Origin of the sequence: Flavobacterium sp. H122 (assembly GCF_004959765.1) — a bacterium.
Taxonomy (GTDB): Bacteria; Bacteroidota; Bacteroidia; order Flavobacteriales; family Flavobacteriaceae; genus Flavobacterium.
In genome coordinates this window covers 1-57,671 of sequence record NZ_SJZD01000008.1, presented here as the reverse complement: position 1 = coordinate 57,671, position 57,671 = coordinate 1, and the positions used below count along the sequence as shown (strand labels likewise).

General features: G+C 35.0%; 53 protein-coding genes (1 of these 53 running past the window's edge). 22 read left to right on the top strand and 31 right to left on the bottom strand.

Annotation, left to right across the window (positions count from 1 at the left end; genetic code table 11):
* From EZM65_RS12375 to EZM65_RS12355, 5 genes are all read left to right on the top strand, one after another.
* A protein-coding gene (locus EZM65_RS12375; protein ID WP_136668876.1) for a GbsR/MarR family transcriptional regulator crosses the window boundary here: on the top strand, positions 1 to 24 show its 3' portion. The gene continues 480 nt to the left of window position 1, outside the view; 24 of the gene's 504 nt are visible here — the last part of the coding sequence; its start codon lies beyond the left edge, outside the window; its stop codon occupies positions 22 to 24.
* 147 nt (positions 25 to 171) lie between these two features.
* Positions 172 to 885: a YqjF family protein gene (locus EZM65_RS12370; RefSeq protein WP_136668875.1), complete on the top strand. Its 714-nt coding sequence runs from the start codon at positions 172 to 174 to the stop codon at positions 883 to 885.
* Positions 882 to 1,709 (top strand): DCC1-like thiol-disulfide oxidoreductase family protein, encoded by an 828-nt coding sequence (locus EZM65_RS12365; RefSeq protein ID WP_136668874.1) that lies wholly within the window; start codon positions 882 to 884, stop codon positions 1,707 to 1,709. The genes EZM65_RS12370 and EZM65_RS12365 overlap by 4 nt, the downstream gene beginning before the upstream one ends.
* On the top strand, positions 1,706 to 2,617 hold the full coding sequence (locus EZM65_RS12360) for a TIGR01777 family oxidoreductase (RefSeq protein WP_136668873.1): 912 nt from the start codon (positions 1,706 to 1,708) through the stop codon (positions 2,615 to 2,617). Before EZM65_RS12365 ends, EZM65_RS12360 begins: the two co-directional genes overlap by 4 nt.
* Entirely contained in the window at positions 2,610 to 3,068 is a 459-nt protein-coding gene (locus EZM65_RS12355) for an SRPBCC family protein (protein ID WP_136668872.1), read from the top strand. Before EZM65_RS12360 ends, EZM65_RS12355 begins: the two co-directional genes overlap by 8 nt.
* Before the next feature lie 38 nt (positions 3,069 to 3,106).
* On the opposite strand, the gene EZM65_RS12350 is transcribed toward EZM65_RS12355, so the two are convergent.
* The 5 genes from EZM65_RS12350 to EZM65_RS12335 all read right to left on the bottom strand — a co-directional run bounded on the left by EZM65_RS12350 (position 3,107) and on the right by EZM65_RS12335 (position 12,546).
* Positions 3,107 to 3,394, bottom strand: coding sequence for a hypothetical protein (locus tag EZM65_RS12350; protein ID WP_136668871.1), 288 nt, complete (start codon positions 3,392 to 3,394; stop codon positions 3,107 to 3,109).
* Positions 3,395 to 3,557: 163 nt separating this feature from the next.
* Positions 3,558 to 4,016: a hypothetical protein gene (locus EZM65_RS15740; protein ID WP_248574861.1), complete on the bottom strand. Its 459-nt coding sequence runs from the start codon at positions 4,014 to 4,016 to the stop codon at positions 3,558 to 3,560.
* Position 4,017: 1 nt separating this feature from the next.
* The gene (locus EZM65_RS15735; protein WP_248574860.1) at positions 4,018 to 4,377 is read right to left on the bottom strand and encodes a hypothetical protein; all 360 of its coding nucleotides are present in this window, start codon (positions 4,375 to 4,377) and stop codon (positions 4,018 to 4,020) included.
* Complete coding sequence (pbpC, locus tag EZM65_RS12340) at positions 4,370 to 6,757, bottom strand: penicillin-binding protein 1C (protein ID WP_136668870.1); 2,388 nt, start codon at positions 6,755 to 6,757, stop codon at positions 4,370 to 4,372. The genes EZM65_RS15735 and pbpC overlap by 8 nt, the downstream gene beginning before the upstream one ends.
* 47 nt (positions 6,758 to 6,804) lie before the next feature.
* Entirely contained in the window at positions 6,805 to 12,546 is a 5,742-nt protein-coding gene (locus EZM65_RS12335; protein ID WP_136668869.1) for an alpha-2-macroglobulin, read from the bottom strand.
* Between the two features lie 203 nt (positions 12,547 to 12,749).
* On the opposite strand from EZM65_RS12335, the gene gcvP reads away from it, so the two are divergent.
* The gene (gene gcvP / locus EZM65_RS12330; protein ID WP_136668868.1) at positions 12,750 to 15,599 is read left to right on the top strand and encodes an aminomethyl-transferring glycine dehydrogenase; all 2,850 of its coding nucleotides are present in this window, start codon (positions 12,750 to 12,752) and stop codon (positions 15,597 to 15,599) included.
* Positions 15,600 to 15,808: 209 nt separating this feature from the next.
* A complete protein-coding gene (locus EZM65_RS12325) occupies positions 15,809 to 16,867 on the top strand; it encodes a 3-oxoacyl-ACP synthase III family protein (RefSeq protein ID WP_136668867.1) in 1,059 nt (352 codons plus the stop codon).
* Between the two features lie 157 nt (positions 16,868 to 17,024).
* Here EZM65_RS12325 and EZM65_RS15875 read toward each other — a convergent pair whose 3' ends face one another.
* From EZM65_RS15875 to EZM65_RS12270, 11 genes are all read right to left on the bottom strand, one after another.
* Positions 17,025 to 17,318, bottom strand: a complete 294-nt coding sequence (locus tag EZM65_RS15875; RefSeq protein ID WP_371683009.1) for a hypothetical protein — start codon at positions 17,316 to 17,318, stop codon at positions 17,025 to 17,027.
* 105 nt (positions 17,319 to 17,423) lie between these two features.
* A complete protein-coding gene (locus EZM65_RS15870; protein ID WP_371683008.1) occupies positions 17,424 to 17,834 on the bottom strand; it encodes an endonuclease/exonuclease/phosphatase family protein in 411 nt (136 codons plus the stop codon).
* A 253-nt stretch (positions 17,835 to 18,087) separates the two neighbouring features.
* The gene (locus EZM65_RS12310) at positions 18,088 to 18,498 is read right to left on the bottom strand and encodes a hypothetical protein (protein ID WP_136668865.1); all 411 of its coding nucleotides are present in this window, start codon (positions 18,496 to 18,498) and stop codon (positions 18,088 to 18,090) included.
* Positions 18,499 to 18,580: 82 nt separating this feature from the next.
* Entirely contained in the window at positions 18,581 to 19,144 is a 564-nt protein-coding gene (locus tag EZM65_RS12305; protein ID WP_136668864.1) for a hypothetical protein, read from the bottom strand.
* Between the two features lie 34 nt (positions 19,145 to 19,178).
* The gene (locus tag EZM65_RS12300) at positions 19,179 to 19,793 is read right to left on the bottom strand and encodes a hypothetical protein (RefSeq protein ID WP_136668863.1); all 615 of its coding nucleotides are present in this window, start codon (positions 19,791 to 19,793) and stop codon (positions 19,179 to 19,181) included.
* Between the two features lie 15 nt (positions 19,794 to 19,808).
* Positions 19,809 to 20,084, bottom strand: a complete 276-nt coding sequence (locus tag EZM65_RS12295; RefSeq protein WP_136668862.1) for a hypothetical protein — start codon at positions 20,082 to 20,084, stop codon at positions 19,809 to 19,811.
* Positions 20,085 to 20,107: 23 nt separating this feature from the next.
* On the bottom strand, positions 20,108 to 21,166 hold the full coding sequence (locus EZM65_RS12290; RefSeq protein WP_136668861.1) for a type I restriction endonuclease: 1,059 nt from the start codon (positions 21,164 to 21,166) through the stop codon (positions 20,108 to 20,110).
* A gap of 15 nt (positions 21,167 to 21,181) precedes the next feature.
* Positions 21,182 to 22,135 carry an FxLYD domain-containing protein gene (locus EZM65_RS15635; protein WP_211196215.1) on the bottom strand — a complete coding sequence of 318 codons (954 nt, stop codon included), beginning with the start codon at positions 22,133 to 22,135 and terminating at the stop codon, positions 21,182 to 21,184.
* Positions 22,136 to 22,254: 119 nt separating this feature from the next.
* Positions 22,255 to 22,923, bottom strand: a complete 669-nt coding sequence (locus EZM65_RS12280; RefSeq protein ID WP_136668860.1) for a response regulator transcription factor — start codon at positions 22,921 to 22,923, stop codon at positions 22,255 to 22,257.
* A 9-nt stretch (positions 22,924 to 22,932) separates the two neighbouring features.
* On the bottom strand, positions 22,933 to 24,642 hold the full coding sequence (locus EZM65_RS12275) for a tetratricopeptide repeat-containing sensor histidine kinase (protein WP_136668859.1): 1,710 nt from the start codon (positions 24,640 to 24,642) through the stop codon (positions 22,933 to 22,935).
* A 52-nt stretch (positions 24,643 to 24,694) separates the two neighbouring features.
* Positions 24,695 to 24,937 (bottom strand): hypothetical protein, encoded by a 243-nt coding sequence (locus EZM65_RS12270; RefSeq protein WP_136668858.1) that lies wholly within the window; start codon positions 24,935 to 24,937, stop codon positions 24,695 to 24,697.
* Positions 24,938 to 25,277: 340 nt separating this feature from the next.
* On the opposite strand from EZM65_RS12270, the gene EZM65_RS12265 reads away from it, so the two are divergent.
* From EZM65_RS12265 to EZM65_RS12240, 6 genes are all read left to right on the top strand, one after another.
* A complete protein-coding gene (locus EZM65_RS12265) occupies positions 25,278 to 26,147 on the top strand; it encodes a hypothetical protein (protein ID WP_136668857.1) in 870 nt (289 codons plus the stop codon).
* A gap of 1,156 nt (positions 26,148 to 27,303) precedes the next feature.
* Positions 27,304 to 28,176 (top strand): pirin family protein, encoded by an 873-nt coding sequence (locus EZM65_RS12260; RefSeq protein ID WP_136668856.1) that lies wholly within the window; start codon positions 27,304 to 27,306, stop codon positions 28,174 to 28,176.
* 35 nt (positions 28,177 to 28,211) lie between these two features.
* Positions 28,212 to 28,751, top strand: coding sequence for an NADPH-dependent FMN reductase (locus EZM65_RS12255; RefSeq protein ID WP_136668855.1), 540 nt, complete (start codon positions 28,212 to 28,214; stop codon positions 28,749 to 28,751).
* Between the two features lie 11 nt (positions 28,752 to 28,762).
* Positions 28,763 to 28,984 (top strand): (4Fe-4S)-binding protein, encoded by a 222-nt coding sequence (locus EZM65_RS12250; RefSeq protein ID WP_136668854.1) that lies wholly within the window; start codon positions 28,763 to 28,765, stop codon positions 28,982 to 28,984.
* A complete protein-coding gene (locus EZM65_RS12245) occupies positions 28,977 to 29,366 on the top strand; it encodes an OsmC family protein (RefSeq protein WP_136668853.1) in 390 nt (129 codons plus the stop codon). The genes EZM65_RS12250 and EZM65_RS12245 overlap by 8 nt, the downstream gene beginning before the upstream one ends.
* A gap of 2 nt (positions 29,367 to 29,368) precedes the next feature.
* Positions 29,369 to 29,650 (top strand): GNAT family N-acetyltransferase, encoded by a 282-nt coding sequence (locus EZM65_RS12240; protein WP_136668852.1) that lies wholly within the window; start codon positions 29,369 to 29,371, stop codon positions 29,648 to 29,650.
* A 2-nt stretch (positions 29,651 to 29,652) separates the two neighbouring features.
* Here EZM65_RS12240 and EZM65_RS12235 read toward each other — a convergent pair whose 3' ends face one another.
* From EZM65_RS12235 to EZM65_RS12225, 3 genes are all read right to left on the bottom strand, one after another.
* On the bottom strand, positions 29,653 to 31,116 hold the full coding sequence (locus EZM65_RS12235; protein ID WP_136668851.1) for a lipopolysaccharide biosynthesis protein: 1,464 nt from the start codon (positions 31,114 to 31,116) through the stop codon (positions 29,653 to 29,655).
* Positions 31,117 to 31,400: 284 nt separating this feature from the next.
* Positions 31,401 to 32,165, bottom strand: coding sequence for an FkbM family methyltransferase (locus EZM65_RS12230; RefSeq protein WP_136668850.1), 765 nt, complete (start codon positions 32,163 to 32,165; stop codon positions 31,401 to 31,403).
* A gap of 95 nt (positions 32,166 to 32,260) precedes the next feature.
* Entirely contained in the window at positions 32,261 to 33,367 is a 1,107-nt protein-coding gene (locus EZM65_RS12225) for a glycosyltransferase family 4 protein (protein WP_136668849.1), read from the bottom strand.
* A 164-nt stretch (positions 33,368 to 33,531) separates the two neighbouring features.
* Here EZM65_RS12225 and EZM65_RS12220 point away from each other — a divergent pair, with 164 nt between their 5' ends.
* Positions 33,532 to 34,386, top strand: a complete 855-nt coding sequence (locus EZM65_RS12220; protein WP_136668848.1) for a glycosyltransferase family 2 protein — start codon at positions 33,532 to 33,534, stop codon at positions 34,384 to 34,386.
* 6 nt (positions 34,387 to 34,392) lie between these two features.
* Here EZM65_RS12220 and EZM65_RS12215 read toward each other — a convergent pair whose 3' ends face one another.
* Positions 34,393 to 35,625, bottom strand: a complete 1,233-nt coding sequence (locus tag EZM65_RS12215) for a response regulator (protein ID WP_136668847.1) — start codon at positions 35,623 to 35,625, stop codon at positions 34,393 to 34,395.
* Between the two features lie 277 nt (positions 35,626 to 35,902).
* Between EZM65_RS12215 and EZM65_RS12210 the strand changes: the two genes are divergently transcribed.
* Both EZM65_RS12210 and EZM65_RS12205 read left to right on the top strand, forming a co-directional pair.
* Positions 35,903 to 36,652: an ABC transporter permease gene (locus EZM65_RS12210; RefSeq protein WP_136668846.1), complete on the top strand. Its 750-nt coding sequence runs from the start codon at positions 35,903 to 35,905 to the stop codon at positions 36,650 to 36,652.
* Between the two features lie 2 nt (positions 36,653 to 36,654).
* On the top strand, positions 36,655 to 37,422 hold the full coding sequence (locus EZM65_RS12205; RefSeq protein WP_136668845.1) for an ABC transporter ATP-binding protein: 768 nt from the start codon (positions 36,655 to 36,657) through the stop codon (positions 37,420 to 37,422).
* A 76-nt stretch (positions 37,423 to 37,498) separates the two neighbouring features.
* Here EZM65_RS12205 and EZM65_RS12200 read toward each other — a convergent pair whose 3' ends face one another.
* The 8 genes from EZM65_RS12200 to pdhA form a co-directional block, all read right to left on the bottom strand.
* Positions 37,499 to 38,503 carry a sphingomyelin phosphodiesterase gene (locus EZM65_RS12200; RefSeq protein WP_136668844.1) on the bottom strand — a complete coding sequence of 335 codons (1,005 nt, stop codon included), beginning with the start codon at positions 38,501 to 38,503 and terminating at the stop codon, positions 37,499 to 37,501.
* A gap of 227 nt (positions 38,504 to 38,730) precedes the next feature.
* A complete protein-coding gene (locus EZM65_RS12195; protein ID WP_136668843.1) occupies positions 38,731 to 39,792 on the bottom strand; it encodes a mannose-1-phosphate guanylyltransferase in 1,062 nt (353 codons plus the stop codon).
* A gap of 41 nt (positions 39,793 to 39,833) precedes the next feature.
* The gene (locus EZM65_RS12190) at positions 39,834 to 40,433 is read right to left on the bottom strand and encodes a SprT-like domain-containing protein (RefSeq protein ID WP_136668842.1); all 600 of its coding nucleotides are present in this window, start codon (positions 40,431 to 40,433) and stop codon (positions 39,834 to 39,836) included.
* Entirely contained in the window at positions 40,433 to 41,269 is an 837-nt protein-coding gene (locus tag EZM65_RS12185; protein WP_136668841.1) for a BRO family protein, read from the bottom strand. The genes EZM65_RS12190 and EZM65_RS12185 overlap by 1 nt, the downstream gene beginning before the upstream one ends.
* Positions 41,270 to 41,308: 39 nt before the next feature.
* Positions 41,309 to 41,992, bottom strand: a complete 684-nt coding sequence (locus EZM65_RS12180; protein WP_136668840.1) for an SDR family oxidoreductase — start codon at positions 41,990 to 41,992, stop codon at positions 41,309 to 41,311.
* On the bottom strand, positions 41,982 to 42,950 hold the full coding sequence (locus tag EZM65_RS12175) for a M20/M25/M40 family metallo-hydrolase (RefSeq protein ID WP_136668839.1): 969 nt from the start codon (positions 42,948 to 42,950) through the stop codon (positions 41,982 to 41,984). Before EZM65_RS12175 ends, EZM65_RS12180 begins: the two co-directional genes overlap by 11 nt.
* A gap of 97 nt (positions 42,951 to 43,047) precedes the next feature.
* Positions 43,048 to 44,676 (bottom strand): pyruvate dehydrogenase complex dihydrolipoamide acetyltransferase, encoded by a 1,629-nt coding sequence (locus EZM65_RS12170; RefSeq protein WP_136668838.1) that lies wholly within the window; start codon positions 44,674 to 44,676, stop codon positions 43,048 to 43,050.
* 5 nt (positions 44,677 to 44,681) lie between these two features.
* Positions 44,682 to 45,680, bottom strand: a complete 999-nt coding sequence (gene pdhA, locus EZM65_RS12165) for a pyruvate dehydrogenase (acetyl-transferring) E1 component subunit alpha (RefSeq protein WP_136668837.1) — start codon at positions 45,678 to 45,680, stop codon at positions 44,682 to 44,684.
* 204 nt (positions 45,681 to 45,884) lie between these two features.
* Between pdhA and EZM65_RS12160 the strand changes: the two genes are divergently transcribed.
* Genes EZM65_RS12160 through EZM65_RS12150 form a run of 3 tightly spaced genes read left to right on the top strand, consistent with a single transcriptional unit; the run spans position 45,885 to position 47,942 of the window.
* A complete protein-coding gene (locus EZM65_RS12160; protein ID WP_136668836.1) occupies positions 45,885 to 46,319 on the top strand; it encodes a hypothetical protein in 435 nt (144 codons plus the stop codon).
* Positions 46,320 to 46,360: 41 nt separating this feature from the next.
* Positions 46,361 to 47,512 carry a hypothetical protein gene (locus tag EZM65_RS12155; protein ID WP_136668835.1) on the top strand — a complete coding sequence of 384 codons (1,152 nt, stop codon included), beginning with the start codon at positions 46,361 to 46,363 and terminating at the stop codon, positions 47,510 to 47,512.
* Positions 47,493 to 47,942 carry a hypothetical protein gene (locus tag EZM65_RS12150; protein WP_136668834.1) on the top strand — a complete coding sequence of 150 codons (450 nt, stop codon included), beginning with the start codon at positions 47,493 to 47,495 and terminating at the stop codon, positions 47,940 to 47,942. Before EZM65_RS12155 ends, EZM65_RS12150 begins: the two co-directional genes overlap by 20 nt.
* Positions 47,943 to 47,948: 6 nt before the next feature.
* On the opposite strand, the gene cdd is transcribed toward EZM65_RS12150, so the two are convergent.
* From cdd to porU, 3 genes are all read right to left on the bottom strand, one after another.
* Entirely contained in the window at positions 47,949 to 48,431 is a 483-nt protein-coding gene (gene cdd / locus EZM65_RS12145) for a cytidine deaminase (RefSeq protein WP_136668833.1), read from the bottom strand.
* Between the two features lie 77 nt (positions 48,432 to 48,508).
* A complete protein-coding gene (gene porV, locus EZM65_RS12140; RefSeq protein WP_136668832.1) occupies positions 48,509 to 49,681 on the bottom strand; it encodes a type IX secretion system outer membrane channel protein PorV in 1,173 nt (390 codons plus the stop codon).
* 39 nt (positions 49,682 to 49,720) lie between these two features.
* Positions 49,721 to 53,554, bottom strand: coding sequence for a type IX secretion system sortase PorU (gene porU, locus EZM65_RS12135; protein WP_136668831.1), 3,834 nt, complete (start codon positions 53,552 to 53,554; stop codon positions 49,721 to 49,723).
* Positions 53,555 to 53,750: 196 nt separating this feature from the next.
* Here porU and gldJ point away from each other — a divergent pair, with 196 nt between their 5' ends.
* From gldJ to nth, 3 genes are all read left to right on the top strand, one after another.
* Positions 53,751 to 55,481 carry a gliding motility lipoprotein GldJ gene (gldJ, locus tag EZM65_RS12130; RefSeq protein ID WP_136668830.1) on the top strand — a complete coding sequence of 577 codons (1,731 nt, stop codon included), beginning with the start codon at positions 53,751 to 53,753 and terminating at the stop codon, positions 55,479 to 55,481.
* 62 nt (positions 55,482 to 55,543) lie between these two features.
* Complete coding sequence (murF, locus tag EZM65_RS12125; RefSeq protein WP_136668829.1) at positions 55,544 to 56,830, top strand: UDP-N-acetylmuramoyl-tripeptide--D-alanyl-D-alanine ligase; 1,287 nt, start codon at positions 55,544 to 55,546, stop codon at positions 56,828 to 56,830.
* Positions 56,831 to 56,864: 34 nt separating this feature from the next.
* On the top strand, positions 56,865 to 57,500 hold the full coding sequence (gene nth, locus EZM65_RS12120) for an endonuclease III (protein ID WP_136668828.1): 636 nt from the start codon (positions 56,865 to 56,867) through the stop codon (positions 57,498 to 57,500).
* The last annotated feature ends 171 nt before the right edge of the window (positions 57,501 to 57,671 follow it).

Here is a 57,671-nt window from a genome sequence, read left to right as displayed (position 1 = left end):
TTACTTGTCAAGTTTATGAAATAGTTTTATCAAATTTAAAATCCTGAACAAAAAACTATTCAATGAGACCTATGAAAAACAATAAAAAGCATTCGAATTAAATATTATTTTTTTAATAAAAACTTTCATTTTTTTCTGAAAGTTTAAAATTAACAATAAAATTAAAAAGTTATGAGTTTTCTAACTGCACAATGGAAAAACCTGATTATGGCAAACTATGCCATCAATCCTGAGTATTTGAAAAAATACATTCCCGCTGGAACCGAACTCGATATATGGAATGGCAACTGTTATGTGAGTTTAGTTGGATTTCTTTTCAAAGACACCAGAGTACTAGGCTTTAGAATTCCGAAGCATAGCGATTTTGAAGAAGTCAATCTGCGGTTTTATGTCAAACGGTTTGAAAATGGTGAGTGGAAACGCGGTGTAGTATTCATTCAGGAAATTGTTCCCAAAAAAGCCATCACTTTTGTAGCCAATACTTTTTACAAAGAAAACTACAAAACACTCTTCATGCAGCACCAAAATAAACTGGAAGCCGAGGTGTTGAAAGTCGGTTACAGTTGGCAAAATCAGAAGAAAACAAATCACATAAGTGTCAACGCTTATGATTTTATTAGTCCGATAGAAGAAGGAAGCGAAGCTGCATTTATAATGGAACACTATTTTGGATACACCAAATACAATCAAAATAAAACGTACGAGTATGAGGTCAAACATCAAAAATGGAAACAGTACTACATCAAAAATTATGACATTCAAGTAGATTTTGAACACACCTACGGAAAAGATTTTACTTTTCTAAATCATTTAAAACCTGCATCAGTATTTCTGGCGGAAGGTTCTGAAATTACTGTTGAAAACAAACGAAAAATAGTCTTATGAAAACACTTCAAAATCAAACGATACTATACGACGAAGACTGTCCGCTTTGTCAGGTTTATACTTCTGCTTTTGTAAAAACCGGAATGCTTGATAAAAACGGAAGAAAACCTTATAACCAAATCAATGAGAAAGAAACAGCTTATTTAAATCTCGAAAGAGCAGCCAACGAAATTGCCTTAATCGATTACAAGAACAAAACAGTTGTTTATGGCATAGACAGTTTGTTAAGAATCATAGGAAATTCATTCCCTATAATCGAAAAAACAGGAAAAATTCCTCCTGTAAATTATCTGCTGAAAAAACTCTACTCTTTCATTTCTTACAACCGCAAAGTGATCATTCCTAATGGAAAAACTACTGAAACAAAACTACAATGCGAACCAACATTCGATTTAAAATACAGAATTTTTTATATCCTTTTTGCCATTTGCATCACAACTATTGTCCTTTTCAATTGTGCTGAAATGATGCCTTATATACCAAAAAGCAGTTACTCAAGAGAAGTATTTATGGCAGGCGGACAAATTCTTTTTCAGGTTTGTTTTCTTTTTAACAAAGACTTTAAAACGATAATAAATTATCTCGGTAATCTCATGACCGTTTCACTATATGGTTGTCTGCTCCTGATTCCGATACTAATAATCAATCAATTCACTGAAGTTAATGCAGCAATAGCACTAAGTTGGTTTGCAGTAACCGTATTATTAATCTTCATGGAGCATGTCCGCAGGATTGCAATTCAACAACTTCCCAAATATTTAAGTTTCACCTGGGTGCTTTACCGCATCATAGCACTTTATTTAATCTTAAACATCACTTTATGAAAATAGTCATAGCAGCAGGAACAGGTTTTTTAGGACAAGTTTTGATCAATCATTTCAAAAAAAATTGCGAGGAAATTGTCGTACTTACCCGTGGAAAAGACAGACAGGAAGAAAACGTTAAGTATATCCATTGGAATGCCAAAACCCTTACTGGCTGGGAGCATGAACTGGAAAACACCGACATCCTTATCAATCTGGCAGGCAAATCAGTGGATTGCCGTTATAACAAAGCCAATAAAAAAGAAATTCTTTTATCAAGGATTAACAGCACTAAAATCCTGAATAAAGCCGTATTACAATGTGAAAACCCGCCAAAACATTGGTTAAATTCATCGACAGCAACTATATACCGTCATTCAGAAGACAAACAAATGGATGAATTTACCGGTGAAACAGGCAGTGATTTTTCTATGAACGTAGCACAAAGCTGGGAAAAAGCATTCTTCAAAACTGAAACTCCCAATACTAGAAAAACTGCTTTGCGTACTTCAATAGTGTTAGGAAAAAACGGCGGTGCATTTCTTCCTCTCAAAAACTTAACCCAAATTGGTTTTGGTGGTAAACAAGGCAGCGGAAAACAGTTTGTAAGTTGGATTCATGAAGAAGACTTCGCCAGAGCATTGGCTTTTGTGGTTGAAAAAGAGATGACCGGAGTGGTTAATATTGTTTCCCCTACTCCAATCCAAAACAAAGATTTCATGAAAGCATTGCGTAAAACCATGAAAATTCCTGTAGGGACACCAATAGGAAAAAGAATGCTTGAATTTGGCGCTAAAATAATTGGAACAGAAACCGAATTGGTTTTAAAAAGCCGTAATGTGATTCCGAAACGATTACAGGAGAATGGTTTTACATTTAATTTCACGGACATTGAAACTGTCTTCAAAAATTTACTTCAAAATGACTAAGTTATATTTTGAAACTGTTATCAATTCAGCAAAAGAAATTGTTTTCGATTTATCCAGAAGTATTGATTTTCATCAGGAATCACTGAAGAAAACCAAAGAAAAAGCAACCAAAGGAAGAACAAGCGGACATATTGAACTTGGCGAGACTGTAACCTGGCGTGGGAAACATTTTGGCTTCTATCTTACTCATGAAAGTAAAATCAGCCAAATGAGTAAATACGGTTCATTTACTGACGAAATGATCAATGGCTGCTTTAAGTCTTTCATTCATCATCATCGATTTATAACCCAAAACAATTCCACTGTAATGATTGATGAGATTATTTATGAAACTCCGTTTGGGATTTTGGGTAAAATCTTTAATGAATCAGTTCTAAAAAAGTACCTCATAAAAATAATTATTGAAAGAAATACTCTTTTAAAGCTTTTTGCTGAAAAACAGAGCGGTTAAACTAACCGCTCTGCCATTCACTTATATAATCTACAGAATTATAATCTTACAATTCCTGTAACATACGGAGCACCATTTAATGGTTGGAAGATTTCTACGATAGCTTCCCAAACCACTAATGCAGGCGGCATACTTGCTGTACATTTATAGCGGTAATTTGTTCCCGCTACTACCTGAGTCGAAACGGTATTAGGTGTATATTTTACTCCTACAAAGCCTTTCATAGCCTCATCAAATACTGCTTTATCCTGAGCTGTTAACGGATGGTATGGAGACCATCCTCCTACGATAATCTCTTTGTCGTTTAATACTGTGTTAGTTGACATAATTTAGTTGTTTAATTGATTCCCTACTCATATGGCTTTTCAGAATCCGCCTTGTTTTTAAAGTTGTGTCAATCTCAACCTCGACGTCTAAGTAATATTACTCAACAAACTTAAGGTGATTTTGAAAACCTCAACAGCGTATAAACACCTGATTTTAAAAAAATCAACACAATAGCAGTACCAACAACCACCAAAAAACGGGAACACTTTCCACCCAAAAAGAAGTATAATATTCTGATCGCTTGGGACTGGCAAATAATGTAAATACTGCTAAGACAACTATGAGCATTAAATTAATCCAAAGCTGGATAATCCTGAAATCTGATTTTAGAAATTCCAGGCAATAAAACGGAATCAGAAGAAAAAGGTTTAAAAGTTTTGTCTTTTCTACACCTAATTTCTGAGGAACGGTTTGCAGTGATAGGTCATCATTTTTCAAATCAATGATTTCAAAAATCAATATTAAAATAATGACCAATAAAAAGCGCTGGCAAAACTTCAGCCAAACATCATGACTAAAAGGCAAATCTGCATTTATTATAGGCAACAAAAGTGTAATTCCTGCCCAGCAAAATGCCACAATATATATTTTTATTCCTGCCCAATTGCGGGCATTTCCCATTTTAGGAATAACCGGTAATGTGTATAAAACAGTCAATCCTAAAAAAGCGAGAGATACAATTTGTGTTTGTCTCTCCAATAAAAAAAAAACAATACGCCGTAGCCAAAAAAGATATTACACTTAGAACCACTATAGCTTTTCTTTCAGCATTCATCTGCAGTTTTTTTGCTCTGACCAATTCGTCATATTTCACAAAATTATACCCCACAATGGTTCCGAAGAAAGCAAAAAAAGACATTGGTGCATTATGGGTAATATGAAAAAAATGAAAGGTCATCTGTACCAAAGAAAATACAGCCAAAGCCACATGAATACTTCCGTGAATATAAAAATCGAGTATTTTTTTAAAAAAACTAATCATTTACAATTTCGACATATTGTTTAATTTCATTCCCTTTTTCATCAACAACAGTAATCAAATGCTTTCCTGTATTAACCACAACCGGCATTTCATGAAAAGTTTGAGTTGTTCCTTTAAATTCTCTATCAATATACCAAAACAATTTGTAATCTCTGTTACTGTGTGCCACTTTTAAAACAACAGGTTGAATTTTTCCTTCAAAATTTTTAGTCAAATAGATTTTACTGTTCCCTTTAGGGTAAATAAACCCCATACTGGTTTGTTGCGCTCCCTGACAATCATTTCGAAAAGGAGGCAATGGTTTATAATCGATGTGTAGGTTTTTATAATACCATTCCATTACCGGAGGCAACACAAACCAACTTTTAGTAACCATGGAATCTACATTTTCACAAGTACTGTTTACTCTGAATTGTTCTGATGGATCGAGATGAATCAATTGATGATACGGACATACTTTTGTTTTTTTACCATTTTTAGGGATCAATTGTTCCACTTTAGGACAATTATCCTGTGCCAAATGACCACTTAACGCACAACATTCGGCAGTTTGCAAGTCATACGAAGGCGTTTTGAACCATCTTTTTCTTGGCAGGAGATTGAAAACATCAAACAAAACCGGAGCTGCGCTGTCTATACCCGTTAATTCGGGACGTCCTTCTCCCGAAGCATTTCCAACCCAAATCCCCACCACATAATCACTGTTTGTCCCTATTGCCCAAGCATCGCGATTACCAAAACTCGTTCCCGTTTTCCAAGCAATTTCCATAGATGAGTCATAAAAACGCCAGGCTTCATCAGTTTCAGGGCGGTTGACTTCCTTCATTGCATTATAAGTCAAATAAATGGACCCCGCTCCAAGAATTTGCTTCTCTGATGTTTCATCACCAAAATCCTGTTCGAAACCATTTTGATAATTCAGTTCTGAAAATTCATTTTCTCTGTACTTCCCAAATGTTTTGATATGATAATTCAGAGTTGAAGTCAAATTAGCATACGTACGACACAAATCCCAAAGGTTACTTTCGGCCCCGCCCAAAATTAATGACAAACCATAATGATCCGGATGTTTATTAATATTTTTTAATTTGAATTGTTGTAAAGTCTCGTAAAACTTATGCACACCATGTTCCTGTAACATCAATACCGCTGGAATATTCAATGAACGTGACAAAGCTCTTTGCGCCGGCACAGCCCCGTCAAAAGTCAGATTGAAGTTCTGCGGTGCATATCCCGAAATCTGAGTGGGTATATCAGCCACAAGCGTATTCGGTAAAATTTCACCTTCATCCAACATTGAAGCGAACAACAAAGGCTTGAGTACACTTCCCGTACTACGCGGCGCCGTTATAATATCAACGTCTTTATCATGCATCAAATCGGTTGGTGAATTCCCTACATAACTGATGATATTTCTATTTTTCACATCAATCATCAAAACAGCCATGTTATGCACTTCATTTTGACTATACTGACTATGATATTGTCTCACAATTTGGTTGATTCGATTTTGCAGGGAAACATTTACAGTAGTTTTTATTTTCTGCCCTTCGTGCTCCAAAGCCACTTTCTCTAAAAGATGCGGGGCAATTTGAGGCAGCAAATAAGGTCTTTGAGGTAAAGGCTCTCGTAATGCCAAATCATATGTCATAGTATCGATAATTTCGTTATCCATCAATTTTTTCAGCAAACCATTTCTTTTTTTCAAAAGTTGCAGTTGATTTTTTCCCGGATAAATCAATCGGGGAGCATTAGGCAGAACAGCTAAAGTAGCACTTTCAGCCCACGATAGCTGGTGTGGTTGTACACCAAAATAACGCCAGGCAGCCATTTCCAATCCTACCACATTACCTCCAAAGGGAGCGTGTGCTGCATACAATTCGAGGATTCTTTCTTTTGAATGCCTGAATTCCAAGCGAGTTGCCAGAATAATTTCGATAACCTTCTCAAAATAGGTCCGTTTTTTATTCTTCCGTGACAAACGGACAACCTGTTGGGTAATCGTGCTTCCTCCCCTGACTACTTTCCCGGCACTGCGGTTTTGTTTGATTGCTTTAACCATCGCAACAGGATTAAATCCAAAGTGATAATTAAAATGTTCGTCTTCGAAATAAATCAGACATTGTTTGAACTTATCAGGAATACTGTCCTGCTCCGGAAAACGCCATTGACCGTCACGGGCAATCTTTGCTGCTAATAAATCACCTTCATTACTTTCAATAACCGTTGAAAAAGGTTCCTCAAATAATGTTCTTGGTAATGAAAAATAGTACACCATCAATAATACAAGACCTATTATTGATTTTATTCGGTTGGTTTTAACCCAATTAATCAGCTTGACAAGTTTGGGATACTTCTCAAGTTTTATTTTATCAATCATATCATAAAAACTGACAGGTCCTAAAACCTGTCAGATATCTAAAAACTTTACTTCACAATTTCAATCCATTGTCCTTTGCTTCGGGCAATGAAACTATTGTCATACATGGCCTCACACTGTACACCCGGTAAATAATACTTCCCTAAATAAGAAGCATTGATCAACATTTTGAACACACGGGTTTCTCTCGATTTCAATCCGAAATAGTAATTAGCCCTATCGTCACGGATATCTATATAATCGGCAAGATTTTCGGTGGCATTCCCATAATCGGTGAAACGGGTATTCACAATTTCAAATCCGGATGGTAAAATTTGGGTCAGTGCAATATTTGGTACATACTCACCTTTTTGGTTGGTTAATACCACCTCAGCAATCAATTCGGTCCCCTGATTGATTTTGCCCACATTAACCGTATTTCCTTTTCGGTCTTTGAATGAAACTTTAGCCACCACATTGCTGCTCATTACTTTCTCCTGACCTACCGGCAAAATACCACTATTAATCACACGGACAAAAAGCGTATTCTTTTTATTATTTCTAATCGTCAGTTTATTGCCTTTTCCTGTTACGATCAAGTTTCTCTGTGCAATTGCTTTGGTCGAAGTAATCTTCACTGTTTTTCCACCTGATGTGTATTGGATATCAATTCCTTTTCCGCCATTGAATTTCGCAAATTTAGCCATGGCATATAATGAATAAGCGGTAGTTTGCGTACTCATCCAATTATCTGAAGAAAGATTTTTTGCCAAAGTTACCGCCATTGCAAATGCTCTTTGTTTTTGACCTAACAGTACCAAAGTTTCTAATGTCATAGCCCGGTTTCTATCTTCTGAGCCATAGCTGTAATAATAATATGGCGAGTAGCTTTCGTTAATATTCGTTTTAGACAACAGAGACAAACCCGCTGAATTTTGTTTCACCACTGCATAAGCAGCTGCCAAACGCAATTTGCTTTCATTGGAAATTTTATTGGTTTCTCTTAAACGGTTCATCGATGCTAGATCAGCTGATCCTGCTAAAGCCAATGTATATAAACGATACGCCTGACCTAAATCATTTTGATATTGTGTTTCATAACGCCATTGTTTTGCCATTTTTTGTTGGTAGGCTATCCATTTGTTTTTAAAACTAACCGGCAACGCATATCCTTTTTTCTCTGCTTCCAATAAGAAATGACCTGCGTAACTGGTTCCCCAATCATCAGCTTCCAGACTGCCCGGCCAGTAACTGAACCCACCATTGGCCAATTGGAAACTTGTCAGTCTTTCAATCGCTGCAGTAACATTGCGTTGTATCGATTGTTTTCTGCTGGCATCCAAATCAATAACATCCGTCAGATACAATTGCGGGAATACTGAAGATGTGGTTTGTTCCACACATCCATGAGGATATTGGATTAGATAATCCAGTCTTCGTCCGAAATCGATTGTAGGAATGGATGAAATTTCCACCATTGCTTTGTTGCTTCCGGCTACCCCGAAACTATTCCAGCTGATTGTTTTGCTTGCTCCTGAACCTAACGTTGCATCAACAAATGCAGTAGTTACTGGATTTGGATTCGTTACGTCGATTTCAACATCATAAACCGATTTTTCGGCACCCGAAGTAGCCACAACCTGAATTTTGCCTATTCCTGTTGAACCTCCTACTACTAAATCGAAGTAAGCCATTTTTTCATCAGGCGTAGCAAAATATAATTTTTGTGTTGCAGGGCCTGCCAGTCTTACTTTATCGTTTGTTTTAATTTGAACTGTTACATTTTTAACATGTTTTTCAGTTGCAAATAGAGTCACCGGCAATGTCACTTTTTCTGAAGGTGAAATTTTCCTCGGTAAAGAAGCCAATGCCATCAGCGGACTTTTCACCGGTGTTGCTTTCTCGGCCATACCGTAAGCACTGTTTTCGGCATCAGCGGCAACCACCATGGTTTTAACCGATCCGATGTATTTAGGCAATTTAATCTGGTGCGTTTTCGAATCTCCTTTACCTAATTTAAACGGACCGAAATACATTACCACAGGTTTGAACCTGTTCGCTTTTTTAGCCTGTGAACCACCGGCATCCTGATCTCCACCAATACTGAAAATCTGATTTACTTTTCCGCCATACGCGCCTATCACATTATCGTAAATATCCCACGTACGCACACCCAGCGCCTCACGGGCATAAAAACTATCCCAGGCATTAGGCGTTTTGAAACGGGTTAAATCCAGTAAACCTTCATCAACAACTGCAATCGTGTACGTCATTGCCTTACCGTTTTTCTCACTCACTTTAACGGCCACTTTTTGTTCCGGACGTAATACATCAGGCATCGAAATTTGCGGCTCCAAAACTGTTTGTTTATCCACCACACTGATAGGTACAATACCATACATGCGGATTGGCGAATCATTTTTCGTTGACGCATGCGGTTGCAGCATCGTTACATTGATATACACATTAGGAGTCATATCCGAAGTGATATCAAGATCCACCTGCGTTTCTCCTTTTTTGGTTTTTGCCCAAAATGCTTTCACCACTCGTGAACCGTTTTCTACCGAGATCAAAGCACGTCCGCCTTCACTCGAAGGGAAGAAAATTTTTGCGGTCTCACCAACCGTATAGTCTTTTTTGTCGGTTGAAAAACGAAGCATAGTTGCTTCTTTTCCATCCGTATTTTTTGAACGCTCTGACCAATACGGGTAATCTAGGAATACCGTTTGACCTGAAGCATGTCCGTCATTTGGATCGATAGCACGGATTAAATAACGTCCCCAGTCCTGTTCAGGAACCGAGAAATTCAAACTTCCTCTACCCGAAGCGTCGGTATTGATAACAAATGATTTATAAGCTGTTGTGGATGTTCCTGTACTGTAGCTTGACAAATTATCAGAAGATTCATCCCACCACCAGCGTGAATCAATTTTGTATACTTTAACTTCCAAACCTCTAACAGCTTTTGGTCTTCCGTTTTCGCCTAAAGTCACAAACTCATAATGATTGTTTTTTCCTGTTTCCAGCAATCCATATTTATTCGGCTCCGGAGTTTTAATCCCCACATACGTTGGATACGGCGAATACTTCACAGAAGAAACATCAGTACTCACATCTCCTCCGTTTTCATATACTTTCGTAATAAAAGCCGCATTCAACATTCCGGGTGCTTGTCCTTGTAATGAAGGATTGATAGGGAAACTTACTTTTCCTTCCTGATTAACCTTTCCTGAATACACATTGATTTCTTCCGTAGAGAAATTACGGGTAGGATCATCAAACACATATTGGTCATAACCTTTGAAAGCGGTTACCTGTTGTGAAAATTTAGCCTGTACTTCTGTTTTTAAATCTTTCGCAACAGCGCCATGCATCCATAATACCTGAACAGTATTGATATTCTTTCTGGAAGCCGACAAAACGCTTTCGTTAAAACTGTTTTTGATTTTTAAACGATTAGGCTTGATGGTCTCTATCTTTACGCTTTTATAAAAACGGGCACCACCCACACTCACTACTGCTTCCCAATTTCCGGTAATTGCCGAACTTTGGGTAACCAATCCAAATTTATAATGATTCAAATCATTTACTTTTTGAATAGTCTGGTAAATTGTCTTTCCTGTAGGATCATTCAATCGGAATTTGATTGGATGATTTGCAGGGATTTTATTTGCCTTATCATTCAAGATAAATGACAAATGGATAGAATCACCGGGACGCCAAACGCCTCGTTCTCCATAAATATATCCTTTTAATCCCTTTTGCAGTGTCTCTCCCGAAACATCAAAATTACTTATAGACAACGACAGTTCATCATCCAGCTTCACATACGTACTGTTTTTTCCTTTGGTTACAATAGCAAAATAAGCGTATTTCTTCAGATCAAAATTAGCCATACCGTCACCATCAGTAGTCATTGTTGCTAATTTTTGTTGCTGATAATTATATAGTTCAACTGTTGCTCCCGAAACTGGATCAGTACTGACAATATCACTTACGGCAATCATAACCGATTTGTTGTTTCCTCTTTTGGCGATTACCCCTAAATCAGTCGCAAGAATATTGGTTGAAATTTTCGTATTGTAGTAATAGTAATCTGTACATGGATCCTGACTTTCTCTCCACTCATAATCTTCTTCATAATAATAGTCGTAGCTTGAACCACTGTAGTTCACATCATCTTCATCTTCCTCTTCTTCTTCATTTTCAGCAGATTCTTCTACAGCTCCAGCACATTTAAACAACGAATATTTCTTTTTGAAAGAAAATTCTACTCGATAAATGGCGCCGGGTTCAGGAGTAATTACTTTTGATAAATCAAGCGCGTAGGTATTCCATTTTGAATAGTCCAATAATTCATTCTGCTTGAGTTCCAAAGTAGATTTAGCGACCGGCTGACTCACCTTCTTGAGGTTATTTGAACCATTTAATTCATTATCTTGTAAAAACTGAAGAATATTGTCTTTGTAAATCTTATAGATTTTAACATCAACCTTTTTAAGGTTAGCAGCTTCGAAATTGATTTTCAGGTTATTCGAACTTGGTAAAATCGTTCCGTTTTTAATAAATTTCACTGCAGGATTAATCGGATCGAAATCAATTCTTTTCGAATAATTAGTACTCATTTCATCCCCGTAGATATTTTTTATCCCCTGAAATACTTCTATCAGTTTATTTCCTGAAACCACTACTGCATTTGCAACTGGTTCCGCAGGTTCTTCCTCTTCATAAGATTCTTCTGCAACTTCTTCTGCAACAGGTTCTACTGCCACAGCTGTATCTACAGCAACAGCAGCAGTATCCACCGATTCAGCGGCTTCTGCTACCACTGCGGCAGCAGAATCTATCGATTCTCCGTCAGTGTCATTTTCAGAGGTTTCTATTTCAGTTGGCTGTACTTCCACAACCTCTTCTGACTGTACCGGTGTTTGATTATTGAAATACACTTTCAGCACATTCCCCATAGTTGCATACTTCACGTCACTAGTGTTTTCAATAGCAACCAATCCTTTAAAATCCTGATCTTTTTTCAATGGATCCGAAAAATTAATCACTATAGACTGATTGTTTTCATCCCCCATTTTTATATCCATCACTTTAAAATCACCTTTGGCAGGAACAGCAATTTTGGATTTTCCTTCCCGGTCAATATCGGCACCGTCACCATCCCATTCCAGTGTAATTTCACTCGCCTCCTCAAAACGTTTAACGCCTTCCACTCTGAATTTGAATTCGGTTTCAGAACTGTTTTCTTTGTCAAAAGTCACTTTCAGATCATCCCCGTCCTGAGTGCATTCCACTAATTCCTCTGCTTCTTCAAATTCTAAAAAATCGGCAGTTTTCAAAGTCCCATTCAAATAATAGGTTTCCTTGTCAGACGATTGAATATCATCCGTTGTAACCGTAAAATCCTGTTTGATGGTTTTCAGGGAAAAGTTGAATTCTGACAATTCCTTTGGAACATTTGTAATTTTATCCAATTTCAATGAAACCTGATACAAAGTATTTTGATCTAATTTTTCGCTAGGAACAAAAGCAATCGTATTAGGCGAAAGTGCTATCACCTTACCACTGACACTTGGTGAGATATCCAACAAATCACTGTCTAACTCCTGATTGACCTTCCAGGTTGGGTTATTGAATGCCAACTGCACTCTGATGTCGGATTTGACAGAAACAAACCCGGAAGTAAATGCCGAAATGTGATTTTTGAAAAGATCAAAATTTGAATCAAAATCGGCTGCTTTTTTTCCACAAGAAAAAAGAACGAAAAACATCAGGAAAAACCCGACAGATTTTAAAAGTTTCATAAAATAGCGAAAGTAATTTTATTTGTTTATTTGTAGTAAAAATAGGAAGTTTTTTTATATATCCTATAAGAAAATCAATCTGTTAATAAATCACATTTTTTGTTCAAAATTTGATAAAAATCAGCTCTGTTTTTAACTGAAAATTTCAGATTTATCATTATTTTTGTGGCACTCAAAACAACACACATTATATATTTGATTGAATGAGAACAGATGCATTTGCTTTAAGACACATTGGTCCGAGAGAATCTGACCTACAACACATGTTTAAAACTATTGGCGTACAAGACATGAGCCAATTGCTTTATGAAACTTTCCCTGACGGAATCCGTTTAAAAGAAGATATCAAATTAGATCCTGCCATGACTGAATATGAGTACTTAACTCACATCACTCAGTTAGGTGCAAAAAACAAAGTATTCAAATCATACATTGGTTTAGGATACCACCCGGCAGTTGTTCCTCCGGTAATTCAACGCAACATTTTTGAAAACCCGGGATGGTACACAGCGTATACTCCGTATCAGGCAGAAATTGCACAGGGACGTTTAGAAGCCTTATTAAATTTCCAGACTACGATTATCGAATTAACAGGAATGGAAATCGCAAACGCCTCATTACTTGATGAAGGTACTGCGGCCGCTGAGGCAATGGCATTGCTTTTTGACGTAAGAACGCGTGACCAAAAGAAAAACAATGTAAGTAAGTTTTTCGTTTCAGAAGAGATTTTACCTCAGACATTGTCTATTTTACAAACCCGTTCTACTCCGCTAAACATTGAATTGGTTGTTGGTAATCATGAAACTTTTGATTTTTCAGCTGATTATTTCGGAGCTATTTTACAATACCCGGGAAAATTTGGCCAAGTTCATGACTACACTCAATTTATTGCAAAAGCAGCTGAAAATGAAATTAAAGTGGCAGTTGCTGCCGACATTTTATCATTAGCTAAATTAACGCCTCCAGGAGAAATGGGAGCTGCCGTAGTTGTAGGTACTACGCAACGTTTTGGTATCCCAATGGGATTCGGCGGACCTCATGCAGGTTTCTTCGCCACTAAAGAAGAATACAAACGTTCGATGCCGGGAAGAATCATTGGAGTTTCTGTTGATGTTAACGGAAACCGTGCTTTACGTATGGCATTGGGTACACGTGAGCAGCACATCAAACGTGAAAAAGCAACATCAAACATCTGTACTGCTCAGGTATTATTAGCAGTTATGGCGGGTATGTATGCAGTATATCACGGACCGAAAGGACTACAATACATTGCTGACAAAGTTCATGCTTCGGCAGTAACTACAGCAAAAGCATTGGCTTCTTTAGGTATCAACCAAATCAATTCGAATTTCTTCGATACTATTTTGGTAAAAGCAGATGCTGAAAAAGTAAAAGCAATTGCTGAGAAAAATGAATTCAACTTCTTCTACCCTAATAAAGATTGTGTTTCGATATCATTCAACGAAACCACTTCAATTGCCGACATCAACACTATCATCGCTATCTTCTCTGAAGCAGCAGGCAAATCGGCAGTTCATGTTTCTGAATTAGCAAACGAAAACCAAATTCAAAATAACTTAGTAAGAACTTCATCTTTCTTACAACACGACGTGTTCAACAATCACCATTCGGAAAGTCAGTTGATGCGTTATATCAAAAAATTAGAGCGTAAAGATTTATCATTAAACCACTCTATGATTTCTTTAGGTTCATGTACTATGAAATTGAACGCTGCTGCAGAAATGTTACCGCTTTCAATGCCAAACTGGAACAGCATTCACCCATTTGCACCGGCTGATCAGACACAAGGTTATTTAACCATGTTGAAAAAATTAGAACAGCAATTGAATGTAGTAACCGGTTTCAAAGGAACTTCATTACAACCTAACTCTGGAGCTCAGGGAGAATATGCAGGTTTGATGGCAATCCGTGCGTACCACATCTCTCGCGGTGAAGGACACAGAAACGTTTGTTTGATTCCATCATCTGCTCACGGAACCAATCCGGCTTCTGCAGCAATGGCAGGAATGAAAATCATCGTTACTAAAACCACACCAGAAGGAAACATCGATGTGGAAGATTTAAGAGCAAGAGCTATCGAACACAAAGACGATTTGTCTTGTTTAATGGTAACCTATCCGTCAACGCACGGAGTGTACGAATCTTCAATTATTGAAATTACACAATTAATACACGATAACGGCGGATTGGTATATATGGACGGTGCCAACATGAATGCTCAGGTAGGCTTAACCAATCCTGCAACAATTGGTGCCGATGTTTGTCACTTAAACTTACACAAAACGTTTGCTATTCCTCACGGTGGTGGCGGACCTGGTGTTGGACCAATTTGTGTGAACGAAAAATTAGTTGACTTTTTACCTACAAACCCGGTTATGGCAACTGGTGGTAAAGACGCTATTTCTGCTATTTCTGCCGCGCCTTACGGATCTGCTTTAGTATGTTTGATTTCTTACGGCTACATTACTATGTTAGGTGCTGAAGGATTACGTTCATCTACAGAACATGCAATTTTAAATGCCAACTACATGAAAGCACGTTTAGAAGAACACTATCCAGTTTTATATTCTGGTGAAATGGGACGTGCGGCTCACGAAATGATTTTAGATTGTCGTGAGTTCAAACAAAACGGAATTGAAGTTGGTGATATTGCAAAACGTTTAATGGATTATGGTTTCCACGCTCCAACGGTTTCTTTCCCAGTGGCAGGAACTTTGATGGTAGAACCAACTGAATCTGAAGATTTAGCTGAATTAGACCGTTTTTGTGATGCAATGATTTCAATCCGTAAAGAAATTGCTGAAGCAAACGCAGAAGAACCTAACAATCCATTAAAAAATGCGCCGCATACTTTGGGAATGTTAACTTCTGATGCTTGGGATTTACCTTATACAAGAGAAAAAGCCGCGTATCCGTTGGATTATATTTATGATAATAAATTCTGGCCTTCTGTTCGTCGTGTTGACGATGCGTACGGTGACAGAAACTTAGTTTGTTCATGTGCTCCTATCGAAGCTTACATGGAACATTAAAATATTTCAAAATACCATTACTCAAAATAACCCTTTTGTAAAGAAAGGGTTATTTTTTTATTAAATTTACTCAATCCGTGTTAAAAAAATAGAAAGTAAAAATTTTAAGCCCTTTCTTTACAAACTTCACAAAAAACGCAGAAAAACAAATTTTAACACAAATCAAACCGTTAGTTTATTTACTTTAGCAAAACCCAAAAAGCTGAAAAATGAATATAAAAATAACGGGGTCAGGAAGTTATATCCCAACCGAAATAGTTACCAATAAAGATTTTGCCAAACACGTATTTTTAAACGATGACGGCAGTCCTTTCCCATTGCCTAATGAAACTATCACAGAGAAATTTCATGACATTACCGGCATTGAGGAAAGAAGATATGTTACCGACAATTTATTAACCTCTGACATTGCCACCATTGCAGCGAAAAGAGCTATTGAAGATGCCGGAATAGATCCGGAAACATTAGACTATATCATTTTTGCCCACAATTTCGGCAATGTAAAACAAGGCGCTATTCAAACCGATATCTTACCTAGTTTAGCTACCCGGGTTAAATTTGACCTACGCATAAAGAATCCTAAATGTGTAGCTTACGACATGCTTTTTGGTTGTCCGGGCTGGGTGGAAGGTGTAATTCAGGCACAGGCATTCATTAAGGCAGGTATGGCCAAAAAATGTCTGGTTATAGGTGCCGAAACCTTATCGAGAGTTGTTGATATTCACGATAGGGACTCAATGATTTATTCTGACGGTGCCGGCGCAACCGTTGTGGAACTGACTGATGATGAAGGTGGCATCCTGGCTCATGAATCGGCTAGTTTTACCTACGACGAAGCGTATTATTTATTCTTTGGCAATTCCTTCAACAAGGATCACGACCCTGATGTACGCTATATCAAAATGCACGGCCGTAAAATTTATGAGTTTGCATTGAATAATGTCCCTAAGGCTATGAAAGAATGCCTTGACAAAAGCGGTATTGATATCAGCGAAGTAAAAAAAATACTGATTCATCAGGCGAATGAAAAAATGGACGAAGCTATCATTCAACGTTTTTACAAACAATACAAACAAACACCCCCTGAAGGCATCATGCCCATGAGCATTCACAAACTTGGCAACAGTAGTGTAGCTACTGTTCCTACATTATACGACCTGATTGTAAAAGGCGAGATAGAAAACCAGCAACTCAACAAAGGTGATGTTGTCATTTTTGCATCTGTGGGTGCAGGAATGAATATTAATGCGGTTGTGTATCGATATTAGCTTCGACAAGCTCAGCTAACATATAACAAGCCTTATTCAAAACCTCTCTTTATGTATGGAGAGGTTTTTGTTTTTATCCCGCAACTTTTACTTTTTATTCGAGTTTATTTTGAATGCTTTAAAATTTCTTTTATAGTATTACAACTAAAATCCTATATTATAAAAATTCAAATTCAGCAACTATAGGAATGTGATCCGAGATTTTTCGTGCTTCGTCAAGGGATTGAAAGTTTTCATAAAAATGAACTACTTTTCTATTTACAACCTTATTCTTTTTCCCATCAAACCAAATATTATCAAACTCAGAAGCCAAACAATTATCACTATTGCATTCCTTTTTTAAGGATGTTTTTTGATTTTTAAAAACCGAAATATAGCCCATACTTTTAAGAGGATTAAAAACAGTATGTGATTGTGGACAGTTGAAATCACCTATAAAAATCAAATTCAAATTTGGGTATTGGGATGGTAACAATTTAAAATACTTAATTTCTGTTTCTGGTTGTTTACTTTTGGTAATAGCATGAAAATTAGCCAATGTAAATTCTTTACTTCCTTATTTAAACGTAGCATAAAAAGGCTCTCTATCAATTAAGATCTGATATTTTTTTTCCAACCATGGAGTTCCTTTAATTTTTAAAACATGGCTTTTCCATAAAAAAGCATACCGTTCCGTTTTGTATGTACTCCCTGAGGTTGGATCACTAACTACACACTCCCATTTTGCCCCTTTTCTATTCAAGGCATCTACCAATTTTGCGACAGCTTGAGCCCCTCCATAACCTGCAACAACTTCTTGTATCGCTACAACATCAAAGTCACGTAACATGGTAGCTATAAATTCAATATCCTCATCTGATTTTGATTTCCCTATGTTTTCAACATTCCAGGAACACACCTTTATCTGAGCTGATACTGTAGTGACAAATAGCAAACATATTAATAAACTGATGTAGAAATAACGCATCTTTACAATCTCTTTTTAATCTTCCCACTTACAAAGAGTGAAACCAAATTCTCTAGCCTCTTCAATAGTCATCTTTTTTATAACATGCTTACAGGCACTTAATCCTCTACAATGTTCTTTATAGTGATATCTTGAGGCTCCTTTTGAAAAACAAACATAAACTTTTTCATCAGCTGAATGAAAAGTAATACATAATAATAGTAAACAGATTAATTTCATGGCATATAAATATTAAATCAATCCTGAAAGAGAACTATTCTGTCTTCAGGATATATGTATTTCCTCTCTTATCCTTGGCTTTTAGCATATCAAACCCTGTCCATTCTACCTCCACATCAAATACTCTTCCCAGCGAGTCAGTAAGCATACCTGCTCCATACTTTCCTTTCACAATTACATTTCCTTTCACATGATTTTTCAGACTATCTGAACCTATCACGTCATAATCGTATTCATAATTATTATAAGTTCCTGTTCTGTATTCATATTTTCGCTCAGGATTTTTATGAAAAGTCTGTGCTTCCTCGGGCGTAATTGTTTTTATATCTTCTGGAAGGATTTTTTGTGCAAACGGAACAATTTTTTCTTTTGGTTTTGGAGTCTCTTGTTTACAAGAAGCTGTAACTAAACCTATGAAAGTTATAAAAAGTAATTTTTTAATCATACGCAATTTTTTTCATTTGAAATCGTAAAGTTAAAACCAACCAATGAATTTATTACATTAACTCTTAGCAAGATAAAACATATTAATTTGACATTTCTTCAAAAACTTCATCTAAATAATCAAACTTTAAAAGATTAAAATTTTTATTAGGCAACCAAATCTCATTTTCATTTTCAAATAGAATAGAAAAATCTTCACTATTGAAGTACCTTGTTAAAATTTCCTTAGCCTTTTTTCGACTTATTTTCAAAGTTAAAGCATACTCTTCAAAATATAACTTGTAGTTACTTCCATCAATAGGTATTGATGTAATAGTTATTTCATCTATATCTGTTTGAGCAAAAACTTGAAATGTTACATAAACAATATCTCTTTTTACAATCTCTTTTTTCACAGATTCTAAGTCTTCCTCTAAAATTGGTTTGGAGACCTGAACATGCATAGATTTTTCATTTTCAGAGATAAATTTTAATGTGTTATTATCTTCACTAAAATCATTTACATCCATAAGCATTTCTTTTAGTGTTGCAAATTTCGGCAATGACTTCTGTACTACTTTTTCTTGAATAGTTCCAGTTCTAGACATGTTCTCATTTTTACAACCAAGAATTAAAAACAGTGCTATTAAAATGAATATTTTTCCCATTTATATAAATATTATTTCTTTACGATAAATTGTATTAAAGAGCTTTCCAAATTGTCTCAAAACTTTTAGCTTCACCTTCTAATAATGGTAAATACGAAAAATCTCCTTTTGCATTTTCATATAATTTTGCATTCTTTACATCTAAAACACAAAATATAACTTCATCGTCAGTCTCACTTCTTAATTGATTTTCCATTAAAGACAAAATTTGTGACAATTTATCTTTGGTTATTTTTTCTGATTTTAAAAACAGCTTTATTACATAGAATTTCCCACCAAATTCAATTCCTAATTCTGGGTTTATTTTAATATCTAAATCACCAATTAACCAATGTTTAAATGGTGGATCAAACCATTCAATTTTCTTTTTACCCCAGAATTTTTTATATCCTGATATTGATAACGGATAATTTGTTTTCTTTTTTAAATCTGTTAATTTTTCAATCAAATCATCTAAGACTTTTTTATCCAAATTATTTTTATGAACATCTATAATTTCTTCTCTTAAACTTTTGTAAAAATCAGATGCTGGATGGTAGCTATCTCTATATTTTACTTGTTTAACTTTAGTCATTTTAGAACCACCGGATTTGTTTACAAAATCTATAAAGTCAGTAAGTGATATGTTAATTGTTTTTTTCTTTGACATAATACTAATTTTAGATTACCAGTTCTTTCCAATCCATTTTATTAATTCTTCACGATCATCTACATCTGTAATTTCTTCATCACGAAGTAATTTTTCTACTTTTTGAAATGATGCCTTATTGGTTAACTTATGCTTGTTCAAAAATTGATTGCAAAAATAAACCACTTCATATTCTTCTGTTTTATCCACTTTTTTTCTGTCTAAAACTCCAATGTATTTTGGATTGTCACCACCATCAACCGTTGGAGAATAGTCATTATAAATTAAGTCAGTACTTGTAAAATTTGCCATAATGTTTATTTATATTTTGTTAGTTACTCTGCTTCATACAACCTAACTGTCTCCAATAATTCCTTCTCAAAATTGTAGACATCATCAATGGTTTCTATAGGTTGTCTGTTTTCAACTTTATTGTCATTAAATAATCCAATATATTTTTTGCCTCCATTGAGATGCAAACGACACAAAGGTTTACGATTGTTGTCATCTAATAGTATCCCGAAGTAGGATTGTGTGTCTCTATAAACGATTCTGTTGGTAGGTAGTTTTCTTCTTAAAATCGCAACTACAATACGATAGGCTTCTAACTCTTCTTCGGTAGTTTGAACGCGACTACTTTCGGGCTCTTCAATTTGAATTTGGTCTTTTTCTTGAATAATAACCTCTTTGTTTAGAGCAAAATGCAATCTCTCATTAATTTTTTCACCTATCAATTGTCCGAAAGCTTTTTGAACTAGCTCTGTGAATTCATCCATAACTTTTTCTGTCAATCTTCCGTTATAAACCTTCGAGGTAAATAGACGGACAAATTCAGTAGAAGGTTTTTCTATTTCAATATCAATCTGCTTGCGTATTTCTTTAATGTACTTTAGTGAGCTGGCATTATCCAAAATCTTATTGATGTCAAAATTGGATTTATGAAACTTAGCTATCTCATTTACTGCACTGTCCTTCAATGTAGCAATGTCAAATTCAAGAAATGGCTTTTCATCCATTTTGTTTTGTTCGTCCAAATCGGTAAAAAACTGATATTGGATACCGTTTGTCAACAGTGCAAAACGGGTTTTACTCACATGAAAATAACGGAACAGCTGTGAACCATGAACGGATAAGTTTTCTTTCCAATTTTTGCACTCAATAATCATAATGGGCTCTCCATTTTGAACGATTGCATAGTCAACCTTCTCTCCTTTTTTAATTCCGATATCAGCAACATATTCAGGAACTACTTCCAAAGGATTGAATGTATCATAACCTAGTGTATTAATGAAAGGCAATACAAAAGCATGTTTTGTTGACTCTTCGGTTTCAATTTTGTCTTTAAGCTGGTGGATTTTATCCGCCAATTGCTTGAGTTGTGTTTGGAGTTCCATAAAAATAGACTTTAATTAATTCAAAATATTATTTACTTGAACTTCGTAGTTGTCACAATTTTGAATATCCACTCCCATGACATCTATAGTTTTTTCTGCACCAGCAGCAAAATTGGCTGCATTCCCAATCCCTGTCCCTACGATATTTCCTTTTTTATCATAAAAAGTAGCTTTCAAATCAACATAAGAGATTAATTCGCTCGTATTATTTCTCACTCTGCAATGAATCGTATATGCATTCATTACATCTTGATAAGTTGCTGTTTGCTTTAGGATTTCGACATCAGGTTTTGATTCTGTTTTTTTAACTTCCGTTTCAGCTATGGATTCTTTTTCTGAAGAAACAGTTGAAGCATTAGAACTGTTTGTTTTTATTTTTTCATCCCCAAGATTTGTAAGTATAATTAAAGAGATAATAACTGTAATGGCAATTTTCCAACCTTTTGCAATTGATGAATTTTTCCAAAGTGCGTAAAGCCCGACTGGAAAAAAGAGAACACACAGTAATATTACGAGCCAATTTTTTTCATACCAAGCATTAGAAATTTCACGATGTTTTGATGTGGAATTTGAAGTATTTCCATTTTTCATTACTCTTTGTTGTTTAATATTTTCGATTTCTTCCTCACTCTTGGCTGTTAATTTGGCTATACAATCAAAAATTTTAACCAAATGCTCATTGGCTTTTGTTACTTCGTGAGATTGATTGAATGTCCCTAATTTTCTTCTTATCTCAACAGAAATTTCGGTTTTATCTTCGCTTAGCCTATTAAGATTTATATCTATGTATACGCCTAAACTTAAAAACTCTAATGCCTCGTAAGTGTATTGATTGAATATTTCATTTGAAGTAGTGAATTTGTATTTATCATTAATCAAATTAATATTCAATACACTTAACTTAACCCTTTCAATAGGGAAATCTACTTGAGTTGTTTTTTTAGGACTTGGAATTGCTAGTACTGCCATAATTATTTTTTTATTCAAACTTACATCTATTAAAAAACCATTCCTTACGGGAATCCGTAACGCATAAAAAAACCTGCCAATCACTAGCAGGTTCAACAGAAATCATAAAAAAGTAAAGCCTACACCAGCCCCATGTCTTTTGCAATGGCGATTAAATGAATGGTATTGTTCGCCTGAAAATAATCTTTCAGTTTCGCAATTCTTTTCTCAATAGTACTCTTACTGTTGGGGGTAATACTTAATTCTTTGAACTTGGCTTCCATATTTTCCTGAGGAATACCTAATGACAATTGAGTAAGCAATTGAATATCATAATCATCAATTTCTGAAGTCGATTTGTCCTGTAAGGCATGTGCCACGGCAGGAGAGATATATTTTTCTGTACCGCTCCATACCTGCTCAATGGCTTTTTTGAGTTCACTTGAAGTATTGCGATGTTTGACCACATACGCCTCTATATCATAATCTGTTATTAATTTCTTGATTTTATGGAGGCGGTCGTCTATCGAAAAAGCAATGATCTTGATGTATGGAAAGGTTTTACGTACTTCACAAATTAACTCTTCTCCTGAAGTTATTGTGGCATTTCTATGATCGGCTTTAAAAGACAAATCGGTAATCAACAATTCAAACGGAGCATTGTCCATTTGCGCTTTTTTTAATCTCAATACCGCATCGTCGCAATATTTTACATATTCTGCCACAGGAATCTGTAATTCTTGCACCGCTTTTTCCGTGGCAATGTTATTTAAATCGATGTCATCTGCAACTAAAATTTTTGAAAACATATAGTAGATTTATTTAGGAATACTAATTTTTACTTTTAAACCATGACCGGTTGTATCAAAAGTAATCTTTCCATTAATGTTTTGAATACGGTTTTCCACATTAGCCATACCGCTTTTCTTTACCTGATGCGTTGCGAATCCTTTCCCGTTATCAGAATAATCTACTGCAATGTCATTTTTATGGTTAGCAAAACTTACAATAACAATGCTGGCCTGACTGTGTTTTTTCATATTGACTAAAAGCTCTTGCAAAACCCGGAATAAAGTAATCTTTTTAATTTCTGCTATAGTACCCCAATTGATTGTTTCGTCTTTCTTGATAATGACATTTTGATTGACAGACTTGTACCCGTTAATCATTTCTATTAAATTTTCGATAAATGATTCTCCCGTTTCAATCGATTCATTTTCTTTGGATATGTTTCGCGATCGCTGATAAAGAGTATCTAATAAATTAATAAGGGTTTCTTTATGCTCGGGTTCTTCAATTTTTCTGGTCTCCACAAACGACATGGTTTGAAACACATCATTGGCAATTTCGTCATGGATTTTTTTAGCAATCTTAGTCTCGGTTAAGTAACTCGCTTTTTGCTTTTCGAGTCGGCCTTTATTTTTAAGGTGATTGTATACAATAAATAATAGAAGAGCCAATAAGGCGGCAAATCCTATCCAGGTATTGGTTTCGTTTTGACTTTTTTGCAAAGCTAAGTCCATGGTCATGTTTTTGTTTTTTAGCTTTAGGTTTTCTTCATTGACCATTCGGGCATCGTATCTAATCTTTGCAAACTGGTTTTTTGCTGTATTGCGCACTTGGGTAATACTATCATTCAACACCGCGTATTTTAAAGCATAATTTCGATTATTTTCCGAAGTTTTTATCAATAACAACAAAGCTTCCAGTCGTTCATCAATACTATTGTGCTTACTCGATTCTTTATAGGCTTGAAGTGCAAAATCTCTTGATTTTTCTGAATGGTATGGTAAATAGTATTCTGACAAATACAAATAACTCTCAATGCGCCCATAGGAATCATCTTCTTGGTTACTCATAGCGAGTGCTTGTTGCATGAGTTGAAGTCCTTTCTCCTTTTCCTGAAGTTTAGTATAAGCATAGCCTAAATTATTCATATAAATGGCTTTGCGTTTGGGAAGAGTATCTAAAAACTTCCATTTCAAAATTTTACCCAAAAGGTTTACCGACTTTTTATAATTACCCTGTTTTGAATATACATTGGCAATATTATTAAGCGCAATGGCTTTAGGTAAACTGTCACTTGCCAACTTATAGGTATTGTTGTAATATCGAAGAGCATCTCCATAATTTTTTAATTCCTTTGCTGAAATCCCAAGTAAATTATTAACTGCTGAAAGATATTCTTTATTCTCTTTTACATAAGACATTGCTTCTATTAAACTGGCTTCACTCCCAAAATAATCTCCAAAAACTTGTTGCGTTCTAGCTATCTGAATCAAACAATACGCAACATTATCCTTATTTTGTATTGAGTCAAAATGTACCTTTGCTTGGGTGTAGAAATAAAAAGCACTGTCATATTTTGCCAGTGTATAATAACTATCTGCTTTGTTTTGATATTCCGAACCCTTTTTCTTATTTTCATCAACAATAGAGTCTTTTTTTTCAATTTGTTTCCCGGAATGATTACAAGACAAGAATAAAAATGAAAAAACTATAGATAAGAAAAACGGGGAACGATTCATAATGATTCTTTCCCCGAATGTACTAATTCTTATTTAAAACACACAAAATTAATTAAGGCTTTGGAGGTTTAATAGGCACAACATCATCGCCAGGACCTGGTTCCTCAACCAGATTTGTTGTAAGCGAATCAGTGCCTGAAATTGTATCTGTCTCTCTAAGGATTAAACCAGGCACCTCATACTTAATCTTCTTTTTTTCAGATTCATCAGCAAGAGTATCAACACTGTCGGCATCACATGATACCACATTAAAACCTAAAGCTGTAAAAACAGCAACATATATAAAATTTTTCATTTTTTTTCCGATTAAAAAATTACATAGGTCTGGCCGTCCGAAAATCACTTTCAGCTCTTTTAAACCATCCCTAAAAATTGTTTTTTAGAGTACTCTGTTATTTTTTGTTGGGAAGAAAAAGTAGGTTTTCACACAAAGGGTTATTTATACTTCCCTTATAAAATACCAATGTGGAAAACCGTACTTTGCTGTTAAACTAGTTTTGTACATTTGTTCCTATCGCGAAAAGAACAAGAACTAATTCTGGAGCAAAGATTTGTTGATTTCACTGAGGTTTTACAATGTAATTCCGGTTATTCCGACGAATTCTGAATGTTCCTTTAAATTCCAAAAAATGCCTATGCCAAAAATTACTTTTAAAGATTATATAGAAGGAATAAAAGCAAAGTATGAAGAAGAAAAAACAAAAAAATATTCAGGTTATCTTGCTAAACCATCACCCGCATCACTTAAAAATTTATGTGACATTCTAAAAAAGGAAAACACTTCAAAAAAAGATCAGGAGATTATCTCTTTATTCTATAATAAGGAGGGATTTGACGTTGATAAATTCAAACCCATAGGGAATTTTTTTAGTGGAAAAACACAATCGCCAAGTCATGATATTTTAGACATGATGGCCTTGTTGGTCAATTTTGAACCAAGACCATTAGGTAAGTTCCTTGAAGTAAACAATCAATGTAGTAAAGAATATACAGGACAGGAGTCAATGACATTACATAGTCCCTCAGAAAAGGAACTTATAAAAGTAAACACGCCACTAAGTTTAGCCTCTATCCCTAATAATTCTCTACCACAAAATGCTGGAACAAAATTTACCCTAAGTAATAAGAAAGCTATAATTGCTTTACTTCTTTTTTGTGCATTTATATCCTTACTCACTTACAATCTACTAACTTCGCACAAAGAGTGCCTGGAATGGCAAAATAATCACTATGTAGAAGTTGATTGTACAACTGAAATAAAAGGAATTGCAAATTTTGAAACTAAAATCCCCTACGATGAGAGTCTACTCAAAATCAAAAAAATAATTCCTACAGATAGTACTACTTATTTTAAAAACGGTAAAGCCATACTGTGGTATTGCAAAAATGAAAACGGCAGTATCGAACTGTTTAATACGCCAGGCTATCACCCTGTTACCAACAAAACGTTGAAACCTATTACGCACTACATGATAAAAAAATATTTAGAAAATAAGTCTAACTAATTTGTATCCATTGCCTTTTTATACCTGTCAGGTTTTATAAACCTGACAGGTATAAAGTTTACTACTACTTATTACTATAGTGATAATTACATATCAAAAAGTATTCTTTTTAGCTTTGTTGCAAAATTATTTTCGAATTTTAAATTGCAACAGAACTGTTGCAAAAAAAAGTTTATAAAAAATTGCAACAAAGTTGTTGCAAAATGCGTCAACATTAAAATTTTGCAACAAGCAGTATTTTAAAAAATGACTATTGGAACACAAATAGACTCACTCAGGAAGAAGCGACTGAAATACTTGAATAACCAAAACACAATTATCCATGTACAAACTAGCCACCTTGTCTAATTATGCGGGCACACTATATATAAGCAAAAGTATGTAAATGTTGATAAGAAAACTCTGTACAAGGAATCGGTCACAATCATTGAAGTGCTGTTTGCCAGACACCAATTAAAAAAAAAAAGAAACTGAAGCGAAACTTGAAGAAAATAAAAGCTAATAAGCAAAAGGTTTTTGCGGCGTTTCTGATGGCTCTGTACGAAGAAGCGAATAATAAAAAAATAAACAAAAACTTCGGTAACGCAGAAGAAAGCAACCTTGTAGTTTTGCTGTGGTGTCATTGAAACCTCAAAAACGTTAGCTTTTGGTTTTTTGTTGTGTTACCCCTCCCCAACCCCGAAATCGGTTGAGAACTCCTTTAAGTGGTGAACCTCTTCTTTTTTAACCACTTTCAGAGTCTCTGGCTGCTGAAAGGGTTCACCGATTACCAAGAGTGATGAAGTTCATATAAAGATTAGTATTTTTAAAGAACATCATTAAAAGTCTCTTATCAATAACATATGTCAAATACAACTATTGTTTTTCAGAATATACCAACCTTCTCTAAAAATCGTTAACACGACCTATATAAAAACCAAAAAGAGCATACGAAATAAATTGTACGCTCTTTAAAGACCAAAATAATCAGAAAGCCAAGCCATCAATCATTCAGGCAGTATAAAGATACGAAAAACAAAAAAATAAAACACTCATAATAAGAGCTTTATTTCAAAAAAACTAAAACTTTGCATCTTACTCCGCATTTCTTAACCTAGATTAATTCTAGTCTGTTTTTGATCGAGTAATTTTACAGTACAAATTAAAAACAAGAATTATGGCAACAAAAAATATAGAAGCGGTAGTCAGCAACAGTGGTACACACTTCGTAGGGGACGGATTCAGAGTACACAATTTTATCCCCACAAACTTCAGCATGCAGCGCATGGATCCCATTATTATGATGGACTACAATTCCAAATATTATTTTTCACCCAGCGAAGCTCCCAGAGGTGTGGGTGTGCATCCGCACCGCGGTTTTGAAACCGTAACCATTGCCTATAAAGGCCGAGTGGCACATCATGACAGTAGTGGCGGTGGTGGTGTAATAGGCGAAGGAGACGTACAATGGATGACGGCCGCCAGCGGTGTGTTACACAAAGAATATCACGAAGAAAGTTTCAGCAAACAAGGCGGTGACTTTCAAATGGTACAATTGTGGGTAAATCTTCCTGCAAAAAGCAAAATGAGCGAACCCAAATACCAGTCAATTAAAAATGAAGAAATCAACCGTTTTTATTTAGACAACGGACAAGGTGAGGTTGAAGTGATTGCAGGTAACTACAGTAACGTACAGGGTAAAGCAAGCACCTTTACCCCTATTAATCTGTTAAATACAAAATTGAAAAAAGGAGCTAAAGTTGATTTTTCATTTCCGTCAAATTACAATACCTCATTGTTAGTCATTGAAGGAAGCCTATTTGTGAATGAAAAAACTAAAGTACCAACTGACCATTTTGTGCTTATGGCAAATGATGGTGAAGATTTTACTGTTGAAGCTTCCGAAGATGCTGTAGTTTTAGTCTTAAGTGCCGAACCTATCAACGAACCTATAGCCGCTCATGGTCCTTTTGTAATGAATACAAAAGCCGAATTACTGGAAGCGTTCAACGATTTTAACCAAGGGAAATTCGGTTATCTGGAAGATTAACACTAAATTTATAATAAACTAGCCAACTAGATAACATGAAAATTTTAGCTTTTGCGGGAAGTAATTCTTCCGTCTCAATTAATAAAAAATTAATCACTTATATAAGTACTTATTTTTCAGAAGCAACCATTGAAATACTGGATTTAAACGATTACGAAATGCCTATTTATAAAAGCGATCGCGAGAAAAATGACGGAATACCGCAGCTTGCGTTTGCTTTTACAGAAAAAATTGATTCGGCCGATTTGCTCTTGGTATCATTAGCCGAACATAACGGAGCCTATTCGACAGCTTTTAAAAACATTTTTGATTGGGTTTCGAGAATTCCAAACCGGAAGCCCTTTGGTGAAAAAAACATGTTTTTAACGGCTACCTCACCAGGGGCAAGAGGCGGAATGAATGTTTTGGAAATTGCAAAAAACAGATTTCCCTATAGTGGGGCTACTGTTCTTGAAACGTTTTCACTTCCAAGTTTTAATGATAATTTTTCGGCAGAAAAAGGAATCACTTTGGAAGAAAAGAAAAACGAATTGGAAGAAAAAATTCAAAAGATAAAAAGAACAATCAACTATTAAACATAACTGTCATGGAATCAAAAGAATATTCAAACGGCGAAATTACCATTATCTGGAAACCTAAATTATGTATTCATTCCGGAATTTGTGCAAGAAGTCTTCCTAATGTTTATAAACCTAAGGAAAAACCATGGATTACTCCTGAGAATGCAACTACTGAAGAACTTATAGCTCAAATTCACAATTGTCCGTCAGGCGCATTATCTTTCAAATACAACAACAACGATGATTAAAGTAAAAGCCGTTATAAGTGAAACCGATTTTCTAACCGACATATTTTCGAAAACTAACAGTATAATAAGTGATGAACCTGTAGATAACGGTGGCCAGGATAAAGGTTTCAACCCCTATGAATTATTGGCTTCTTCTCTAGCTTCTTGTACTTGTGCGACATTGAAAATGTATTTGAACAGAAAAGATTGGGGCGTCAAAGAAACAACTGTTGAAGTCATTCTGGAAAGAGATAAAGAAAACAATATTACCCGCATGGACCGAAAAATTTCGTTTAACGGAAATCTCACCGAAGAACAAAAACAGCGTTTACTGGCTATTGCCAATGCCTGTCCGGTGCATAAAATTTTAACGAACCCTATTCAAATTACAACATCATTATAACTATGGAAATCATTCAGGAAAACAACAATAAAAAAGGAGCATTCAAAGCTGTTGAAAACAGCATCGAAGCTGGATTAATGACGTACAGCTGGGCGGGAGAAAATAAATTCATAATTGACCACACCGAAGTAAATCCGGACTTTGCAGGAAAAAGCGTAGGCAAACAATTGGTCATGAAAGCAGTTGAATTTGCCCGTGAAAACAATTTGAAAATTATGCCTTTATGCCCGTTTGCGAAATCGGTTTTTAACAAAGTGGCTGAAATCAGAGATGTTTTATATTAAAATTATTTCATCAATGATTTTGGTAGAATTTCTTTAATGGGAATAATTTTAAAAATGTGGTTGGCCAACCCAAAAATCACAAATGCCACGAGTGGTTTGTAACATAAATTGACGAATTTATATTGGGTATCCGGTAGAGAATACCCCACAAGCAAAACTACCAGCAACACTAGTATCACATGCAAAAACTTCCAACTGAAAGGATGTACACCAAATTTCTTATAATTAAAATAAATTTTAATCAGGTTGTATGTTGTAAGTGACGTTGCGGTAGCAATGGAAACCCCTATAATCCCCATTTTAAACCAAAACAGAAAAATCAAGTTGGTCGAAATGGTCAGCAATGCCAGTGCAACAGTAGTGGTATTATTGAATTTATAATATTTAGAGTTTGAAATAATATACCCGTTAAATCCGGTAGCCAAATCAAACAGCAAGGCAAAGCCCATGATATACATTACTGGAAGCCCTTTTAGCAATTTATCTCCGTTTTTCATTAATCCAAACAAATCTTCGATACCAACCGCTACCAATCCGAATAAAACTACCCCTATTATGAATAAATATAATGAGGTTTTATGATGCAGTGCTTTTAAGTCCATCATGTTATTCTCAGCGATATAAGCTGCAATTATGGGCGCTGAAATGGTATAAACACCTAAAGCCGGTACGGTAATCATTCGGACTAAATTCAAAGACGTATTGTAAATAGCAACTTCGGAAAAAGTTAACAATTCACCTATCATCGTTGCATCAATATTCAAAGCTATTACCGAACCCATACTGCCTAAAAAAGTATACAAGGAATACACCATCAGTTCACGTCCGAAACCTTCTTTTTTTAAGAATGAAAAATTGATTTTTTTGGATACTTTTTCCAATCGATGGAGGTACAGCATAATTCCAAAAAAAGCCAAAACAAAAAATCCGATGTACAATGCGATGGAGTTTTCTTCGGAAGAATGATAAAAAACAAAAAGAATAAAGGCAGCAATCATCCCTATTTTCGGAAATACATTCTCAAAAATATTTGGCACGACGATGCGTTTTTTTATGGAAATGTATTTGGAACTCAATTGGATTAACGCCAACAACAAAGCCAAAGGCAAAATATACTGACTATACTCCCAGAAGTCCATTTTTTTTATCGACGGAAAAACCAGTACCGCCAAAAGCAACAAACCTACTCCGATAAAAAAATTAGCAATGATAAAAACGATGGAAAATTTGTATAATTGCTGTTGCTGGTTATCGACTGACATTTTTGGGAAAAACCGCACATTGGCATGCATAATTCCTAAAGCCACTACGGGTAAAATAAGCATTGCAGTTTGAAAAACGAATTGCAGCTTACCGGCAAAATCCAAATCATACGGATACAAAAAAACAGTTGATACAATTCCTACCAACGTACTGAAGTATCCTACGATACTGTATTTTATGCTTTGTCTTGCTACGACGCTCATTTTCTTGTTTTTTTAACCGCTAAGTCCGCAAAGTTATCACAATGAACGCAAGGCTTGGCGAACTTTGCGTAAAATCTTTGCAAGCTCTGAAAATTACTTAACCGATAAGTCCGCAAGGCTGGCACAATGAACGCAATGACTTAGCTAACTTTGCGTAAATTCTTTGCGCTCTTTGCGGTTAGACAATTAATAACTTTAAAATCTATTAACCGCTAAGTCCGCAAGGCTATCGCAATGAACGCAATGCTTAGCAAACTTGTGTAAATTCTTTGCATGCATTGCGGTTAAACAGCTTTAAATATAAAATTATTAATATATCGATTAAAATCATTCAAATACTCATCCTTTTGGAAGTCGGCCATTTGCGAAACTTCGAAAGGTTTCAGATGTAAAGTTTTTCTGTCGAAATAAAACACTTCATATCCAAATCCTATGATGAAATCAAAAATATCCTTAATCGGGTAATGAGCGTGACGCAATTCTATTTCGATGATGAATATTGGCTTAACAGTTTTTAAGATGTTAACACAGCCTTTTACCGAATCGAATTCATGTCCTTCCACATCAATTTTTACGACGTCGATTTTCGAAAGTTTTTTTTCTGATACAAACTCGTCAAGTGTTACCATCTGAATTTCCACTTTCTCCACATCTTCACCCATCGCTTCGAGTGATGCGCGTGTATCCTGCAATCCGTTTCCTTTTTTGGGAATATTTAAAACGGCTGTCCCTGATTTTGAAGACACTGCCAACGGATAAATATCTACTTTTGGAAATAACGGCTTAATATAATTCACCAGACCTTTGTTGGGTTCAAAACCAATAATCTTCCCGCCTGATATACTCTTTTCCGCCTGATATAAATAAATACCTTTATTGGTTCCAATATCAATAAAAACCGAATCTGATTTTAGAACCTGCTGAATGTAAAGCAATTCAGGTTCGCATTTATAATTCCCTGTCGATAAAGAACCTAACGTTTTGTAATATCTTTTTTTATATAAAGACGGCCAGTATTTGTAGGCTAATTTGATTAAAAATTTATTCATTTTATTTTTTCTTTACCGCAAGGGACGCTAAGAATTACGCTAAGTCCGCCAAGCTTTGTGTGCTTTGCGATAACTTCGTGCTCTTTGCGGTTACATCAATCACAAAGATTTAATAATTGCTTTTCCAATTCGGTTTTTACTTTCTCAAAAGTAAACTTTTCTGTAAAGGGTTGCAAATAATTGTATTCCTCCGAAAGTATTTCCGGAGTAAGCTTTTCTAATATTTCAATTAAATTTTCTTCAGATGAATAATACCAATTGTACCAATCCATTTTAGGATAACTTTCAGGAAACAGCCCAATTTTACCATTATAGATACAATCGGCTTCTGCCCCGCTTACTTTTGTGCTTCCATACATCTCATCAACCCAATAAAAAGAAGTGTCTTTTTTTATTGGACATAACAACAAATTTGCTTTTGCAATTACTTTTGAATATTCCTGCCAAGGGATAAACTGGTTATAATACGTAATGGAAATATTGTGACGGCAGTTTTCTTTCAAATTTTCTAATTGTCTTAAAACACTATCATTTTCTGGCTTTCCTAAAAAAATAAAATGTATTTTGCTTACTGGTTTAAGCTTATTTAAAATTCTGAAAACCAAATCAACATCTTTTCGTTTGTTGGAAACATTACCAGGCATAACAATTTCGATTACATCCGAAGTTGGAAACTCAAAATTGTTACAGTAATTCATTTGAATTAACGTCGATTTCTCGGCAAATTCCCCATTACTTTTTATAGAATCCAATGCAGAAGCTGAAATCACCCCAAATTGCTTGGCGCCCAAAATCAGCTTTCTTCTTGAAGCTACTTTTTCTTTGAAGTAGAGTTTCAAAAAATACGTGAATCGTTCTTTTTCTCTAAAAATATTCCGCCATGAAATGCTTTTAAAAAACAGACTGAAATTCAAGTTATGAACCAAACATAAAACCTTTTTATCCTTGAAAAGCTTTTGGTAATCATTAAAATCACGGTGCAGCGTATTTACTACTACTCCATCATACTCCGAAAAATCGGTTTTTGAAACGGAAGGAATAATTGTTAAATGCTCTTTTGGGATAGCGGTAAGCTTGTCGTAAACCTTTTGACTGACAAAAAAATGAAAATCAATTTGATCCATTTTGGAAACCAACAAATACCATTGCTCCAACAAAGCGGAGTGGGTTTCCATTTCTACAAAAGCAATTTTCTTTTTCAATTTTTTATTACACAGAGTTACACAAAGTTGGTCACAAAGTTTCACAAAGCAAAATTTTCTTAGCGTGCTTTGCATTTTCTTAGTGCACTTTGCGGTTAAAAGTCACACAAAGTTGTTCCTATTTTCCACAAAAATAAAGATATTTGTACAACTTATTTAATACAATGAATTATTACATCGTCATACCCGCACACAATGAAGAAAAATTCATTGGTTTAACTTTAGAATCGTTAGTTAATCAAACTGTTTTACCCAAAAAAGCCGTGATTGTTAATGACAATTCTACAGATAAAACTGCTGAGATAGTTCAATCTTATATAACAAATCATCCCTGGATTTCATTAGTTGAAAAAAAATCGGATGCAATTCACTTACCAGGCAGTAAAGTGATACAAGCTTTTCAAGCCGGTTTAGCGACTTTGGATGAAGAGTATGACATTATGGTAAAAGGGGATTCTGATTTGATTTTTCCTTCAAATTATTTCGAAACGATTATCAATCATTTTAAAAGTGATACCAAAATTGGTATGGCGGGCGGATTTGCCTACATTGAAAAAAACGGCGAATGGATTTTGGAAAACCTAACCGATAAAGACCATATCCGCGGTGCTTTCAAAGCCTACCGTAAAGAAACTTTCAAACAAATAGGCGGATTACAGCCGGCCATGGGTTGGGATACTGTTGATGAACTGCTTTGTAAATTCTACGACTGGAAAATAGTTACTGATGAATCCTTAAAAGTAAAGCATTTAAAACCTACGGGAGCCAATTACAATCAGGCCTCACGTTACAAACAAGGCGAAGCTTTTTATACTTTGGGTTACGGATTTTTCATCACGGCAGTTGCCTCTTTAAAATTGGCCATGCGAAAAGGAAAACCGCTTTTATTCATTGATTACATCAAAGGATTCTGGAAAGCCAAAGCCGAAAATAAAACCATGCTCGTTACCTCTGAACAAGCAAAGTTTGTCAAAGCGTACCGATGGAAAAAGATGATTTCCAAATTAACTAAAATGTAATCGTATTTAATTCAAAAAAGACCGGTTAATATATTTGTTGATTACCGCTTCAAACTCTTCTTTGTTCACAGGCTTTGACAAATAATCATTAAAAGCTCTTTCATGATTTTCTTTATTATCTTTCAATGAATAAGATGATTGGGCAATGATAGGAATTTCCGGTGCTTCATTTTTAATGAGTTGTGCCGCGACATAACCGTCTACCTGAGGCATTTTCAAATCCATTAAAATCAGATTGATATCGGGGTTGTTTTTATAAATTTCATAGGCTTCTTCTCCGTTTTTGGCTCTGATTATTTCAACATTCCCTCTTTCCATCAATTTTTTAAGAAGCATAAAACTTATTTCCTCATCATCGGCAATAAGGACTTTAATGATTTTTTTATCTTCTTTTTCCTGTATGGCATCCACTGTTGTTGGAACATACGGGATATCAAAATAAAAAATTGTTCCTATCCCTGATTTTGATTCAGCTTTTAAATCACCTCCCAATAGGTAAACCAAATGTTTCGCTGTGGATAATCCCAAACCTACTTCGGTTTCATCATTGGCTATTCTTTCGATTCTACCATCAGAAGATGTTAGTTTTTCCTGAAATTTTTCATCAAAACCTACGCCACTGTCTTTGACATAGAATCTTATTCGGTTATGCACAACCTGATATCCCATTTCAATAAAACCTCTTCGGGTAAATTTTAATGAATTACTCAACAGACTTGCCAAAACTTGTCTTACTATATTTTTATCCACAATTACTGTATCATCTTCATCTGACAAACCTTTTACAGATTTCAAAGTCAATCCGTTAAAAAAAACCTGATCTACAAATTTCACTTTTAAATCGTCAAATAATTCATTGAGTGATACTTTTTCGTTTTCAATAACAATTTCGTTTTGTTTTAATGAATTAAAACTCACAAATTCAGAAAAAACACTTTGCAGCTCATTGGAACAATTCGTTATTATTTCTGCGAATTTATTTTTTTCTTCCAAATCCAATTTGGCAGTACATAACAATTTGGACAAACCCACAATGGTGTCTAAAGGAGTTTTAATTTTATGAATTACAGATTCAATTAATTCTGAATTCAGCTTATGGTCAACCTCAGGTGAATGCAACGTGTTATACCTTGAATTTCTTTGAGCTTCTTCCAAGAGCAAGGATAATTCCTGAACCCGGTGCTTTAACTCAGATACTTTATTTTCAAGTTCAGCATAATGTAATTTATTTGCTTCCATATTCTTCAATTTTTAATCGTTATAAAATTTAAAGTATGGGCAAATTTATTTGTAGAAAAATCAGAAACCATAATAATTTACTGACTATCACAAAGTTAAAATTTAAAAAAGAAAAAAAGCGATAAAATTGAAATTCTTTGCAACTCAATATGTTAAAGTTTTTTTCATGATCTTTTTTATCTTTTAGCAGCTGGATAAAAGCCTGAAAAACCCAAAATTCCCATAAACTCATTCAAACTCATTACAATTTTGTATTTTCGCTTTTATTTTAAAGCCAATGATGTTAATCCGTTATTTATCGCAGATAGGAAGGTATTTCTTAATGTTGCAGGAAATTTTCAAAAAACCCACAAAGTGGTCGGTAATGCGAACATTAATTTTTAAAGAAGTTGACGATTTAGTCATAGATTCACTGGGAATTGTGTCATTCATTTCATTTTTCGTAGGTGGTGTAGTTTCTATCCAAACCGCATTGAATTTAACCAACCCCCTGATTCCAAAATACTTAATTGGTTTTGCCACAAGACAATCTGTAATTCTGGAATTTGCGCCAACATTCATCTCTATCATTATGGCGGGTAAAATGGGATCATTTATCACTTCGAGCATTGGTACTATGCGTGTAACTGAACAAATTGACGCACTTGAAGTAATGGGGGTTAATTCATTGAATTATCTTGTTTTTCCAAAACTAATTGCCTTACTGCTTTATCCTTTTGTTATTGGATTAAGTATGTTTTTAGGAGTTCTTGGCGGATGGCTGGCAGCTGTTTACGGAGGCTTTGCTTCAGCTGAAGAATTTATCACAGGTATTCAAACTGAATTTATTCCGTTTCACGTAACCTATGCTTTTATCAAAACTTTTGTTTTTGCCTTCCTGTTAGCCACTATACCTTCATTTCATGGTTATTACATGAAAGGCGGAGCTCTGGAAGTTGGAAAAGCAAGTACGGTGTCCTTCGTCTGGACTTCGGTTGTAATTATTTTATGTAACTATATTTTAACCCAACTTCTTTTAACCAGTTAATTATGATTGAAGTTAAAGACATCAAAAAATCTTTTGGTGACCAAATGGTCTTAAAGGGAATCAGCACAACATTAGAAGCTGGAAAAACCAATTTAATCATTGGTCAATCGGGTTCGGGTAAAACAGTTTTTTTAAAATCATTATTAGGAATCCATAAAGTAGACAGCGGCACGATTTCTTTCGACGGCAGAATTTACGAAGATATGAGTGACGACGACCGACGTGAGTTACGTACTGAAATAGGTATGGTATTTCAGGGAAGTGCTTTGTTTGACTCTATGACTGTTGAAGAAAATATAGGCTTTCCATTAAAAATGTTTACACACAAAACCCCAAAAGAAATCAAAGAACGTGTGGATTTTGTAATTGACAGAGTCAATCTAATTAATGCCCATCATAAAAAACCATCGGAAATTTCAGGTGGTATGCAAAAACGTGTTGCAATTGCCAGAGCAATCGTAAACAACCCGAAATATTTGTTTTGTGATGAGCCCAACTCAGGTCTTGACCCTAAAACTGCTATTGTAATCGACAATCTGATTCAGGAAATTACGAAAGAGTACAACATCACAACGGTTATCAACACCCACGATATGAACTCGGTAATGGAAATTGGCGACAAAATTGTATTCTTAAAAAATGGACTGAAAGCCTGGGAAGGAGACAAAAGCCAAATCTTTAAAACAGATAACGAAGCAGTTACCGATTTTGTCTATTCATCTGAATTATTTAAAAAAGTAAGAGAAGCTGTACTTAAGGAAGGTGTTTAATTCATTTATATATCAAATAAAAAAGAAACCCCGGAAACTTTTGAGTTTTTCCGGGGTTTTTAAATAAACAACAACATTAATAGCTAAAAGTATATTGAATGTATACCGGATCGTGATCTGAAATATCTCCTCCCCAATATTTAGCAATAAACTGTTTCATTTCAGGTTCAAAAGCCGGAAGCTTATGTTCTTTGCTGTAAAAAATATAATCCAGTGTATTATTGTAATCGTAATACCCCTGATATTGCACAACGGTATTTTGGTTGGAATAGGTACCACGCTGGGTAAGTGGATTAAAAATGTAATTAATACCCCCTGATAAAATAGAAAGCATATTTTGGTATTCCGAAGTCAGTGTATATTCCACGTTCATATCGCCTGCATAAATAACAGGTTCTGTAACCGGTATATTAAAGTAGTTTTTAAAATTACGCATTTCTGCAAATTGCTTTTCTCTGGTTTCCCTTCCAGGATATCCAGGCTGTTCCGAAGCTGTATGTGTTCCAAAAATGTGGTATTTTTTTCCATTTTTAACTACTGCAGCATAAGCAACTCCCCTGTTGGACATTCCTTCTATTGAGCTGATTTTGTTTTGGAAAACCAACTGATACTTTTTTTCTATTGGATATTTACTCAAAATAATTGTACCGCCATTTACATGGAAAAAAGTATTCCCGCAGCTTCCAAAATAACCATCCCAATTATTAGGATACAAACTGGAACCTCCACCCGAAGAGCAATACAAACCTAACAAAGGTGTTGCATAAGGATACAAAGTTTTAATTTTAGCCAAAAATTCATCACCAAAACGGGTATTAAAACCTTCTTCAATAACAAGCACATCTGGAGTATTAGTTCCTAAAGCAATTATGTATTTGTATAATTCAGCCGCGCGCTCTTTGCTTTTATATTGCGGTGCTATGGATGGTAATTGGTACACATTATAACTCATAACAGAAAGTGTTTCTGTTACCTCAGTTAAACGATTGGTTTTTTCATTGGAATTTTCCAGAGAAAAGATTGAATCCTCACTGCATGAATACAATGTCACTAAGGATAATAGTAGAATTAGTTTTTTCATTGTTAATTTTTAATTTTAACTGCAAAACTACCACAGTCTGTTTACCAAAATTTTAGTTAAAATTTAAGAAAACCAAATGGAATTATTAATAAATCAACTATTAAATTAACAGAAAAACATCTATTTAAACAAAATGTTAATTAGACGCAAAATTCACAAATAAAAAATGCAACCTTAAATTATAAGATTGCATCTATACATTTTTTAACTATCGGGTTATCCCAAAACTACTCTTCCTTGAGTTTTGCAACCACCGCTTTGATGTCCTGCTCTTTATTTTTAGGATAAATCAAAAGTACATCATCTTTATCCACAACAATGTAATCCTTTAACCCATCTACTACAACAAGTTTTTTTCCTTCTGTACGAATAATATTATTGGTGGCATTTTCAAGATACACATTCGCATTCACAACAGCATTATCCTGTTCATCTTTGGGCAGTTTATCATATAAAGAACCCCAGGTTCCAAGATCATTCCAGTCAAAAGTTGCCGGTAATACAAATACATTCTGCGCTTTTTCCAAAATAGCATAATCCACCGAAATATTCTGCGCTAAAGGGTAATTATCCTGAATAAAGGCATTTTCTTTTTCTGTATTATAGACTTCATAACCATTCATAAAATGGGCATACATAGAGGGCTGAAACTCTTCAAAAGCTTTCAAAACCGATTTTACGCTCCACACGAAAATACCTGCATTCCATAAGAAGTTTCTGCTTTGAATGAATTTACGGGCAGTGGCATAATCAGGTTTCTCACGAAACTGTTTTACTTTTTTTACAGGACGGGAATCTAATTTATCAAATTCTATATAGCCATAACCCGTATTTGGGAAAGTCGGCAAAATCCCTAAAGTCATCAAGTTTTCATCTCTTTCACAAAAATCGAAAGAATGCTGCAAGTTTGCACAAAACTGCACTTCATCTTCAATCCAGTGATCGGATGGCGCCACGACCATTACTGCATCAGGATTCAGCTTTTTAATTTTTAATGTAGCATACAAAATACACGGAGCGGTATTACGCATGGCAGGTTCCAAAACAATCTGTTCCTGCTTTACCATAGGCAGCTGTTCCAGAACAATATCATTATAACTTTCATTAGTCAGAATAAGAATATTCTCTTTGGGTATTAACTGAGAAAGTCTTGAAAATGTTTTTTGAATTAACGTTTCCCCGGTTCCCAGCATATCGTGGAACTGTTTGGGAAATTCAGTAGTAGATACAGGCCAAAAACGGGAACCTACTCCACCAGCCATTATTATTGCGTAATAATTCTTGTTCATGTTTTAAAAATAACAGAGGGCAAAGTTACAAAGAATTTCACCTAATTTAACAGCAGCTCGACTTCTGCATTTGGATTAAACAAATAAGTCTTGCCTGTATTGACCTCCAGGCACTCAAACCGTTTGGTCCGCAAAGCTACTTTTTTAAAAACTTTCCCATTATGGATACGAAAAGTACTTCCGAAAGGAATTTCAAACACATAATGTTTATCATTTATCGGATCATACTGTTTTAAAGCCAAAGCCAGAGTGGCATCGGTGTCACTGCTTGCTTTTGGATTCCGAAAATGTCTGGCAATCAGAGGCAATAAATTATTTGGAAATATTTCCGGTCGGATAAAAGGAACCATCAGTCGCTGAAAAGTCATCTTCCATTCGTCACCATGCGGTTTAATATTCCTTCCATACTTTTCAAAAGCAACCAAATGAGCTATCTCATGGACTAATGTAATCAGAAAACGATACTTGTTCTGTGAAAAATTTACTGTAATGATATGCGAACCATTTCCATCACGACGATAATCCCCATGCCGGGTTATACGCTCATTCACAATTTTCAAATGCACACGATTGGCTTTGATTAACTCAAAACACAAAGGAACCGAGTGTTCGGGAATATATTTAAAAAGAACTTCTTGCATTACTTTTCGTTCTCTTTTTTCAAATTTAAAATTGATTTCGCGTTTAATTCTGTAACGACATTTTTACCCGTTTTAGCTTCTAATTCCTTTCTTGCTACATTCGCAACATTACCTCTTTGATTCGCTACTATTTTATTTTCTTCGAAAGTTTCAGGATTTACGGCTTTAGATATATCTTTAGCAGAAGCTTCGGCTAACATATTTAATATTAACTCCGTATTACTCATATTATCACGAAGATTCTCTTTTTTTAATCCTTTTAAAACCTTATATTCTTTAGTGATTTTACCTGACCAAGCTTGAGTTATAATATCAGTTAAAATGGCAAACTGCTGTCCTTCTTTCAATCCACGATTTTTCCACTCATCTGTTAATTCTTTTCTGATTTCAATGCTTTTCAGTCTTTGATTAATCCAATTTTCAGAATACCCTAAAGCTAAATATTGCTCTAAAGCCCTGTCGATCGACAATTCCGGATCCTGAATTTCGTCTAATCGTTCAGATGCAATTTGAGCCGACCAAAGTTTAAAAGGCTCTGCTTTAGGAGATGGAATAGATTGAATTAAGCGGAAAAGCTGTTCAGTATCCGCGACATCGGTTTTATAAAATTTACCATCTGGCGATTGCATTTTCAGTTGTCCGATTTTTTCGGACAACTCACTGCCTTCTTTTTTAAGTTTAGATTTTAAGTCACCCCAATATTTTCTTGGACGCTCACTATCGGTTAAAACTTCGATTACGTCAATAATAGAAACAAACCACTTTTCTTGTTCTGAATCCCAAGAGGTTCTTACTTTTTTTTCTTCAAATAACTGAATGGCGTTTACTTTTGTCATGTGCGTATAATTTAAATTTGAATTGCAATTTATAAAATTTTAAGGAGTAGTTGAACTTACCTGCAGCACTTTACCGTTATAGTATTTATTACCTGTCAACCCAAAATTGAAAATGTAATCAGCCATTTCCTTTGCAGAAATCGGTGCTTCATAACCCGGAAAAGCTTCCTGAAGCATTTCTGTCTGAACCGCTCCTAAAGCCAACACGTTAAAAGCAATACCTTTTTCTTTATATTCCTCTGCCAATAATTCAGATAAAGTGATTACGGCTCCTTTACTGGAACTGTACGCCGCCAATCCGGCAAATTTCATACTGCCTTGGATTCCTCCCATTGAACTAATGGTAACCACATGGCTTCCTTTGTACAGATAAGGGATACAGATACGGGTTAATGCTGCCACCCCGAAAACATTCACTTTGTAAATATCTTCAAATTCTTTAGTCGTAATTTGATCAAAAGGTTTGTGAAGCAAGCTTCCTGCATTATGAATTATAACATCTACTTTTTTCCATGTGGAATCAATAAATTTATCCACTTGCTGCAGATCTTCTTCATTTGACAAATCGACAGACAAACAAGTAATATTTGGGTTCTCAATTAAAGTTTGAGGCGTTTTTCTTGAAATTGCCAATACCTGATGTCCTGCATCAGCAAACTGCAATGCCAACTCGTAACCAATACCTCTTGAAGTTCCTGTAATAATTATATTTTTATTTTCCATCTAGCTTAATTTCTTTTTCTGATGCATTTATCATCTTTTCTAAAACAGGAATAGTAGTATTAATAACTTTTTCCATGTGCTTTATGTCCATTTTTTCAAATTCGTCATCCACGTGATGGTAAAATTCATAATTCTCAAAATCAAAAGTTGAAATTGTATGTGCCGGAATGTTGTATTCCTGATAAAAAGGATAATTATCTGATGCTTTAAATAATTGATAATGACTTTCGGCAGGAAGATAACCCACCAATTTTTCACCTGCGTATTCATTCATTTTTTTAGCCATATTCGATTTTGTGATGCCTGTCATGTAAACCAGCATATCTTTCCCTTTCATAGGCACTCCAATCATTTCAAAATTGAACATAAAATACACATCGACATCATTTTTTTTCATATTCTGTGCCAAATGACGTGAGCCTAAAAGCCCTTTTTCTTCAGCTGTAAATAGTGCTAAAATGATAGAACGTTTATTATTTCTATTTGTTCCGAAATATTTCACCAATTCAGTAACGGCAGTCGTCCCCACTGCATTATCATTGGCTCCGTTTGCTATAATATCACCTTCAATTTCCTTTGAACTGCCAATATGGTCATAATGGGCACCAATTACTACAAACTCATTTTTCAATTTTGGATCAGTACCTTCAATAACACCAACAATATTATAAGCCGGTTTATCGTAATTGGATAATTTGTCCCTATATGAAGCATAGTAAGGCTTTACATTATTTTCTTTGAAAATCTGCTCGAGATACAACATTACATTTTCCATTTCCGGAGTTCCGGGCTCTCTCCCTTTGTTTTCGTCAGAAGTTAAGAACGATAATGTTTTTGCAATACTTTCCTCAGTTGAAATATACTTTAGTTTGTTCTTTTCAACTGCTGTTTGTGCAGAAATCCCCTGAATGAAGAAAACACCTGCAACAGCCAATAAAATTCCAAAATTTCTTTTCATATACATAGTTTACTCAATAGCCGTATGAATACTATTCAGTGTAAAAATAAAAAATCCCGAATAAATCGGGACTTTTTCATTCTATAATTTTATTTTATTATGCCAACATAGTTACAGGATTTTCCATAAACGCTTTGAACGTTTGAAGGAATTGAGCTCCTGTTGCACCGTCAACCGTTCTGTGGTCGCATGCTAAAGTCACTGTCATTGTGTTACCAACTACAATCTGACCATTTTTAACTACCGGTTTTTCTACAATTGCACCTACTGATAAAATAGCAGAGTTAGGTTGGTTAATGATTGAAGTAAAAGACTGAATACCAAACATTCCTAAATTAGATATTGTAAATGTACTTCCTTCCATTTCTGCCGGTTGGATTTTTTTTGCTTTTGCTCTTCCAGCCATGTCTTTCACAGAAGCTCCGATTTGCGTTAGGCTCATTTGGTCTGTAAATTTCAATACAGGAACCACTAAGCCGTCTTCAACTGCTACAGCCACACCAATATTTACGTGGTGATTGATGATAGTTGCTTCGTCTTTCCATTGTGAATTTACCTGTGGGTGTTTTTTCAACGCCATTGCTGATGCTTTGATCACCATATCGTTGAAAGAAACTTTAGTTTCAGGCAAACCATTAATCATATTACGTGATGCGATTGCATTATCCATATCCAACTCGATAGTTAAATAATAATGCGGTGCTGTAAATTTAGATTCTGATAAGCGTTTAGCAATAACCTTACGCATTTGAGAGTTTTTCACTTCCTCCTGGAATACTTCCCCAGCAGGAACAAAAGGTTTCACTGCTGCAACAGCTGCAGTAGCTTCAGCTACAGCCTGTACTGGCGCTGCACTTGAAGATGGTGTGAAGTTTTCTACATCAGATTTAGTAATACGTCCGTTTTCACCTGATCCTTTTACCTGAGAAAGGTTAATCCCTTTTTCCTGAGCTATTTTTTTAGCTAACGGTGAGGCAAATATTCTTTCTCCTGTATTAACAGCAACCGGAGCTTCCGCTGTAGTTGAAGCAACAGCAGTTTTTACTTCTTCAGCTTTAGGAGCTTCAGCTTTACCACCAACTTTAAAGTTGGCAACTACTCCTGAAACATCAGTTCCAGCCGGACCTAAAATTGCCAATATACTATCAACAGGCGCAGATTCACCTTCATTTACACCAATATATAATAAAGTACCTGAATTGAATGATTCAAATTCCATAGTAGCTTTATCCGTTTCAATTTCCGCAAGAATATCACCTTCTTTAACCGCATCCCCTGTTTTTTTCAACCAGGCAGCTACAGTTCCGGTAGTCATCGTATCACTTAAACGAGGCATTGTAACTACTTTCACTCCTGCCGGCACCTCGACTGCGCTCGGTGTGACAGCTTTGCTTTCAGCAACAGGTGCTGACTTCTCTTCTGCAGCAGGTGCAGTGGTTTCAACTTTAGGAGCAGCCCCACCGTTTAATAAAGCCGAAATATCTTCGCCTTCATTTCCAATGATTGCCAACAATGAATCAACCGGAGCAGTCTGTCCTGCTTCAATACCTATATGTAATAAAACACCTGAATTGAAAGACTCAAACTCCATAGTAGCTTTGTCAGTTTCAATTTCGGCAAGTATATCTCCTTCTTTAATTTTATCCCCCACTTTTTTAAGCCATGCTGCCACTGTACCTTCGGTCATAGTGTCGCTCAAACGAGGCATTGTAACTACTACTGCCATACTTCTTATAATTTATGAGGTAAAAATGGATAATTAGGTTCTTCGTATACTACATCATACAATTGCTCAACAGTAGGGAAAGGAGATTCTTCCGCGAATTTCTCACATTCAGCTACTAAATCAACAACTCTTTGGTCGATTGTCTCAATTTCAGCTTCAGTTGCGAAACCTTCAGCTTTAATGATGTCAAGAACTTGAGTAATAGGGTCGATTTTTTTATACTCTTCAACCTCTTCTTTGGTTCTGTATAATTGTGCATCAGACATAGAGTGACCTCTATAACGATACGTTTTCATTTCCAGGAAAGTTGGTCCGTCACCACGGCGAGCTCTGTCAATTGCTTCGTGCATAGCTTCAGCCACTTTAACAGGATTCATACCATCAACAGGACCACAAGGCATTTCATATCCTAAACCAAGTTTCCAAACATCAGTATGATTTGCTGTTCTTTCAACAGAAGTCCCCATTGCATAACCGTTATTCTCAACGATGAATACTACAGGCAATTTCCACAGCATAGCCATATTGAAAGCTTCATGCAAAGACCCCTGACGCGCGGCACCATCACCAAAATAGGTTAAAGTAACACCATCACGTCCAAAATATTTGTCTGCAAAAGCAATACCTGCACCTACAGGAATTTGTGCTCCTACGATACCGTGACCACCATAAAATCCATGTTCTTTATCAAAAATGTGCATTGATCCACCCATTCCTTTTGAAGTACCGGTAACTTTCCCAAGTAATTCTGCCATTACTCTTTTTGGGTCAGTTCCCATACCTATTGGCTGCACGTGGTTACGGTAAGCCGTAATCATTTTATCTTTAGACAAGTCCATTGCGTGTAACGCTCCTGCCAAAACAGCTTCCTGTCCGTTGTATAAATGCAAAAATCCTCTAACTTTTTGTTGAATATACAATGCAGCAAGTTTGTCTTCAAACTTTCTCCAAAACTGCATGTCTTCGTACCACTTAAGGTATACCTCTTTAGTAATTGGTTTCATAGTAAAATTATTCGTGTATAATTTCACGCAAAAATGACCTCACACAAATTTGCGAGTTGCAAAAGTAAAACATTCCAATAAACAAGTAAAATTATTAAGCAGTTTTTTAATTATTTAAAAAGCGTGATGAATAAAAATATAGGTTTTTTCTTACTTTTCATTTTTTTTACTATATTAGTCTCATTAACAACAAATTAAAAAACCATGAAAAAAATTTTATTCAGCGCTTTTTGTGTTTTCGCATTAGTAAGCTGTGAGAAAGAAGAAGACAAAAAAAACATTGATCAATCATCAAGACTTTTAAATGCCTCAAGCAGTTTAAGAGTATATTATGACAATGGTGGAAATGATTATGGATGTAAAGGTTCAGGCGGTAACTGCTTACCTGACGTAATTGTTACTGCTCCCAAAAGCTACTATTTCGCACCGCTTTTTGAATCAGGCAGTAATACAGTAGAATTGTTTACAAAAAATGCAGAGGTTTACAAAAGCGTTATTGACCCAAAATATGTTGACGGAGTAATCAAAGGCAGTTTATTCGTTGAAGCAAAACAAAACGACGCAACCGGTACCAGCTACCTATCATTCAGCGACAGAGACAAAAACTCACATGCTGTATATTCCTTAATTTTAAAATAAAATATATATGAGGCGATAATATCGCCTCATTTTTTCCCCACATGAGAATAACTTTACTTTTTATTGCTTTCATTTTATTTTCCAGCTGCGGCAGTGACGAAAAAAAAATAAAACCTATCAAAGAAATCACATTTAAACTGAACAGTCCTCCAACACAAACACAAATTTTTACCGACAAAAAAAATGAAGATTATTATGTTTTTGGAGATTATCATAATAAGCATGAAATTTCGATTTTCAGCAAAAATAAACTGCACCGTCAAATACCTTTAAAAAAAATAATTGACAAAGGAGAACAGATTGATGGTATGATTTTAAAATCAACCGATACACTTCTGATATTAGGAAGATATACCGGTAATTTATATATCATCAACCAAAAAGGCGATATTTTAAAAACAATTGACATAAACAAAACCACAAATAGCAGTCCTGACAAATATGAATATTACACATCAATAAATAATACTATAGAAAACGGTGAATTGATCCTGAGTTCTTCATGGAGAAGCAATTCAAAAGAATCAACACCAGAAGACCCTTTAAAAAACTTACAGTATTTTTACGAAAAAAAGAATCAATCCTATAGTTTTTTACAATTGAGAGAAATCTTTAAAAATGAGAAAACGCAATTTCAGATAAAAGGATTTGAAAGTAACTTTGAAAAAAACAAACATACTTTCCATTTCGATTTACCATATTATCTGAGGAGTAAAAATGAACTGATTGCTTACTCAATACACACAGACACTGTATACAGGTATAAACTCCCTGAGTTTGCACTGACTGGAAAAACTAAAATTGTATCTGATTTTACTTCTATAGGAGAAAAAGGGATAAATCTAAAAAAAACAAAAAATCTTAATATCCAAGAATCTGTAAACAAAATAGCCCAATATGGCGGCGTTATAGGCGGTATATATCATAGCAGAACAAAAGATATCTTTTATGTTATTGTTCCTCACAAAATCAATCAGGAAAAAGAACCCGAGAAAAAAAAGTTTAACAGGGATTTTTCAATATTGATATATGATAGATTCTGGAAAAAAATCAATGAAATTAAAATTGACAGAGGTCAATATAACTTTTATGACGTACTGGTTACAAAAGAAGGACTTTTGATATCAAAAAACACAAGAGAGAATAAAAATTACAATCCAAAAACAGCACGATATGCACTTTTCAAAATTTAAATTCATATTCCTTACTTCAATAATTACTTCATGTTCTTTTTCAGAAAAATCCAAAGACCAAATATTGCAAACCATCATTAAAGACAGCTTAAAAGTCAAAAAAGAATTCAATAAAATAATAGTTCTGACCGAAAACGAATGCAGTTCGTGCAACTCCAGTTATTCAAAATTTTTAGAAAACCAAATCAAGAGCAACGCTCTTTTCATAGTTGGCGCTACAGGTGCTGAATTTGACATAACCTACTTAGACGCTGTTAACAAAAACAACATTGTATATGATTATTCCAATTTATTGGAAAAAAACGGCTTGCTGCAAAATTCGGGTTTCATTTTATTAAAAGAAAATAAAATAGACACTATAATTTCATTGGAGGCCGGCAATCTTGACAAACAAATCAACTACATCAGACACGAACTTGATGATAAATAAAAATGCTTATAAAAAGTTCTTATCAAACGTAAGCGGCAATAAATTTTGAATTGAATCAGACTTATAGACCTCACCTGTTTCACCCATAAAATAAACTTCAATACCGGAATCTTGTTTAAATTCATATTCAAACAATGATTGACGGCAGGAACCACAAGGAGGAATAGGTTTTGTAGTAGCAGTTAGTGTTGAACCTGCAGTAATTGCTATTTTTAAAATCCTGGTATTTGGAAATACTGCTCCTGCATGAAAGACAGCTACTCTTTCCGCACACAATCCTGACGGATACGCGGCATTCTCCTGGTTTGAACCAATTACCGTCTGACCATTTTCAAGTAAAAGCGCCGCTCCGACATTAAACTTTGAATAAGGGGCATAAGCATTTTTTCTTGCCTCAATTGCTTTTTCCATTAACTCTTTAACCTCTTTATCCAATTCATTTATTGAATCAAAAATTGTAAGCTGCGTTTCGATTTTAATCTCCTTCATTTGGTAATTTTTAAGGGAAAAAAAATCCAAATCTCATTTTACTGAAATTTGGATTTTTAAATTTATTAATAATTCTTTTAATACTGATCGTAATCATCTCCGAAATTAAACGTCAATGAAAAACGCAATGTATTTTCTAATGGATTTTTCACTTTCGACATTGAGAACAAATAAGAAACATCAACTTTGATAGATGTATATTTAAAACCTGCTCCCAAAGTAGCAAATTTTCTCGAACCTTTATCTTTACTTTCGTTAAAGTAACCTCCGCGTAAAGCAAAAGAATCCTGATACCAATATTCCAAGCCTGCAGCCCAGTTAACCTCTTTCACCTCTTCACTGAAACCATCAGGCGCATCTCCGAAAGATTTAAACATTCCTGAAACCCAACCTGTTCCGTTATATGCATCAGCTGCCGCTTGATATTCTGTACTGTCAATAGTACCATCATTATTCAAATCCTTTACTTTTTGCGGTGTAGGGACTAAGAGCTTATTAAACTCAAGAGAAGTTGAAAGTTTATTATACTCATCAAAAATAAAATCAAATCCACCTCCAAGTTTGAAATTAGCCGGTAAAAAATTCGAACTTCTTTCCACATCACCATCATAAGATATTTTTGGCCCCATGTTCTGCAAATTAAAACCGGCTCTCCATCTACCGTTAAAATCACTATAAGCAACTTCTGAAGATTCGTAATAACCAGCCACATCGACAGCAAAACTATTTGCCGCTGAAGCATCACCTGTTGCAGAAGGAATTCTTAAATTGGAACGGATATATCTTCCGGCAACAGCCATTGAAAATTTATCGCTTAACTGCAATGAATAAGAACCGTCAATAGCTAATTCATTTGGTTTTACAATATTCCCCGGATCATCAGGATTTTCTCTTAATTCAATTTCACCTAATCCAAAATATCTAAAACTTGCTGCAAAAGCACTTCTTTCGTTAATTCTGTTAAAATAAGTCAACTGACCTAAAGACATATCGCTGACCAACTCTGTCAAATAAGGTGTATAGCTCACTGAAACCCCTTGTTTTTTCAAAGAAAAGGCATATTTTGCAGGATTATACTGTTGTGAAAAGGCATCCGGCGAAGTAGCAACGCCCATGTCCCCCTGACCGGCTGCTCTTGCATCAGCTGCTATTAATAAAAAGGGTACCGCTGTGGTAATCGGCCTTTCGTTTTGCGAATAGGAATTAATCCCCAAAAAAAGTCCAAAAAGAACTAAAACTATTTTTTTCATTTGTTTATCTGAAATATGCAGCAAATATAATTGCTTTTATTAAAGTATTACTAATTTTTCAAATTTTTCAGTTTTTTTGTTCGAAAAAGTTGATTTAACTGTCAATTTATAAATATAAACTCCTTTTCCAATTTTATCCCCAAAATCATCTCTGCCGTCCCATGTAATGTCTCTCGATGTAAAACCTACGGTAGTAACAGTCTGATTTTTTGTCCAAACTATCTTACCTGTTATGGTCATTATCTGAACCTGTACTTCCAAAGGCTCGAACGGTTTATTATGCGTAAACCAAAACTCTGTATGACTAACAAACGGGTTTGGATAATTCAACACATTTGTCAGTTTAATTTGACTATCATCCGCTACAACAAATTGTAACTCAGAAGTTACCAAATTATTGTACACATCCCACACTTTTAATGTCAGCACATGCAAGCCAGGGGTCAAACCTTTTAACTGATATCTTACAACCCCTTTAGTATAATCATCTTTTTCTGTATCGTAGTAATCATTAAGTAAAATTAATTCTGTTTCTTTCCCGTCTAAATATACCTGAATATCATGACCGATACCTCCGGCAGTATTTATCCCATTCTCGTCTTCTAAAAAAGCAAGCAATACAGGAGACTGATTAGTAATCCCTCCATTTACAAAAGATTCATCATTCATAAACAAGCGGACCGTCGGCGGAACATTATCGGCAACTGCGTTTACATTTACACCGCCGACTTTAACATTCAGCTCATACCCTTGATTATCTACAAGAGCATTTTCTTTTTTAGAATACAAACTTATTTTACCGTTACCAACAGGAACTTTAATATCTTTTGGAACTACAAAGAAAAATTCAAACAATCCATTCTTAACAGAAGCATTTCCTTTAAAAATTGTTTCCCCCAATGCTTTGAAAGTTATTTTATAAGGCACACCTCCAACTGTTATTCCGTCATTAGCCAGAGTAGTCTTATCAATGAACTTATCATATATGTTTACAAAAAGCTCACCATTATAATCAGAGAGTACGTTATTTGAACCATCAACTATTTCACCTGATATTTTAATTTTAGCCAGCGCCTCAAGCGACCCTGTAAAAGCAGACATTGAAATATCATTGATTTTTGTAATCTTGATTTCAGGTTCAGGAATAGCAAGTTTTAAGGCCGGATCACCTATATATGAAATCACATAATTACCTGTACTCATTGTTGCTGTCTTGGTTTTCCTTAAGACTTCAGCAATGGAAACTTTCTCATTACTATTATAAGCGAATAAAATAGGCGCAAGATTTGTATTGAAATTTTCACCTGTTGTCTGACCAACCTGTCTGGTAGTGGTAATTAATGATATTGGTCCGCCAAACTCCATTTTAAATGCTTCTTCCCCTCCTGTTTCCCTAAGAGGGTTGTCAAAACGTGTAAATTCACATGTTACGGTTATAAATAAAGGATATTTATATTGATGGTTCAAACTTTTAACATCAGCAATGTCAAATATTCTTTCCCCGGAAAAACCATCCTCTCCCCCATGTCCCAGATAATCAATAACCAAAGCACCTTGATTAAAACTGTTTAAAAATTCATTTTTAGCAACAGGATATCTTTGGCCACCGGAAGAAGTTTCCTGAACATAAGCGTCCATGAATATTTTTTTAGAATTAAAAAACGGTCTGTTGGCAGTAATGTTTTCTGACATTGCATCTAAATTAGACTGCAGACTCGCATCACTTTGTTTATCAACATCATCAGCTAAAAAAACCAAATTATTTCTCCATTTCCCAAATGCTTTTTGATCATGATAATCTATAATTTTAGTTACCATTTGTTCAGCTTCCTGAATATTAGTAACCAATATCCTGCCCACTGCAATATCAAGACCTTGAGCCCCAATCATATTACCCTCACTATCGTCCATCAATCCAAAATAATCATCTGACACAAAAGAAGAAAACAGAGTATAACTGTCAAGCGACTGAAAGACCGGGACTATGTTCGTGTTTTTCGATATCCTATTTTTAAAATCAAAAGAAGCATCCCCAAAAAGACACAGGTATTTTATATTCTGCCCTTGCTGAGGATTGTCATATATGTATTTTACAAAATTTCTGATAGCTCCAATATCCTGCTTACCAGATGAAAACTCGTGATAAATTTCATCCAGACCAACAACTTTCACACTCAAACCTGAATAATTTCTATGAAAATCAGCCAGTCTCTCTGCCTGCGACATTAAAAAATCAGGACAGACAATCAAATAATCCAAAGGGCGGATATTATTCTGACTATCCAAAAAAACTGTCCCTTTCAAATCCTGATTGACTACACGTGATGTATTATCAGCTTTTGGCGAATAAAAATCTGACTCCTCTACAACCAAAAAATATTTTTCGGTTCCCATATCAGATTTAAAAGAAAAATTTGATTCAGTTGATTTTCTGATAACACTTACACTGTATTTATCTGAAATATCCCAAATCTGTTTAACCACAGCCATATCAGTAAAGTCATACTGACAAATTCCTGTATTATTTTTTACTTCGTCAATTTTAAATCGAAATTGTTTCCCCTTGCCTTTTAAAAAAACTTTTGATTGAATCGTTATAAAATCCAAATATGAAGCAGAAGCTGGATTACCATTGTTGTTATAAGCCAGATCTACAGAAATATTTGATGAGGCTGCGGAACCTGTATAAACAAAATTTGACTCTACTGCCTTAATGGAACCTAAATCAAATATACCCGAAAAGAATGCATCGCCTGCCTGAGTTCCATTAACAGAAACTTTAACACTCGTTGATGAGGAACTTGTGGCAGCCATACGGATTTTCAATAAAAAAGGTGATAAAGGATCTCGGTCAGGAATAGCAAAGTCAAATTTAAAACTGCTTTGCGAGCTTAATCTCTCACCAAACCATTTTCTGCCTATCGCGCCAATATTAATTTCATCTTTCTCATAAAAAACGTAGTCATCATACTTATTATAAACTACATCTGGCGTCCCGGAAGGCTCAACATAATCCGCCATTCTTTTACCCGCACTGCTGTTCGTTGTAACATAATAATATGACCTGTCAGCATATAGATTCGTATGACATTGATTATCATTACTCCAGTTATCCATCCCTTCGCAATACATTAGTATGTAGTCAGAATCATTAAACACACCATCATTTTCCCCGACAAACTGCACTGCATTTTCCTGTAAATCAAAAACAGTGTTCTCGCTATTCACCAAAGGTATCATAGCACCACCGTTCCCGTAAATTTTCAGGTTTCTTGGATCAGCATTAACATTAACACCCAATTGACTCAAAAAAGATTTGGAAATTTTATAAACACCTGATTTTTCAACGTAAAACCTACGCCATTCGCCATCCTTTAAAACTGATGACTGTAAACCGATTCTATTCTGGGAAGTTCTGAATACATTTATATTCTTTGAGTTGTATGAATAGTTGAAAGAAACAATTTTTTTGAAACTGCCCCCCTCCTTTATAATAGGATTAAATGTTAACAATACAGAATTTTCATTTCGTGCCGAAATATTACTAATCTTAAATTGCGGTAGAAGTTCAAAAGCACTCCTGTTTAATTTTCCCAGCTCATTTTCCGGAATAAGCTCATATCGTACATTTGTGATTGCTAAAGAAGTTTCATCGGCAGTAATTTTGCCTTCAATTTTTTTTGAGAACAGCAATGTGTTCTTATCTGCGTTAAACACCAGGTTTTCGCTCTGAAAGTTCGGTATGTCTATAACTACCTTTTCGTTAAATCTAAAAGCTGTTTTATTCCACTTCAATACAATCTCGCCGCTTCTGTCCTGAGCAAGAATCAATTTTGGAAATAAGAATACTATAAGGAGTAAAAAATGCTTCATAATAGAACAAACGAATTTTTGACATAAAATATTACGTTGTAAATTTATACTTTTAAATAATAAATTTTCATATCTTACGTTATAGATTATCTTTGCAGAACAAATTTTAAGAAAATTTTAAAATATTTAACCAAGGTTGTTGCAGTTTAATGCTTAATTATTATATTGCGACACAAAATAATTACCTACTGAAAGTATGAAAGTAAACAAAATGATGACTGTAAGAGCCCTATTTTCAGCGTTAGTGCTTTTAGGTTTTACTACGAGCTGTAGTAAAAAGTCAAGTTCAAAAAACACTTCAGCTGCAACTGGCTGGAAAATTAATGACCCTAATGGGGGTTTCCAGTACAATTCTAATTTTACTAAACAAGAAACAGCTCCTGGTTTGGTACTAGTTGAAGGTGGTACGTTTACGATGGGTAAAATTCAGGATGACGTTATGCATGACTGGAACAACACACCTTCTCAGCAACACGTACAATCTTTTTACATGGATGAGACTGAAGTTACCAACTTCTCTTACATGGAATATCTGGATTGGATTAAAAGAGTATTCCCTCCTACTGAAGAAAATTACAAACACATCTATAATGGTGCATTACCGGACACTTTAGTTTGGAGAAACAGATTAGGTTACAATGAAACTATGACCAATAATTATTTACGTCACCCAGCATATTCACAATATCCTGTGGTAGGTGTAAACTGGATTCAGGCTACTGAATATGCTAAATGGAGAACCAACCGTGTAAACGAAGCTATCCTTGAGAGAGAGGGATACATGAAAAAAGGAGCTAAATTAGTAGATGTTGATGCAAACAACAACTTTGATACAGAGGCTTATTTGGTATCGCCATCAACTGCTTTCAGTGGTAACGATGAAATTGTTCTGCAAAAGCAAATGGGAAGACCAGCAGGAAAATCTGCTAAAAAAGCAAAAGCTGATACTTCTGCAACGGCTGGTGTAGATGGACCTAGAAATGTATATGCACAAAAAACTTCAGGTACTTTATTACCTGAATACAGATTACCAACTGAGGCTGAGTGGGAATATGCTGCCGCTGCTGACGTAGGAACAAGAGAATACAATATTTACAGAGGTCAAAAGAAATATCCTTGGAAAGGTCAATATACACGTTCCGGAAACAGAATCACCAGAGGTGACCAGTTGGCTAACTTCAAACAAGGTAAAGGAGATTACGGAGGAATTGCAGGTTGGTCTGATGACAATGCTGATATTACAGCTCCTGTAAAATCATACAAACCAAATGATTTCGGTTTATATGACATGGCTGGTAACGTAGCTGAATGGGTACAAGACGTTTACAGACCTATCGTTGATGACGAAGCAAATGATTTCAACTATTTCCGTGGTAACATTTATACTAAAAACAAAATTGACAAAGAAGGTAAAATTGAATTTGTAACCACAGAAACAATTAAATATGACACTTTAAGCAATGGTAAAATCATCGCTAGAAACAAACCAGGAGAAATTGCACAGGTTCCGGTTGATGAAAACGAAACTTATTTAAGACAAAATTTCTCACAAAGTGATAATATTGGATTCAGAGACGGTGACAAACAATCTTCAAGATTCTATTATAATGCAAGTGATGAAGACGGTGGTACATTAAGAGACAAGAAAAGAATGTATGATTCTCCTATCCATAAAGTAGACGCAGACAGTACTGGAAAAATCGAAAGAAAGTTCGATAAATCAGACAAAAGAACAACTTTGGTTGGAGATGACGTAAGAGTTTACAAAGGAGGTTCTTGGAAAGACAGAGCTTACTGGTTGGATCCAGCTTCAAGAAGATATATGAATCAAGATATTGCTACTGACTACATTGGATTCAGATGTGCAATGTCAAGAGTAGGTCCTAAAGCTGATTTCAAAAAGACACCTAGAAATAGAAAAAAATAATAACATACTTTCATTTTAAAATCCCGCTTTTGCGGGATTTTATTTTTTAGTACCTTCGTTATATGAGAATAGAAGATTTATACCAATGTTTTTTACAGTGTGACTCAATTTCCACTGACACTAGAAAAATAACTCCTAATTCACTTTTTTTCGCTTTAAAAGGTGATAATTTTGACGCAAATGAATTTGCCCAGGAAGCTTTAAATAAAGGCGCTCTTTTTGTTGTCATTGACAATAAAAAATATTTTACAGATGAAAACAAAATGCTTCTTGTTCAGGATACCTTAAAAGCTTTACAGGATTTAGCCAATTATCATCGTAATCAATTAGGTCTCCCAATCATATCATTAACCGGCAGTAATGGAAAAACAACTACAAAAGAGCTGATAAAATGTGTTTTAAGCAAAAAATATAACACTCATGCTACTTTTGGAAACTTAAACAACCACATTGGAGTACCTCTTACCCTACTTTCCTTTAAGGAAGATACCGACATAGGTATTGTTGAAATGGGAGCCAACCATCAAAAAGAAATTGAAATGCTTTGTGAGATTGCGCAACCTGATTATGGATACATCACTAATTTTGGAAAAGCTCATCTGGAAGGTTTCGGAGGAATCGATGGAGTAATCAAAGGAAAAAGTGAAATGTACGATTATCTTCAAGAAAACGGAAGAACTGTATTCGTAAATTTAGATGACACTATTCAGGAACAAAAAACGAGCAAACTAGACCGTTACACTTTTTCAACGGATTCAAGTAAAAATCCAAATATAACCATAAAATCTATTGAAGCTTCACCATTTGTAACCATAAACTTCAATGAAACAACTATCAAATCAAATTTGATAGGAATCTACAATGCAAACAATATTAACGCGGCTGTTACAATCGGCAAATACTTTAATATTTCTGATAATGATATAAAAAAGGCTATTGAGAACTATATCCCATCAAATAATAGATCGCAATTAATTGAAAAAGGAACAAATAAGATAATCCTGGATGCCTATAATGCAAACCCAAGCAGTATGAGTGCTGCTTTAACCAATTTAAGGCAATTGGAAGGAAAAAAAACAGCCATCCTTGGTGATATGTTCGAACTTGGAAATGAAAGCCTGCAAGAACACAAAAAACTTATTGAATCAATTATTAATGATACTGATATTGAGTTTCATTTTATTGGAAATGATTTTTACACATCGAAAATAGAAAAAAACAACATTCATTACTATACTGATTTTAATGATTTTAAAGAAAGAAAAGTCACATCTGACATAGGCAACAACACAATATTGATCAAAGGCTCAAGAGGTATGGCCCTTGAAAGAGTATTAGACATTATTTAATCCAGCTTATGCTGGATTTTTTATTCATTATACCATGAGTACACTTTTCGCAGAAGAATGGGCATCAAAACTCGAACCCTTATTAAACAGATATAGAGGGAAAAAACATCCTTTAGAATACAAAAATTTGTATCAATTAATGACGATGGTGATTTTATCAGCTCAGGATTCTGATGCCAATATCAATAAAATTTCCCCTTCGCTATTTCAAGCTTATCCAAATTTAGAAAGTCTTGCTGTTTCAAATGCGGATGCACTTATTCCACACATTTCAAAAGTCAGAAATTTTGTCACTAAAGCCAATTGGTTGCTTGAAATTGCACAAGAACTTAAAGAAGATAAAAATATTCCGCTAACCATGGAAAATTTAGTCTCTCTTAAAGGCATTGGAAGAAAATCAGCCAACGTAATTATGCGTGAAATGAAAGCCTCTGCTGAAGGAATAATCGCTGATTTACACGTCATCAGAGTAGCACCAAGAATTGGTTTAATTTCTGAATCCAAAGATGGAAACAAAGTAGAAAAACAGCTGATGCAGCTTTTACCAAAAGAAATTTGGGGAGAAATAGGCATGTCAATATCATTTTTAGGAAGAGAAATATGCAGACCAACAAATCCAAAATGTGAAATTTGCCCTATTAGTAATCATTGCAGTTATTACAACAAGTAAGTTCCAAAACTTTATTATAAACAACAAGTATTTTTCATAAACCGTATAAACAAAAAAACTATTCCTTTCTGAATAGTATTTTTTAAAGCCCCGAAGCCCGCACGGAGCATTTGATATTAAGAGGAGGAAGCCCAGTGGGCTTCAGGCAGTTTAGATTTATCAAAATCTTAT

Excerpts from the sequence above, each read along its gene's own strand:
- EZM65_RS12370 (WP_136668875.1), top strand. The coding sequence starts at position 172 with ATGAGTTTTCTAACTGCACAATGGAAAAACCTGATTATGGCAAACTAT.
- EZM65_RS12365 (WP_136668874.1), top strand. The coding sequence starts at position 882 with ATGAAAACACTTCAAAATCAAACGATACTATACGACGAAGACTGTCCG.
- EZM65_RS12360 (WP_136668873.1), top strand. The coding sequence starts at position 1,706 with ATGAAAATAGTCATAGCAGCAGGAACAGGTTTTTTAGGACAAGTTTTG.
- EZM65_RS12355 (WP_136668872.1), top strand. The coding sequence starts at position 2,610 with ATGACTAAGTTATATTTTGAAACTGTTATCAATTCAGCAAAAGAAATT.
- EZM65_RS12350 (WP_136668871.1), bottom strand. The coding sequence starts at position 3,394 with ATGTCAACTAACACAGTATTAAACGACAAAGAGATTATCGTAGGAGGA.
- EZM65_RS15740 (WP_248574861.1), bottom strand. The coding sequence starts at position 4,016 with ATGGGAAATGCCCGCAATTGGGCAGGAATAAAAATATATATTGTGGCA.
- EZM65_RS15735 (WP_248574860.1), bottom strand. The coding sequence starts at position 4,377 with ATGATTAGTTTTTTTAAAAAAATACTCGATTTTTATATTCACGGAAGT.
- pbpC (WP_136668870.1), bottom strand. The coding sequence starts at position 6,757 with ATGATTGATAAAATAAAACTTGAGAAGTATCCCAAACTTGTCAAGCTG.
- EZM65_RS12335 (WP_136668869.1), bottom strand. The coding sequence starts at position 12,546 with ATGAAACTTTTAAAATCTGTCGGGTTTTTCCTGATGTTTTTCGTTCTT.
- gcvP (WP_136668868.1), top strand. The coding sequence starts at position 12,750 with ATGAGAACAGATGCATTTGCTTTAAGACACATTGGTCCGAGAGAATCT.
- EZM65_RS12325 (WP_136668867.1), top strand. The coding sequence starts at position 15,809 with ATGAATATAAAAATAACGGGGTCAGGAAGTTATATCCCAACCGAAATA.
- EZM65_RS15870 (WP_371683008.1), bottom strand. The coding sequence starts at position 17,834 with ATGCGTTATTTCTACATCAGTTTATTAATATGTTTGCTATTTGTCACT.
- EZM65_RS12310 (WP_136668865.1), bottom strand. The coding sequence starts at position 18,498 with ATGATTAAAAAATTACTTTTTATAACTTTCATAGGTTTAGTTACAGCT.
- EZM65_RS12305 (WP_136668864.1), bottom strand. The coding sequence starts at position 19,144 with ATGGGAAAAATATTCATTTTAATAGCACTGTTTTTAATTCTTGGTTGT.
- EZM65_RS12300 (WP_136668863.1), bottom strand. The coding sequence starts at position 19,793 with ATGTCAAAGAAAAAAACAATTAACATATCACTTACTGACTTTATAGAT.
- EZM65_RS12295 (WP_136668862.1), bottom strand. The coding sequence starts at position 20,084 with ATGGCAAATTTTACAAGTACTGACTTAATTTATAATGACTATTCTCCA.
- EZM65_RS12290 (WP_136668861.1), bottom strand. The coding sequence starts at position 21,166 with ATGGAACTCCAAACACAACTCAAGCAATTGGCGGATAAAATCCACCAG.
- EZM65_RS15635 (WP_211196215.1), bottom strand. The coding sequence starts at position 22,135 with ATGGCAGTACTAGCAATTCCAAGTCCTAAAAAAACAACTCAAGTAGAT.
- EZM65_RS12280 (WP_136668860.1), bottom strand. The coding sequence starts at position 22,923 with ATGTTTTCAAAAATTTTAGTTGCAGATGACATCGATTTAAATAACATT.
- EZM65_RS12275 (WP_136668859.1), bottom strand. The coding sequence starts at position 24,642 with ATGAATCGTTCCCCGTTTTTCTTATCTATAGTTTTTTCATTTTTATTC.
- EZM65_RS12270 (WP_136668858.1), bottom strand. The coding sequence starts at position 24,937 with ATGAAAAATTTTATATATGTTGCTGTTTTTACAGCTTTAGGTTTTAAT.
- EZM65_RS12265 (WP_136668857.1), top strand. The coding sequence starts at position 25,278 with ATGCCAAAAATTACTTTTAAAGATTATATAGAAGGAATAAAAGCAAAG.
- EZM65_RS12260 (WP_136668856.1), top strand. The coding sequence starts at position 27,304 with ATGGCAACAAAAAATATAGAAGCGGTAGTCAGCAACAGTGGTACACAC.
- EZM65_RS12255 (WP_136668855.1), top strand. The coding sequence starts at position 28,212 with ATGAAAATTTTAGCTTTTGCGGGAAGTAATTCTTCCGTCTCAATTAAT.
- EZM65_RS12250 (WP_136668854.1), top strand. The coding sequence starts at position 28,763 with ATGGAATCAAAAGAATATTCAAACGGCGAAATTACCATTATCTGGAAA.
- EZM65_RS12245 (WP_136668853.1), top strand. The coding sequence starts at position 28,977 with ATGATTAAAGTAAAAGCCGTTATAAGTGAAACCGATTTTCTAACCGAC.
- EZM65_RS12240 (WP_136668852.1), top strand. The coding sequence starts at position 29,369 with ATGGAAATCATTCAGGAAAACAACAATAAAAAAGGAGCATTCAAAGCT.
- EZM65_RS12235 (WP_136668851.1), bottom strand. The coding sequence starts at position 31,116 with ATGAGCGTCGTAGCAAGACAAAGCATAAAATACAGTATCGTAGGATAC.
- EZM65_RS12230 (WP_136668850.1), bottom strand. The coding sequence starts at position 32,165 with ATGAATAAATTTTTAATCAAATTAGCCTACAAATACTGGCCGTCTTTA.
- EZM65_RS12220 (WP_136668848.1), top strand. The coding sequence starts at position 33,532 with ATGAATTATTACATCGTCATACCCGCACACAATGAAGAAAAATTCATT.
- EZM65_RS12215 (WP_136668847.1), bottom strand. The coding sequence starts at position 35,625 with ATGGAAGCAAATAAATTACATTATGCTGAACTTGAAAATAAAGTATCT.
- EZM65_RS12210 (WP_136668846.1), top strand. The coding sequence starts at position 35,903 with ATGATGTTAATCCGTTATTTATCGCAGATAGGAAGGTATTTCTTAATG.
- EZM65_RS12205 (WP_136668845.1), top strand. The coding sequence starts at position 36,655 with ATGATTGAAGTTAAAGACATCAAAAAATCTTTTGGTGACCAAATGGTC.
- EZM65_RS12200 (WP_136668844.1), bottom strand. The coding sequence starts at position 38,503 with ATGAAAAAACTAATTCTACTATTATCCTTAGTGACATTGTATTCATGC.
- EZM65_RS12195 (WP_136668843.1), bottom strand. The coding sequence starts at position 39,792 with ATGAACAAGAATTATTACGCAATAATAATGGCTGGTGGAGTAGGTTCC.
- EZM65_RS12190 (WP_136668842.1), bottom strand. The coding sequence starts at position 40,433 with ATGCAAGAAGTTCTTTTTAAATATATTCCCGAACACTCGGTTCCTTTG.
- EZM65_RS12185 (WP_136668841.1), bottom strand. The coding sequence starts at position 41,269 with ATGACAAAAGTAAACGCCATTCAGTTATTTGAAGAAAAAAAAGTAAGA.
- EZM65_RS12180 (WP_136668840.1), bottom strand. The coding sequence starts at position 41,992 with ATGGAAAATAAAAATATAATTATTACAGGAACTTCAAGAGGTATTGGT.
- EZM65_RS12175 (WP_136668839.1), bottom strand. The coding sequence starts at position 42,950 with ATGAAAAGAAATTTTGGAATTTTATTGGCTGTTGCAGGTGTTTTCTTC.
- EZM65_RS12170 (WP_136668838.1), bottom strand. The coding sequence starts at position 44,676 with ATGGCAGTAGTAGTTACAATGCCTCGTTTGAGCGACACTATGACCGAA.
- pdhA (WP_136668837.1), bottom strand. The coding sequence starts at position 45,680 with ATGAAACCAATTACTAAAGAGGTATACCTTAAGTGGTACGAAGACATG.
- EZM65_RS12160 (WP_136668836.1), top strand. The coding sequence starts at position 45,885 with ATGAAAAAAATTTTATTCAGCGCTTTTTGTGTTTTCGCATTAGTAAGC.
- EZM65_RS12155 (WP_136668835.1), top strand. The coding sequence starts at position 46,361 with ATGAGAATAACTTTACTTTTTATTGCTTTCATTTTATTTTCCAGCTGC.
- EZM65_RS12150 (WP_136668834.1), top strand. The coding sequence starts at position 47,493 with ATGCACTTTTCAAAATTTAAATTCATATTCCTTACTTCAATAATTACT.
- cdd (WP_136668833.1), bottom strand. The coding sequence starts at position 48,431 with ATGAAGGAGATTAAAATCGAAACGCAGCTTACAATTTTTGATTCAATA.
- porV (WP_136668832.1), bottom strand. The coding sequence starts at position 49,681 with ATGAAAAAAATAGTTTTAGTTCTTTTTGGACTTTTTTTGGGGATTAAT.
- porU (WP_136668831.1), bottom strand. The coding sequence starts at position 53,554 with ATGAAGCATTTTTTACTCCTTATAGTATTCTTATTTCCAAAATTGATT.
- gldJ (WP_136668830.1), top strand. The coding sequence starts at position 53,751 with ATGAAAGTAAACAAAATGATGACTGTAAGAGCCCTATTTTCAGCGTTA.
- murF (WP_136668829.1), top strand. The coding sequence starts at position 55,544 with ATGAGAATAGAAGATTTATACCAATGTTTTTTACAGTGTGACTCAATT.
- nth (WP_136668828.1), top strand. The coding sequence starts at position 56,865 with ATGAGTACACTTTTCGCAGAAGAATGGGCATCAAAACTCGAACCCTTA.